This is a genomic window from Subtercola boreus, from assembly GCF_003399635.1.
GTDB classification, from domain to species: Bacteria; Actinomycetota; Actinomycetes; order Actinomycetales; family Microbacteriaceae; genus Subtercola; species Subtercola boreus_B.
In genome coordinates this window covers 171200-227190 of sequence record NZ_NBXB01000034.1, presented here as the reverse complement: position 1 = coordinate 227190, position 55991 = coordinate 171200, and the positions used below count along the sequence as shown (strand labels likewise).

The window sequence follows — 55991 nt, the reverse complement described above, 5'->3', positions numbered from 1 at the left end:
AGTCCAACCACCCCTCCGACAGAGCCCCGGTGCCCACCGCGATGCGGGTGTAGTCGCCGTCGACACCGTCGAACTTGCCGGCATCCGCCCGGTTCGTGAGAACGTGGTCGATCCGCCCGCGCGCGATCCGGTCGACGAGTTCGCTCGGGCCGAGCGCGGTCGCGCCGGGCACGATGACGGCCCCTAGCTTGCTGAGGGCGAGCACGCTCTCCCAGAGCTCGACCTGGTTTCCGAGCATCACCATCACCCGGTCGCCCTGCGCGACTCCCTGGGCGGCCAGCCAGGCGGCGACACGGTCGGAGCGTTCGGAGAGCTCGGCGAAACTGAAGATCGCCTCGGTGCCGTCCTCTTCGACGATCCAGAGGGCGGGCCGGTCGTTGCCCTGGGCGATGACGTCGAACCATTCGGTCGCCCAGTTGAAGGTGGGCCCGATCTCCGGCCAGCGGAACTCGGCGACAGCGCGGTCGTAGTCGTTCGCGAGTTCGATCAGCTGGTCTCGCGCGGTGCGGATGTTCCGCGTGTTCCGGGTCTCGCTCATGACGTCATCTCCTCAAAAGTACGAAGGCGTGGCGGTGCGGCGTTTCGTCTCTTCAACCGCGCCCGGCCAGCCTCAGTGTACGACTGCCGTGTGCCGAGCTCCGCCTGCAGAGGGATGCTCAGAGATCGCCTGCTTGCTAGCGTGGCGGCATGGCTGTACGCACCGTGAGTTCCGGCACCTGGGAGCGCCCCCGTCCGTCCGCGCAGGCGCTCCGGCGGGATGTGCTCGTGGCCGGCCTGCTCGTGCTGGCGACGGCGGCCAGTGCCTTCATCTACTCCTCCATCGTTCCGTCTCCGCCCGCGGCCTGGTGGGTCACGGTGCCGTGGGCGATCGTGATCGCCGGATCCCTGGCCGCACGTCGACGGTTCCCCGCTGTGGTCGCCGTCGTCGTGTCGGGCGCCTTCCTGGCCGGCCAGCTGATGGTCGTTCCCGAAGTGCTCTTCAGCAACATCTGCCTCTACCTCGCCATCTACTCTCTCGGCGCGTGGGGGGCGAACCGCAGAGTCGCGACCATTGTCCGCGTGGTGATCATCGTCGGCATGTTCCTCTGGTTGTTCTCCTTCCTGCTGCTGAATACGTCGACACCGTCGTACATCGACCAGGTGGGCGGCCACGGGATGCTGGATCCGTTCGTCGCCTTCGCCGCTTTCCAGGTAATGCAGAACCTGCTCTACTTCGCCGCGGCCTACTACTTCGGCAACGGCGCCTGGTCGTCGGCGCTGGCCCGGCACCAGCTCGAGACGCGCACACGCGAACTGCAGGCGGAGCGCGAGATCAGCCAGGCGCAGGCGCTCGTGCTCGAGCGGGTGCGTATCGCCCGGGAACTGCACGACGTCGTGGCGCACCACGTCTCGGTGATGGGGGTGCAGGCGGGTGCGGCCCGGCGTGTGCTCGCCACGGTGCGGGGCGACGGCTCCGCGGATCCGGCGCAGCTGGCCAAAGCTGTCGCGGCCGTTGCCGTCATCGAACAGAACGCGAGGCAGGCGGTGGATGACCTCCACCACCTGCTCGGGGCCCTCCGCCAGCCGGGCACAGGCGAGACCTCGGCTGCCGACGACGCCAGCACGCACGGAGTGGAGCAGCTCCCCGCGCTCATCGACTCGTCCCGCCGTGCCGGCCTCGCCGTGGACTTCTCCGTCGTGGGAACCCCCCGGCCCGTCTCGCCCGCCACCGGTCTCAATGTCTACCGTATCGCCCAGGAGGCTCTGACCAACTGCCGAAAGCACGCCGGAAGTGCAGTGCGGGTGGATGCGCGCCTCCGCTATCTGGATGACGCCATCGAGATCGAGGTGGGCGATGACGGTCATGGGTCGGTCAGGCCTGCTGCGTCGATCGGTGCCGAGCCTCGGGGTCTCGGGCTGGTCGGGATGCGCGAACGAGTGGATGCCGCTGGAGGCATACTCGAAACGGGTCCCAAAGCCCGCGGGGGATATGTCGTACGCGCGAGGCTGCCCCTGGCTCCGGCGGAGGTGCCGGCGTGACCGCCGATCCGATCCGCGTCCTCCTCGTCGACGACCAGGAGCTCGTGCGCGTCGGGCTCCGGATGATCCTCGAGACCGAGGAGGGCATCGAGGTTGTCGGCGAGGCCGCGGACGGCACCGGCGCAATCGCGCTCGCGCTCGAGCTGGCCCCGGATGTGATCTGCATGGACGTGCAGATGCCGGGCATGGACGGGCTCGAAGCGACCAGGCGGATCGTCGCGAGCGGGTCGGCCGCGGGCATCCTGGTGCTGACGACGTTCAACCGGGACGACTACCTGTTCGACGCCCTGAAGGCCGGCGCGAGCGGATTCGTGCTGAAGAATGCGACCCCGGAGAGCATGGTCGAGGCCGTGCAGGTGGTTGCGCGGGGGGAGGCGCTGCTGTCGCCCGATGTGACCCGCACCGTGATCGAGCACCTGGTCGGCGGTATCGCCGCCGCCCCGCGCGGCCCCGACCGTCGCCCCGCGCAGGCGCCCCAGCTCCACGACCTCACGGAGCGTGAACGCGAGGTGCTGGGGCTGCTCGCGGCCGGGCGGTCGAACGCCGAGATCGCGCGGGAACTCTACCTTGGCGAAGCGACGGTGAAGACGCACGTCTCGAAGATCCTCTCGAAGCTGGGCCTCCGGGACCGCATCCAGGCCGTCGTCTTCGGCTACGAGAACGGGATCGTCGTGCCCGGGGTTCCGCCTGCCGGGTGAGGCCAGCCCGTCTCGCGGCGGATGCGCTCGCGATGCGAGGTTCGTAGCGTGGAAGGACCACGAGAGATCGGAGACAGCATGCTCGAAGTCGCGAATGTGTCCAGGTCGTTCGGGGGCCGCCGCGCTCTCGATGATGTCAGCTTCACGGTCGGCGACGGCCGGATGACCGGGTTCGTCGGCGGCAACGGTGCCGGCAAGACGACCACCATGCGCATCATCCTCGGGGTGCTCTCGAGTGACGCCGGTTCGGTGTCGCTCGACGGCCGCACGCTCACCCCCGCCGACCGCGCGCTGTTCGGATACATGCCCGAGGAGCGGGGGCTCTATCCGAAGATGAAGGTCGCCGAGCAGATCGTCTACCTGGGCAGACTGCACGGGATGTCACGGGCGGCGGCCACGACGAACACCGAGCGCCTGCTCGACAGCCTCGAACTCGGAGAACGCGCCGGCGACACGGTCGAGAGCCTCTCACTCGGCAACCAGCAGCGCGCCCAGATCGCTGCGGCGCTCGTGCACGAACCGGAGGTGCTCGTGCTCGACGAACCGTTCTCGGGACTCGATCCGATCGCGGTCGAGACCGTGCAGGGTGTGCTCGCCGAGTCCGCCGCCCGCGGGGTTCCTGTGCTGTTCTCCTCCCACCAGCTCGACATCGTGGAACGGATCTGCGACGACCTCGTTGTGATCGCGGGAGGCTCTGTGCGGGCCAGTGGCTCGAAGGAGGAGCTGCAGTCCCGGCACGGCGGCTCACGCTACGAGATCGAGCTGTCGGTCGATGCCGGCTGGCTGCGCGACGTCGACGGGGTCACGGTCATCGACTTCGACGGCGGCTACGCGCTGTTCGAGGTGCAGGGTGCGGCGGAGGCCGGCATCGCCACCAACGATGCTGACGCCACCAGCGCCGGCGCCGCCACCAACGACGCTGCTGCGGATGGCGCCGCCCAGCGCGTTCTCGCCGAAGCCCTCCAGCGCGGCAGCGTGCGACGCTTCGCCCCCGAACACCTCTCCCTCACCCAGATCTTCAAGGAGGTCATCCGATGACTGCCACCCGCTCGACCGGTACCCGCTCGACCGTCCCACGCCTGGCCGCGCCGCGCTTCCCCACCCCGCGGTTCTCGCAGAGCGTCTGGCTCGTCGCCCAGCGCGAGATGTCCATGAAGCTCCGCAGCAAGGCGTTCCTGATCTCGACGGGCATCCTGATGCTGGCCGTGCTCGCATCTGTCGTCATCGGCGGCCTCGTCGGAGGCATGAGTTCGGCGCCGAAGGTGAGTGTCGTCGAGGGGTCGAGCGTTGCGACCACCGTGCAGGCCATGGAGGGTCTCGACGTGCGGGTCGCGCCGTCGACGGATGCCGCGGAAGCGCTCGTCCGCGACGGCACCGTCGACGCGGCAGTGCTCGGCGCCGACGCGGGAGCCGGAGCATCCGGAGCCTCGCCGTTCACGGTCGTGGCACTGGATTCCGCGCCATCGGCAGTCGTGCAGGCACTGAGCGTCGCGCCCACGGTGCAACTGCTCGAGCCGAGCGACCAGAACCCGCTGATCGTCTACTTCGTGGCGCTGGCGTTCGGGCTCGTCTTCTTCATGTCGGCGATCACCTTCGGAACCACCATCGCGCAGAGCGTGGTGGAGGAGAAGCAGACCCGCGTCGTCGAGATCCTGCTGTCGACCATCTCCGCGCGGGCGCTCCTCGCCGGCAAGGTGCTGGGCAACAGCCTGCTCGCCTTCGGGCAGATCGCTGCGATCGCGATCCTGGCCGGCACAGGGCTGCTCGTCTCCGGCCAGACCGCGCTGCTCGGGAGCCTCGGGCCGTCCATCATCTGGTTCGTGGTGTTCTTCGTCTTCGGGTTCGTGCTGCTCGCGTCGCTCTTCGCGGCGACCGCTGCTCTCGTCTCCCGGCAGGAGGACATCGGATCGGTGACCTCGCCGGTGATGATGCTCGTGATGATCCCATATTTCCTGGTGATCTTCTTCAACGACAACGCGCTGGTGCTCGGCATCATGTCGTACGTACCGTTTTCGGCGCCGGTCGGGATGCCCATGCGGCTGTTCCTCGGCACGGCTGAGTGGTGGGAGCCGCTCATCTCCCTCGTGGTGCTGGTGGTCATGACGGCCGGGGTCATCGTGCTCGGTTCCCGCATCTACGCCAACTCGCTGCTGCGCACGGGCGCCCGCGTGAAACTCTCGGACGCGCTCCGCGGCTGACACCCCCGCCCTCCGTTCTGCGTCCCGCTCCGCCCCCTCCGTCCCTCTGCTCTCGCCCTCGCGGCTGAGTCGTCCGCCCCCCCCCCGCCCTGCCTGCGCACGAAGGGACCCAAATCGCGTCAAGCGTCGCGCGTTGGAGCGATTTGGGGCCCTTCGCTGGGTGCGCGAGCGCGCGGTGTGGGGTGCGGGGGCAGGAGTGCGGCTACGCGGCCGGGGCCTGGGCGGGGCGCTACGCGGCGGGGGCGGTGATGCGCAGCATCACGCGGGGCTTCTGGCGGCGGGCGACGATGCGCTCGACGAGCATGAAGACACGGTACTCGAAGCCGTACTTCGCCCGGAACGCGGCCGCCAGGCGCTCCACCTCCGCAGGGTCGGCGACGATCTCGGTCTCGCCGGCGACGGCCTCCGCGCCGTCAGCAACCCGCCCGCGGCGGTCGCAGGGCCGGAGCTCCACGCGAGGGTTGTTGCGGAGGCGCTTCACTTTTCCGCTTTCCGACGGCGTCACGACCAGGAGCGCGTCGCCGTCGCGGGCGACCCAGACCGGCGTCGACACCGGCACCCCGGTCTTCCGGAACGTGGTCAGCGACACGAACGACTCGCCCGCCAGCGCGAGTGGGGTGCCGGGCGCGGGGAAGGGCGTGGCAGCGGGCGCACCGGAGGGGGTCACGACCCTGAGCTTACGGTCCACCGGTGCGGTCACACCGCTCAGTATGCTGCCGGCGTGACTGAGTGCGCGCCGGGCTTCCGGGGTCCACGGCGCCCCCACGAAGACGTGGAATGCCCCGCTGTACAGCCTCAGCTCGATCCTGCCTCCCGCCGCGGCGACCCTCCCGGCCAGCACCTTCGCATCCGGCGCAAGCAGATCGCGGGCACCCTGGTAGACGTAGACCGGCGGCAGGCCGCCGAGGTCGGCGAAGAGCGGGCTGAGAAGCGGGGATCGGGGGTCTGTGTCATCCGCCCACCACTGGCCGGCGGCCACCAGTCCGTCGCGGGCGAGCATCGGGTCGAGCTTCGCCGCTGCGGGGATGTCGGGGTTCGAGAGCGTGATGTCGAGCCAGGGTGAGAACAGGATGACGGCCGCGGGAGGGGTGAGCCCGGCATCCCGGTACCGGATCGCCTGCCCGAGTGCCAGCGCACCGCCGGCCGAGTCGCCGGCGAGGAACACCCGGTCGCCGTGGGTTTCGACGGCCGCGGCGTAGACGGCGTCGAGCAGGGTGTAGGCCTCGTCAACGTGATGATCCGGTGCGAGACCATAGAACGGCACCGTGACGACCGCTCCGCTCGAGGCGATGAGCGCGGCGATGATCGGCCAGTGCGGGGCGACCAGTGGGTAGACGTAGGCTCCGCCGTGCGTGTAGACGAGGTGCGCGCCGTTTGCGCCGGATCGGGGTGTGAGCTGCACGACACGCCGACCTTCGACGCTCAGCTCCCGAACGGTGGCGACGCGGTGGATGGCCCGCGGGATCGGGGCGGCGGGCTTCCGGTCGGCGAGCCGGTCGAGCACGGTGGCGGCATCCTTCGTGCCGACCGGTCTCGTGCGGAGCAGCATCCGGGTCACGGCCATCGAGATCGACATCTGCACTCCTCCTGCTGGTGTCTTCCCGATGATACGGGGCACCGCGGGAATCGGATGCCGCCATCCGGAGCAGTATTGTTGGACTCGGTCCATTAAAGCTATACTCGCTCCATGGTGGACATTCGGGAACTGGGCGTCGGGCACGAACTGGTGCCGTACACGAAGGCGCTGGCGCTGCAGCGCAGCACGCACGCGGGCGTCGTGGCGGGTGAGGCGGGCGGCACGGTGCTGCTGCTCGAGCATCCGTCGGTCTACACGGCCGGCAGGCGCACCGACCCGTCGGAGCGGCCCGACGACGGCACCCCGGTGATCGACGTCGACCGGGGCGGCAAGATCACCTGGCACGGCCCCGGCCAGCTCGTCGGCTATCCGATCGTCAGGTTGCCGGAGCCGATCGACGTCGTACAGTACGTGCGAGACCTCGAATCCGTTCTGATCGCGGTGCTCGCCGACCTCGGTGTCGACGCGCGGCGGGTCGCTGGCCGATCCGGTGCCTGGGTGGGAGAACCCGGAGCCGAGGACAAGATCGCGGCCATCGGCATCCGCGTCGCCGACGGCGTTGCGATGCACGGCTTCGCGCTCAACTGCAGCAACAGCCTCGACGCCTACGCCCGCATCGTGGCGTGCGGCATCCGCGACGCGGGCGTGACCACGATCTCCCGGGTCGTGGGGCGGGAGGTGACGCCGGCCGAGGCGCTGCCGTTCGTGGAGGAGCGGCTCGCCCAGCTCTTCGAGCGGTGGGTGGATGACCGGGCCGCCGCCGAGCGTCTCGTGAGCGATCGCGCCGCGGCCGACCGCCGGGTGAATGACCGGGTCGCCGCCCGCGCCACCACGGCCGGTGCGGCCGTCGCCACCGCGCCCGTCGCCACCGCGGGCGTCGCCGCGTGAGTGCCGAGGTGCCCGCGGGCCGGAAGCTCCTGCGCCTCGAGGTGCGGAACGCGACCACCCCCATCGAGAAGAAGCCCGACTGGATCAAGACGAAGGCCAGGTTCGGCCCCGAATACCGGCAGCTGCAGGAGCTCGTGAAGAGCGAAGACCTGCACACCGTCTGCCAGGAGGCCGGCTGCCCCAACATCTTCGAATGCTGGGAAGACCGGGAGGCGACCTTCCTCATCGGCGGGTCGCAGTGCACGCGCCGGTGCGACTTCTGCCAGATCGACACCGGCAAGCCCGCGGACTACGACACCGACGAGCCGCGCCGGGTCGCGGCATCCGTCTCCGCCATGAAGCTCCGGTACGCGACGGTCACGGGTGTGGCGCGCGACGACCTGCCCGACGAGGGGGCGTGGCTGCACGCCGAAACGGTGCGGCAGATCCACGAGGCGAACCCGGGGACCGGGGTCGAGATCCTCGCCACTGACTTCTCGGGCAATCCCTCGTTGCTCGCCGAGGTGTTCTCGTCGCGGCCCGAGGTGTTCGCGCACAATGTGGAGACGGTGCCGCGGATCTTCAAGCGCATCCGCCCGGCGTTCCGCTACGAGCGGTCGCTCGACGTGCTGACTCAGGCGCGCGCGGCGTCGCTCATCACGAAGTCGAACCTGATCCTCGGGATGGGAGAGGAGCGCGCGGAGATCAGCCAGGCGCTGCACGACCTCCACGACGCGGGAACCGACATCATCACGCTGACGCAGTACCTTCGACCTTCGCCCCGGCACCTGCCGGTCGCGCGCTGGGTGCACCCGTCGGAGTTCGTCGAGCTGAAGCAGGAGGCCGAGGAGATCGGGTTCCTCGGGGTGCTGGCCGGCCCGCTGGTGCGCTCGTCGTACCGGGCGGGCCGTCTCTGGGCGCAGTCGATGCGTGCGAAGGGATGGGCGATGCCGCCCGCGCTCGCGCACTTCGCCGAGGAGCCGGCCTCGTTCCTGCAGGCCGTCTGACCGCCTCCTGCTGTCCCGCTTATTTACACTAAGGTCGTTTAGTGTAAGTAAGGAGCAGATTATTCACCCCTACGACGTGCCGGGCGACTCGTGGCCGCGGGTCCAGACGGAGGCCGTGCCGTGGAGGGGTTCCGTCGCGGCCGACCATGTGACGCGGCGCGTCTGGGAGGAGATGCAGCAGCCCTACGAAGCGGCCGTGGTCCCGGCGATTGCCGCCGCCCGAGCCCCGCTGTCGTCGGCTCTGCTGGCAGAGGTCGACGACGCGACAGCGGAACTCGCGCGATTCGACGCAGAGATCGCTCAGCTCACCGCGCCGTACGCGTTCATTCTGCTCCGCAGCGAATCCGCCTCGAGCTCGCAGATCGAGAACCTCACCAGCGGTGCCCGCGCGATCTCCGAAGTCGACCTCGGCGAGCGTGACCAGGGGAACGCAGCTCTGATCGTCAGTAACGTGCGGGCCATGAAGGCGGCCATCGATCTCGCCGACGATCTGTCGGATGAGACGATCATCTCGATGCAGCGACTGCTTCTCGAGACGTCCGAACCGGAGCTGACCGGGCGATACCGCGAGCAGCAGGTGTGGATCGGCGGATCGAACTTCAGCCCGCACCGGGCCGCTTTTGTGCCGCCGGTTCCCGAGCGTGTGCCGGCTGCTATGGCAGACCTGTTGACTTTCGCCCGCCGCACCGATCTTCCGTCGCTCGTCGGAGTGGCTCTCGTGCATGCACAGTTCGAGACGATCCATCCTTTTCCCGATGGCAACGGCAGAACGGGCCGGGCGCTTGCGCAGTCGATGCTTCGCAGATCGGGGGTCACGCGCCACGTCACGGTGCCGATCTCGTCAGGGCTGCTCGCCCAGCGGGACGCCTACTTCGCGGCGCTCACCACCTACCGGCAGGGTGACCTCGCCTCCATCGTCGGGGTGTTCACCGACGCCGTCTTCCTCGCGGTGGCGAACGGCCGTCGTCTCGCGCATACCATCGCAGATCTGCAGGCCGCCTGGGGTGAGCGGCTTGCCGACACAAAATCGACCTCGTCGGCGCATCGTCTCGCCGTGCTCGCCATCCAGCATCCGGTGCTGAATTCGTCGTTCGTCGAAAAGGCGCTGGGGGTGCCCCCGAAGACCGCCCTGGCGGCTCTCGCGCGCCTGGAGGCTGTCGGCATCCTGCGGCCGGCCAGCGCCGCCTCGCGCAATCGGGTGTGGTTGGCGTTCGAGGTCATCGCGGCGCTCGACGCGTTCGCCGACCGCAGCACCCGGCGATTCTGAGGGGTCGGGGAGAGTCACCGCGCTCAGGGTCGACCGGCGCTGCGTCAGGCCAGCGGCAGGTAGGGGTACTCGGGCGAGCGGCCCTGGAACTCGAGGATCGCCTCGTTCCGGATGCGCCCCTCGTCGATCTCGATGGCCCGGGTGATCGTATCCGACTCCGCCCAGGCCGCCCGCCCCGACATCACGGGCCGGAGGAACGGCATCAGGGCCTCGCTGATCTCCCAGGTGGTCGAGTTCCAGAGGAACGACGGGCTGTGATCGACCGCGTAGTAGTTCGTGGCTCGCCCCACCGTGAACATCGGCTCGGCGAACGTCGTCGGGCGCGCCCAACTGAAACCCATGCCCTCGTCGACCGAGACATCCACGATCAGACTGCCGGGCCGGAACGCATCGAGGTCTTCGAGACGCAGGTAGGTGAGCGGCGCGTTCGGGTCCTGCAGGGTGCAGTTCACGACGATGTCGCGCTCGGCGAGGAAGGGTGCGAGCAGCACGGGGCCATCCGCCGAGTTCACGATGCTCTCGTAGGGTGCTTCGGCATTGTGCTCGAACTGGATGATGTCGACCGACGGTATCGGTGAGCCGACGGCCGCGATGCTGCGGTTGGTCAGCACCTGCACGTCGTGGATGCCGAGGGCGTTCAGCGCCGTCACCGCACCCCGGGCGGTCGCGCCGAAACCGATCACGATGGCGGTCAGCCGGCGACCATAGTCGCCGGTCGATCCACAGAGCTGCAGGGAGTGCAGCACCGAGCAGTACCCGGCGAGCTCGTTGTTCTTGTGGAACACGTGCAACCCGTAGCTGCCGTCGCTGTTCCAGTGGTTCATGGCCTCCCACGCGATCAGGGTGAGGTTCTTGTCGATCGCGAGCTGGGTGATCCCTCTGTCCTGCACGCAGTGCGGCCAGCCCCAGAGCGTCTGCCCGTCTCGCAGGTCTTCGAGGTCGCTGACCTGGGGTTTCGGCAGCAGCAGAACATCGGCCTGCGCGATGATCTCTTCGCGCGTGCCCAGTGCTCCGACAAGTGGCGAGAGTTCGTCATCCGAAATTCCGAAGCGTTCTCCGTAGCCGTACTCCAGCACGATGTTCGCGCGCACGTCTTCGTCGATGCGCTCGAGGTGCTCGGGATGAAGCGGTAGCCGCTTCTCGTCCACTTTCCGTGAGGTGTGCAGAACTCCTAGCCGGAGGAGGGGCTGTGAGGGAGAAGTGGAGCCTGTGGACGAGAGGTCAGAAGCTGTCGGGGCCATGGGCTGAGGCTACGCCACGCAGCTCATTGCCGGGTTTTCGTGCGTAGGCTTGGAGCCATGACGACCGCGTACCCCACCCCGCTCACCCCGGCCCTCGAAACCCTGCTCGCTTCTGTGGAGGAGGCAGGGGCCGTCGAGACCACCGCCGTCACCTTCGGGGAGTTCGGCGGGTTCCTGGCCAAGCCTGCGGCAGTGGATGCCCGCCCGGCGGTCCTCATCATCAGCGACTGGTCCGGGCTTAACAACCACGCCCGGGTGCGCGCGGAGATGCTCGCGCGGCTCGGCTACATCGCCCTCGCAGGCGACGTCTATGGCGACGGCCGCGAAGTCGGGCAGGATGAGGCGCCCGCGCTGGCGGGAAAGTTGTACGCCGACACTGACCTGTTCCGGGCGCATCTCGCAGCGAACCTCGAGCGGCTGCGCACGGAGCCCGGTGTCGACCCCGAGCGCATCGCGGTGATGGGCTACTGCTTCGGCGGATCGGGCGCGCTCGAACTCGCCCGTTCCGGGGCGGACATCGCTGGGGCTGTTTCGTTCCACGGCCGGCTCGCAACAGAGACCCCGGCCGAGAATGGAGCGATCACCGCACCCCTCCTGGTATTGACCGGTGCGGCAGACCCCGTGGTTCCCGACGACCAGGTCGTCGACTTCGAGAACGAGCTCCGCGCCGCCGACGCCCCCGACTGGCAGGTCGTCAGCTACAGCGGAGCGATGCACGCGTTCACGATGCCCGACACGAACGCCCCCGACTACGGTGCAATGTTCGATGCCACGGCCAACGCGCGGTCCTGGGTGGCCATGCGGGCCTTCTTCGACGAGATCTTTGCGTGACAAGGATCGGGATCATCGTTTGAACAGGGACACCAGCGGCCGGCCGTTCAGCAGCCAGCCTTTCGGCGGCGCGAGCCTGGAGGTGCTGCGGGCCGAGGCGCGTGAGGAGCTCGACACCGTGGTGCACGAACGGTTGCTGGGCGGCGAGGATCCGTGGCAGTTCATGGAGGAGCTTCCGACGGTGGATGAGCTTGTCGTGTACCTGCTTCGCGCAGAGGCCATCGAGGCGAATGGGGGCCAACGAGCATCCGGAGCCCGAGAGTACCGGGTGCTCCGTCAGATCGCGATGCAGCACCCCGACCTCACGAAGACGGTCTGGCGGATGCTCGGGGAGCACGGTTGGCAGCCGGAGAGGGCCCAGAACCACTGATGTGGCCGGCGGCGTGAGCGGGGGCTGCGGTCGGGTAGAATAGCACTCTGTGCTCACTGTGCCATGCTTTTTTTGCTGGCAGTCACCGGGATTCTCGTCGAGGGGGTCTGCTGGGTGGGCCGAGACGATTTGAACAGAGGCAGTCGTAATTGAAGATTGAAGTCGGCGAGACACTCGTCTACCCCCACCACGGCGCGGTCACCATCACGGCCATCGAATCACGCGACGTCAAAGGCGAGCAGAAGCGGTTCATCACGCTGAATGTGCACACCAGTGAGCTCACCATCAAGATCCCGGTCGACAACATCGACCTGGTCGGCGTGCGGGACGTCATCGACGACGCCGGTGTGCAGGCCGTCTACGACGTGCTGCAGAACCCGTTCGTCGAGGAGCCGGGCAACTGGTCGCGCCGGTACAAGGCCAATCAGGAGAAGATGGCCTCCGGTGACGTGAACCGCGTCGGCGAGGTGGTGCGCGACCTCTGGCGCCGGAACGAAGACAAGGGCGTGTCGGCCGGAGAGAAGCGCATGCTCGAGAAGGCGCGGCAGATCCTGGTCTCCGAGCTGGCCCTCGCGCAGTCGCTCAGCGATGAGAAGGCGTCGCTGCTGCTCGACGACGTGCTGGCCGCCGTCAAGTAGCCCCCTTGCCCCGCTGCGCGTAACGTCGAGTCGCCGCCCAGCGGCAGGCTGGCCGGATCGAAGGGACCCATATCGTGCATCACCCCGCGGGGTGGCGCGAGATGGGTCCCTTCGTCTTTGCTGCGAGCAGCCGAGATTCAGCTTGTGCACATTCGTGGGGCTGGACAGTCGATTCTGCTCGAAAGGTGGCCGAATAGCGCGTCAGTGTGTACATTCGGAGGAAGAGATCGACGGATGGCAAGGGAGGCGACGGTGGCATCACGCGCGAGCGACCGGGCCTACGAGCTGCTCCGCGACGAGATCCTCGAGTGGCAGCTGCAACCCGGCACCACCCTCGGCGAGGTCGAGACGGCCGCCCGCCTCGGCATCTCCCGCACTCCGCTCCGTGAGGCGCTCGGCCGGCTGCAGGCCGACGGTCTGCTCGCCGAGTCCGGCCGGGGGCTGGTCGTCACCGCCGTCTCGACCGACAACGTGGCAGAGCTGTTCGAACTGCGCCAGGCGCTCGAGCAGCAGGCGGCGCGTCTCGCCGCCGCCCGCCGCGATGAGAGGGTCTTCGCCGAATTGCTGGCGCGATTCCGCACGGCGCCGGCACTGCTCGCCGCCGACGATCCCGGACGCCACGACTACTTCGAGCTCGTGCGCGAGTTCGACCGCGCCGTGGACGGGGCCGTGCGGAGCTCCTACCTGGTCTCGGCCCTCGCGAATCTGCGCATCCACCTCGCCCGGGTGCGCCGCCTCTCGCAGGACAACCCCGATCGACTCCTCGAAGCAGCAGGCGAGCACCGGATGATCGTCGAGGCCATCCTCGGCGGCGACGCCGACCTGGCGGCTCACGCCACCCATGTGCACCTGCACAAGTCCCTGCAGGCGATCCTCTCCACCGCAGCCCACCCTCGCGCAACATCCTGATCGAAAGGACCCATCCGTGGTCGAACACCTGAACGTGCGCACCTACAAGAGCGACGAAGACCTGCCCCGCGAGAACCAGCTCGCCCACCGCATCGCACGGGTCGCAGCCGACCCCGTCGAGGTCACCCCTGAGGTGATCGACATGGTGATCAACCGCATCATCGACAACGCCAGCGTCGCAGCCGCCTCCCTCACCCGGAAACCCGTCGTCTCCGCCCGGTCGCAGGCCGAGGCCCATCCCTACACTCCCGGTTCGACCGTCTTCGGCCTGCCTGCCGGCGAGACGAAGAGCCCCGAGTGGGCCGCCTGGGCGAACGGAGTTGCGGTTCGCGAGCTCGACTTCCACGACACGTTCCTCGCCGCCGAGTACTCGCATCCGGGCGACAACATCCCGCCGATCCTCGCCGTGGCGCAGCACGCGGGCAAGACCGGTGCCGACCTCGTTCGCGGCATCGCGACCGGCTACGAGATCCAGATCGACCTCGTGAAGGCGATCAGCCTGCACGAGTTCAAGATCGACCACGTGGCCCATCTCGGACCGAGTGCCGCCGCCGGCATCGGCACGCTGCTGGGCCTCGACGTGGAGACCATCTTCCAGGCCGTCGGCCAGGCCCTCCATGTGACCACCGCCACCCGCCAGTCCCGGAAGGGCGAGATCTCCAGCTGGAAGGCGCACGCCCCCGCGTTCGCCGGCAAGATGGCGGTCGAGGCCGTGGACCGAGCGATGCGCGGCGAGACCAGCCCGACCCCCATCTACGAAGGCGAGGACGGCGTGATCGCCTGGCTGCTCGGCGGCCCCGACCGCGTCTACGACGTCGCCCTCCCCGCCCCGGGCGAGGCCAAGCGCGCCATCCTCGACAGCTACACGAAGGAGCACTCGGCCGAGTACCAGGCGCAGGCGTGGATCGACCTGGCCCGAAAGCTCCACTCCGAGCATCCGGAGCTCGTCGACCCGGCGAACGTCACGCAGATCGTGCTGCACACCTCGCACCACACGCACTACGTGATCGGATCGGGTGCGGGCGACCCGCAGAAGTACGACCCCACCGCGTCGCGCGAGACGCTCGACCACTCGATTCCGTACATCTTCACGGTCGCGCTGCAGGACGGCACGTGGAACCACGAGGCGTCGTACCTCCCGTCGCGTGCGGCCCGGGCCGACACGGTCGAGCTCTGGAACACGGTCACCACGGTCGAGGATGCCGAGTGGACCCGCCGCTACCACTCGAACGATGTCGCTGAGAAGGCGTTCGGCGGCCGCGTCGAGATCGAGCTCGCGAACGGCGAACGCATCGTCGACGAGATCGCCGTAGCGGATGCCCACCCGCTCGGTGCCCGGCCGTTCCAGCGTGCCGACTACATCCACAAGTTCCGCACGCTCGCTGCGGGCGTTCTGGAAGAGACCGAGATCGAGCGCTTCCTCGCGCTCGCCGAGCGCACCTACGAGCTGACCGCCGACGAAGTGCGCCAGCTCACCATCGTCGCGAAGCCCGGCCTCCTGGCCTCCGTCGAAACCCCGAAGGGACTGTTCTGATGCTGTACGCCACTAAGACCCCGGCCGCCAAGCGCGCCGACTTTCGCGCATCGCTCGCGACCGGGAAGCTCCACCGCCTGCCCGGCGCCTTCAACCCGCTCTCCGCCAAGATGATCCAGGCCAAGGGCTTCGAGGGTGTCTACGTCTCGGGCGCCGTGCTCAGCGCCGACCTCGGGCTCCCCGACATCGGCCTCACCACGCTCACCGAGGTCGCCGGCCGCACCCAGCAGATCGCGCGGATGACCGACCTGCCCGTTCTGGTCGACGCCGACACCGGCTTCGGCGAACCCATGAACGTGGCCCGCAGCATCCAGACCCTCGAAGACGCGGGTGTGGCAGGCCTGCACATCGAGGACCAGGTCAACCCGAAGCGGTGCGGTCACCTCGACGGCAAGGCCGTGGTGGAGCTGGATGTCGCGCTGAAGCGCATCCGCGCCGCAGCCGACGCCCGCCGCGACCCGAACCTGCTCATCATGGCGCGCACCGATGTGCGGGCGGTCGAAGGCCTCGCCGCCGCGCAGGATCGAGCCCGTGCGCTCGTGGACGCCGGAGCCGACGCCATCTTCCCCGAGGCTATGGCCGACCTGACCGAGTTCGAGGCGATCCGCGCGGTCGTCGACGTTCCGGTGCTGGCGAACATGACCGAATTCGGTAAGAGTGAGTTGTTCACGACCACGCAGCTCGAGAGTGTGGGCATCAACATCGTCATCTACCCGGTGTCGCTGCTGCGGCTCGCGATGGGCGCGGCCGACCGGGCGCTCGACGCGCTGAACGCCGAGGGCTCGCTGAACAGCGTGGTCGGTGAGATGCAGCACCGCGCCGACCTCTACGAACTGCTCGACTACGAATCGTACAATTCGTTCGACTCGTCGGTCTTCAACTTCCAGATCCAGCGCTGACCCGCGCACCACACACCGAAGGAGCTGTCATGGGCGACACCACCAACGCACCATCCACCACCGCCGCTGAGCCGGAGATCCGCAAGGGCCTCGCCGGCGTCTACGCCGACCACACCGCCGTCTCGAAGGTCAACGCCGAGACGAACTCGCTGCTGTATCGCGGCTATCCGGTGCAGGAGCTCGCGGCGAACTGCTCGTTCGAGCAGGTCACCTACCTGCTCTGGCACGGTGAACTGCCGACGGCGGCGGAGCTCGAGGAGCTGCAGCACGTCGAGCGGTCGTTCCGCTCGCTCGATCCCGAGATCAAGCAGGTCATCGACATCCTGCCGACCAGCGCCCACCCGATGGACGTGCTCCGCACCGCGGTGAGCGCCATCGGCGCGCTCGATCCGCATGCCGACGATGCGAGTGTCGAGTCGAACCTCGCGAAGTCGGTGCAGCTGTTCGCGCAGATCCCGGCCGTGGTCGCCTACGACCAGCGTCGCCGCCACGGCCTCGACATCATCGAGCCGAACGACGAGCTGAGCTATGCCGAGAACTTCCTCTACATCACGTTCGGCGAGGTGCCCGACAAGGTCGTGGTCGACGCGTTCAACGTGTCGCTCATCCTTTATGCCGAGCACTCCTTCAACGCGTCGACGTTCACGGCGCGGGTCATCACGTCGACCCTCTCCGACCTGTATTCGGCCGTCGTCGGCGGCATCGGCGCGCTGAAGGGACCTCTGCACGGCGGCGCGAACGAGGCGGTCATGCACATCTTCGACGAGATCGGCACGGCCGACAAGGCAGCTGACTGGCTCGCGGATGCCCTGGCCCAGAAGCGCAAGATCATGGGCTTCGGCCACCGGGTCTACAAGAACGGCGACTCGCGGGTGCCCACCATGAAGGCGTCGCTCGACACCCTGGTGGACTACTACGAGCGCCCCGACCTCTCGGAACTCTACGACACCCTCGAACAGGCAATGACCGGCGGCAAGAACATCAAGCCGAACCTCGACTACCCCTCGGGCCCGGCCTACCACCTGATGGGATTCGACACCCCGACGTTCACCCCGCTGTTCGTCGCGGCGCGCATCACCGGCTGGACCGCCCACATCGCCGAGCAGCTCGCCGCCAACTCCCTGATCCGCCCCCTCAGCGCCTACAACGGCGTCGACGAGCGTCACCTCGAGGTGTAGCCCCCCGCCGCCGCGCTCTGCCCTTCTGCCTGCGAATCACCGTCCATCCACCGAAATCTGTCGCTCTGCGACGCTCTGACCGACAGATTCCGGTGGATCGATTGAGTTGAGGGTGGGGGTGGGGAGGAAGGTGACGGGGTGGGGAGGGTGGCGACATCCGGATCGCTCACGCCAGGTAGCGCTCCCAGTCACCGTTCCGCACGCGCCCCGAGTGCATCTCGGTCTGGGCGAGGGCGGAACGGCGGTACGCGCCCTGCAGTCCGTCCCAGCCGGCCGTCCAGTGCAACTGTTCCGCGACCTGCCACACGCTGGCTTCCGGATGCCCAGCCAGCACGGCCGCGGTCTCCCGCGTGCGGCGGTCGTGGTGTTCGGCCGACTCACGGCGGCGCTCGCCGAGCCCGCTGAACCGGTACCCGTGGCCCGGCAGCACCTCCCAGTCGTCGAACGGCGCGAGGCTGCCAAGCGAGTCGATGTAGGTCGAGACCGGATTGCCGGTCATCCGGCCCCCGAGCCCGATGCCGGGGAAGATCATCGGCAGCAGGTGGTCGCCTGTGAACAGCATTCGGTCATCCGCGTCGACGAAGCAGACGCTGCCGGCCGTGTGGCCCGGGGTGGCGAGCACGCGGATGCTGCGGCCGGGGATGTCGAGAGTGTCGCCGGGCTCCAGCAGCAGGTCGGCGCGGGTGTCGACCACGGCGGCATCGGAGAGGGACGTCTCGCGGAGCATCGCGCGCTCGACGTCAGGGACTCCCCAGCGGGCGAAGTCCTCGTCGCCGTACGTGACCGCCGGCACCTGCAGCTGCTGCTCGATGGCCTCCTGGTCGATGCGGCTGAGGCCGATCCGCGCCTCGAAGGCCTCTTGGAGACGCCCGGCAATGCCGATGTGGTCGATGTGCATGTGCGTCATGGTCGCGCTCGCGATGTGTCTCACCGAGCTGCTGATCTCGATGAGGGCCCGCCTGAGCGTCTCGAAGTTCGCATCGGAGTTCCAGGCCGGGTCGATGATGTGCACCCGGTCCTCCGCGTCGACGATCAGGTAGCTCAGCGTGTACGGCAGCTGCGGGTTCGGCTTGGCCTGTGGCAGGGCCCAGATCCCGTCGCGGATCTGCTCGAGCGGCGGCACGGCGCCGCTCTCGGACGCGGCGTACTGGATCGGGCTCGTGGGCTGCATGCCCTTCACGCTATCGCGCCCCTCCTCGCCTGCCTGGTCTCCCGTAGAGCATTTCGTTCATGATCGCCGGGTCCAGCGGAGGATTGAGGGATCCCAGACGCCGTGTTCGACGGTGCCACTCAGGATGGGGTCGAGGAGCGACTTTGCCAGCGAAAGTGCATCCTCGACAGTTCGATAATTCATGAGAAACATGATCTGCCTGGCGAGACGAGCGTAGGCAGGTCCCCAGCTTGCAGGAATCCGGAATTCGACGGGTGGATCAAGCCGGCGCAGAATCATTTCGGTTGCCAGCGCTTGATGGAGTGCATGAGCGTCGATCTGTTCGTGAAGCGCGATTGTGACCAGGTCGACGAGATCCTTCTCCCGCGAGGGCGCTTTGCCAGCGACGCCATAGGAGGTGAGAGTGGCGCAGGCCTTGTCGGCGATCTGGTCGGCGATGGGGTAGAGCAGGTAGTCATGCGATCTGAGGCGGGGCAACGGCAATCGGTTCGCCGGGGCGCGTCTTTCGACTCTGCCGGTCGGAGTGTGCCCGGCGGCTAGATCGATCGACAGGTTTCCGTGCTTGGTGACTCCGATGTAGACGTCGAAGGTGAGATTGGTGCCCGCGGTGTAGGGCTGGTTCTCTCCGCCGATCTGGGTGCGGCGACCTGCGAACGCGAATCTGAAGTGGTCGCCCAGATCGATTCTCGAAAGGGTGATCAGATCCGCGACGGCGGCCTCGGTTTCGGTGTCAATGCTGGCGAGATCGACGTCTCGCGTGCTTCGGGCATGGGCGACTCGCGCGAGCATCCCTGTGCCGCCTTTGAGGAGGAACGTGCTGTTCGGGTCCGAGAACACCCTGCACAGGAAGCGGTCGTACGTTGCCTGCTGAACGAGGGTGCCGACGCTCGGGTTCAGATCTTGAGCCGCCATCCGGGCCGCCGACTTGATGGCGGACCGGACAGCGTTGCCGTCGGAGTACCCGGGAAGCACCTGGATCATCGTCGCTCGGTCCTTTCGTCGGTGCGATCGCCACTCAGCGGATCTGACGTGTGCTCAGCCCCATCGCCCGGCGTTCGCGACCGAAGTACGTCATCCATGCCGCCTCTTTCGAGCAGGTCTTCGAGCAAGCCGCGTCCATCGCCTGTGCGGTGACCGTTACGGGCGGAAAGCGGATCCAGCAGTTCGACGAGGTGGCCGAGGCGGACGGGGGCACGGCGAACGGCGTCCCCGAGAACGTCAACGACCAGACTGAGGTCCTCGCGATCCATTACCAGGTCTGCGATGGTGCGTTCTGTTGTGCTGACGGGAAGTCCCTGGACGATTGTGATGTCGTCGGCGGCCAGCGTGCGTCGGCGGTGCCGTATCTCCGGTCGCTGTGATTGGTGCCGGGTCTCACTTAAGAAGGTGAAAGGCTCTGGCTGCAGATTCCCGATCTGATGGAGGAACGCCGCAGTGGCACCACCCACCACAACGCCGCCCGGGCCATCGTTCGCCCGGTCCTCGGCGGTTCTGGATGGATCGGTGCTCAGCCAAGCCGCTCGGAGGTCGTCGTATTCGGTCGGGGGGCTCCCTGCGTCCCGGTAGACACCATGGCTCAGGCGCTCCAGGCCGCCTGCGGCGGCGAATCTCCCGAGCTGCAGTCGGTCGACGCCTTGACGAACAGCTTGAGCGGTTGTCAGCATGCCCCATTGCGCAGACGAGAGGTGTGCCAGAGCTTGGCGAGCTTCTCCCTGTTTCATGCTTTGAATGTATCACTTGGAGATACATTCAAAGCATTCCGCCAATCTGGCGAGGGGTGCTTCGCGACGGTCAGGCGCCGAGCGCCATGCGGAGGCCGAGCGCCAGCATCACCACGGCGATGAGGGCGTCGAGCACGCGCCAGGCACCGGGGCGGGCGAAGACAGGGCGGAGGAGGCGCGCACCGAAACCGAGGCCGAAGAACCAGAGGAAGCTGGCGAGGATCGCCCCGCCCACCCACCACCAGCGCTCGGACGTGCCCTGCTGGTTCGCCACGGAGCCGAGGAAGATCACGGTGTCGAGGTAGACGTGCGGGTTCAGCCAGGTGAGGGCGAGGGCGGTAAGGGCGGCGGTGGAGAGGCGTGTCGCAGGCCGGCTGTCGGTGGAGGCCGAAGGGTCGAGCGCTTTCGGACGGAAGGCACGGTAGGCCGCGAAGAGCCCGTAGACGATCAGGAACCCCGATCCGACGATCCGGATGATCACCAGAACGGCGGGAGCAGCCGAGATCAGCGCTCCGATGCCGAGGGTTCCGGCGACGATGAGGACGGCGTCGGAGAGGGCGCAGATCGAGACGACGACGGCGATCATCCGGCCCTGCCCCTCGATGCCGAGCCGCAGCACGAAGGCGTTCTGGGCACCGATGGCGATGATCAGTGAGAGGCCGGTGAGGAGGCCGAGCAGCGCGGGCAGGAGAGTCTCCGAAGCGGGCACGGTCTGACAGTAGAGGCCCGTGCGGAATGAATCCAGCTAAAGATTTTCAGCAAGCCTAAGCTCAGCTTATGGACGGATTCGCGCGGGAGCAGTTGGAGACCCTCATCGTGCTGGTCGACGAGGGGACGTTCGAGTCTGCCGCAACCCGCCTGCACATCACCGCATCGGCGGTCTCGCAGCGGGTGAAGGCGATGGAGCAGCGGGCGGGCCAGATCCTCCTCGAGCGCAGCAATCCGGTGAGGCCGACATCGGCGGGGGATGTGGTGCTGAGGCTCGCCCGCCAGGTGCAGCTGGTCGAGGCGGAGGCGCTCGCCGATCTCGGCCAGGCGGGAGCGGGCCCGGGCGCGAAGTGGCCGGCGATCCCGGTCGCGGTGAACGCCGACAGTCTCGCGACGTGGTTCCTGCCGGCGCTGGCCGACGCGGCCGGGCGCCTCGATGTCGTCTTCGATGTGCGGCGCGACGACCAGGGGTACACGACGGCCATGCTGCGCTCCGGTTCGGTGATGGCGGCGGTCACGTCGAACCCCGAGCCGGTGCAGGGATGCTCGGTGACGGCGCTCGGCGTGATGCGCTACCGGGCGGTGGCGAGCCCGTCGTACACCGGGCGGTGGCGGGGCGCTTCCGGTGACCTTGCTTCGTGGCTGTCGACCGCGCCGCACATCGATTTCGACCGGCGGGACGAGCTGCAGAGCGGGTTCCTCCGCCAGCTGGTTCCGGATGCCCGGGCCGCTGCTGCTCCCCGGCACTTCGTGCCGACCTCGGCCGACTTCGCACGTTCGATCGTGGCCGGGCTCGGCTGGGGGATGCTGCCCGAGCAGCAGTGCGCGGCCGAACTCGCCCGTGGCGACCTCGTCGAGCTGGCTCCGAGCCAGCCCACCGACGTGCCACTGTTCTGGCAGCGCTGGAACCTGGCGTCGACGCTGCTCGATGCGCTGACCGTCGCTGTGCGGAAGGCGGCGGCCTCGAGCCTTCGCGCCGTGTGACGAGGACGCTGCGGCACGACGAGGCTTCGTGACGAAGCGACGGCACGGTGAGGGTGCGGCACGGTGGGGCTGCGCCGCGGCGGGGGCTGGTGCCTAGGCTCATGGTGTGCCTAGGCTGAGGGAGGGCATCCGGAACGGGCGGTGAGGGTTTGAAGCGCAGCAGGAACGAACTCATGACGCTGGAGGAGGCGACCCGCATCGAGGCGCAGGTCGCGAGCGGCTCGCTCGATCTCAGCCTGCCGGGCACCCAGCAGCTCGTCGATGAGGCGCATCGGGTGCACGTCAGCGCATACATGTGGGGGACGACCCGCGGTGAGTCGGGGCGGAAGCGGCTGCACACCGGCATCGCCGTCGGAATCGGGATGGTCGTGGTGACGGTCGGTGGGTTCTGCGTGCCGTTCCTCGAGGCGCGCTGACGGGGCGACGGTTCGGGGGCCGGATGGCCTGCCATCCATAGCCGAAGCCGAAGCCATAACCGAAGCCGCGTCAGCCGAGATCGACCCGGACCAGCGCCCGGTCCGCCCCCACCTTTATGGTGTACCGGCCGAGCCGGTCGAACAGCGGCCACACCGCCGGATCGATTCCCCGTCGCCGCGTGTCGGTGAGTGCGAACACCACGGTCAGGGGAGCGACGCCGGCCCCGGCTGATCCGGCGAAGGCCAGTTCGAGCACGGGCGCGGTCGCGGTGGCTGCGCAGAGCCAGGTCAGGGCGAGCAGGTTCCGGCGACGGCCGGGTTCGAGTGTCGCCGCGAGCAATCCGGGGTCGTCGATCGTGACCGATCGACTGAGTCGTTCCGATTCCGTCACCGCGATCTGGAGCCAGGTCTGTTCGTGGTCGGAGAGCAGTGCGAGCCGGAGGTCGTCGCCGAGGAGCTCAGCCTTCGCGGCCGTGTCGGCATCGATGGGGTGGTCGGCCGGCAACCGCGACACAGAGGCCAGAAGCGTCTCCGCTGCGCTGTCGAGCCGCCGCAGTTCCGAGACCGAACCCATTCCGTGGCCCACGGCGGATGCGGTGACGAGGCTCTCCGTGACGGCGCGGTCGATCTTCCGCCCGAGATACCGATCCGAGGCACCGATCATCGAGATTCCCGCCACGACGGGTGTGAGTCCGAGGAGGAGGCCGGTGACCCCGGCGGAGAGACTGGACGGGTTGAACAGGTAGCCGACCACCAGTGCTCCGCCTCCGCCGACGGCCAGGCAGACCGCGCCGACGACACTGCGCCGGAGCGGTTGCAGGGGGAGGCAGGCGAGCAGGCAAGCCCCGAAGCCGATCATCGTCGTGGGGTAGAGGGCTGTTCTGCCGCCGTCGATCGTGAAGGCCGCGAGGTCGACAGCGATGCACAGCACTCCAGTGCCGGTGAGGAGCCGCGAGAGGCGACCGGGGATGATTCCCCCGTTCCGCTTCGCCGCCAGCACTGCCCCGATGAACAGCACGATGAGCAGCCCCCAGGCGAGGAGCGTCAGCCAGCGGAACGGTCCGCCCGACCAGGACCACCCCAGAGAGACGAGTCCGCGAACCATCAGCAGCCCACCGAGAACCACGAAACCAAGGCCAAGGTAGCCGGCGCTCACATTCCTGTCCTGGCGGATTCGGGCGCGCAGCCGGCTGATCGCCGCCGGCCCACCGCTGGTCGCCGCGATGAGCTGCGACAGAGTGCTGGTCGCGTCGGGCGCGGGGGATGTGGACGGCTCAGACTTAGCGGAGGCAGCGCGGTCGAACCGCGTACTCATCGCGGAACCTCCAGGAGCACCGTGGTGCCGCGGCCGGGGGAGGAGAACACCCGCGCGACTCCGCCGACGGCGGCGATCCTGGCCTCGACCGATTCGGCCAGCCCGAGGCGACCCGCGGGAACGAGGGCCCGCTCGAAGCCCGTGCCGGTGTCTGTCACGACCACACGCACGAGCGCCTCATCCTCGCTGACGGTGATCTCGGCGACGGTCTCGCCCGAGTGCCGGCGCACGTTCTCGAGGCACTGGATGACGGCCCGGGTGAGAGCGTCGAGCTGGGCGGATGTCGCAGCCAACCGGGCCGGGCCGTACCAGGTCACGCTGAAGTCGCGGGCGGCGCACCACGTCTCGACCTCTGCGTGGAGCTCGCTCGGTGGATGCTCCGCCAGCGACTCCGGGGAGTCCAGCGACTCCGGCAGCTCCGCCGACTCCGCCCTCACCGGCAGGGGAGCAGCGAGAGTGCCCGCCGTGCGGAGCTGCGCGAGCAGAGCGCTGTCGGCGGCAGCCTGTTCGCGAAGCGCGCCCGGACGCACCCCGACGCCGGAATGGGCGATGACCGTGAGCGTTGCGAGCACTGTGTCGTGCAGCATCCGTGCGCCGTAGCGGAGTTCCGCTTCCGTCTCGGTGGACCGGCGCTCGGCTGCGTACCCCTCCCTCAGCCGTTCGACTCCTGTGTCGGCACGCCGGACGCTCCGTGCCAGCCACAGCCCGGCGAAGGTCATCGCGATCCAGCCGCCCACCACCGCCACCGCGACGAAGGGCGCACGACCGGAGGGGGCGGTCACGACGACGGCGAGAACGAGCATGGGCACGAAAGAGGTGAGCGCGACGACCGGCAGTGACCGACGATCGGCGACGGCCACGAGCAACGACGGAACGGCCATCGACGAGAGGGCGGTCACCGTGGCGAGTGTCGCCGAGGAGTCGACGCCCACACCAGGGAGGAGGAAGGCGGTCATTGTGGCCAGGCCGGCACCGTAGACCAGTACCGCACGCACGGCGGTCTGGCGGCTGCCGAGAACCACGAAGCCCGCGATCATGAGGGCGATCCCGAACAGGGCGGGGGCAAACGATCCCGCCCTGTCCAGCTGCGGCACCACCAGGTTGAGCATCGCGGAGAGACAGAAGACCACGCCGAATCCCCGCGCACAGACAGCGCCGAGCCGAAATCCCGCAGGAGGGGCCTCTTCGGGGGAACCAGGGCGACGGCTGGCCCCAGAACGTGTCGTCACCTCTGAAATCTACCCCGGGGGACCCCGAAGTGCACCGTGGCTGGTGTCGCTCGCCTGCGCCCCCCTTCCGGGTGTCGTTCCGGCAGGATGGCTCCCTCCGATCTGGCAGGATGCCTGTATGGCACCAACGGGAATCCGACTCGCGATCGTCGATGACCATCGGATGCTCCTGACCGCCCTCGGCGAGTGGATCAGGGCCGCGACCACCGACATCGAGCTCGTCGCCGCGGTGAGCAGCTGGCCGGACCTGCTGGCGCATCCGCAGTTCCCGGTGGATGTCGTGCTGCTCGACCTCGACCTGCGCGACAACCTGCCGATCTCGGTCAAACTCCGGGCCCTCGGAACCGTCGGCGTCAGGACGGTGGTGATGAGCACGTACTCCGAACCGGCCGTCGTGCGTGAAGCGCTCGCCGCCGGCGCCCTCGGCTACCTCGTGAAGAGCGAGCAGGCCGAGAACATCGTGCTGGCCGTACACGCGGCCCACTCCGGCGAGACCTTCGTGTCTGCCCGGTTGATCCCGCAGCTCGAGGCAGGCGACGACGCGTCGCGGCTGTCGGCGCAGGAACGGCGGGTGATGGCCCTCTACAGTTCGGGAGACTCGGCGAAACGGATCGCGACGCTGCTGCACATCAGCGAGGAGACCGCGAAGTCGCACCTCAAGCGGATCCGCCGGAAGTACCGGCTGGCGGGAATCGACGTCGGCACGAAAGTGGCGCTTCGCGAGGAGGCGATCCGCAGTGGGCTGATCGGGCCGGATGACCGGCAGCGGCTCGAACGCTACGAATCCTGACCTCTCGGCGGGCGTCGACCGGCCGCGCTGCTCACGGTGACGGTCCCGGCCTCTCTCCGCGCTAGCGTTGCAGTGCGAGCGCAAAACCGTTGCGCCGCCGTTCGGTGGTCGCACATCGCGAACCCCCGCGCCGTTCGACCTGCTGGGAGGCAGAAACATGGTCAGTTCCGTTGCGGCAACCGAGAGCTACGAGAACCTCGCCGTTCTGATGCGCGATGAGGAGGGGGTGGCCGTGACCGGCGACGGTCTGACGGTGCACGGCACGGTCTTCGCGTTCCTCGACGGCGACGACCTCGTGGTCGAACTGCCCGCCGCGCGTGGCGCCGACCTGCAGGAGCGCGGCATCGCCCGGGCGCACGCCGCCGAGGGCAGCCCGGCCCGCGACTGGGTGCGTGTCGACGACCAGCAGCTCTGGCCGGAGCTCGCCGGCGAGGCGCACACATTCGTGGGAGAGCCGGCTGTGGGCGGAGACTCGTAGCGCACTCCACAAGGGGCTTGCCTGTGGCGGGTCCGACGGCGAGGGTGTGAGTCAGAACCCCGACGCTGGAGGATCCGGATGCACGACAACCCTGAGAACGATGGCCCCGATTCCGCTCACCTGCGACCGGAGGGCGTCGACGACAAGACCGTCGAGGCACTCGGCAAGCTCAGCGAGGCGCTCGAGGTGGTGGAGAACGCCCGCGGGCTGCTCTACGGGTTCCACCGGATGACCGGCCAGGCCGATCTCGCCCTGGGGGAGGCCGTGGCGCTGCTGCGTGAGAGCGGGCATCCGGAGCTCGCCGACCGGATCGACGACGAGCTCGTCGGGCGCAACGTGATCGACGGGCGGTGGACGTTCCAGATCGTCGAAGACTACGACGCGAACTACTGGTCGGCGTTCCGCGAGCTCGAGCAGGCGGCCCGCGACGCCCTCGTGGATGGCCGGCGGCACCTGTTCGAGGCCGAGATGAAAGAGGGTCGGCGCACCCACGGACGCCCGCACCACGAGGCGCAACCCCCTGAGCGAAATCGTTCCGCGGGTTAGCGTTAGTGCGTGCCCGCAGACACCGAGAACCCGACAGACGCTGAGAACCCGACAGACGCTGAGAACCCGACAGCCGCTGAGAACACTGTCGACGCCGACGGCGGTTTCACCGCAGAGCGACGCGAACAACTCCTGACCGCGCCGAAGGCCGACGAGCTCGACGCGGCACCCCGCATCGCGGTCACCGAGGTCGCGCCGCACACGAAGCGCATCGACGTGCGTGACGACGCACCCTACCGCCCGGGCGGCTGACCTGTGATCGCAGCGGGCCGTGTGCTCACCGTCGGTGGGCTGCAGTTCCGGGTGGTGCAGAGCAGCCTCGAGGGGCGGATGAGCCGGCCGGTGTTCGTCATCGTGCACGGTATCGGGTCCTCGCACCGGTACGGCACGCGGCTGCAGAACGAACTCGCGCTGGCGGGGGAGTCGCTCTCGCTCGACCTGCCCGGCTTCGGCGGGATGCGGACCCCCGGGCATCCGCTCAGCATCGAGGCCTACGCGAGCATGATCGGCCGAGTGTTCGACGCGCTGCACCTGCCGAATGCCGTGCTGATCGGGCACTCCATGGGGGCCCAGATCGTGACCGAGCTGGCGCTGCAGCGACCGGAGCTCGTCTCCCACCTGGTGCTCATCGGCCCCGTCGTCGACCCGTCGCGGGACACCCTGCTGCGACAGACCGCCGCCCTGGCGCGCGACAGCCTCGGCGAGCCGCTGTTCGTCAAACGCACTGCCCTTGCCGACACGGCGCGGGCGGGCCTCCGGTGGTTCCTGCGGGAGACGTCGCCGATGCTCGCCTACCCGCTGCGGGAGCGCCTCTCGGGGGTGCGGGTTCCGGTGCTGGTGGTGCGCGGAACGGATGATCCCATCGCCCGGCACGAGTGGTGCGCCGCCGTGGCAGGGTCGGTTCCGGGTACCCGCCTGGTTGAGGTGTGCGGGCAGCGCCACGTCGTGCATCTCACGGCGCCACGGCGTGTGGCGGCGCACATCCTGGGCCTGGTGCGGCCGATTGCGGCCGGGCCGGGGGCGTCGCGGGGAGGGGTGGGCGCGCCGGCTGCAGAGTGCGTGGAGGGTGCGGAGACTCCGGAGGGCATTGAGGCTGCGGAGGGGGAACGCCGATGATCGGCGGCACCTGGGCCTCGCGGGGCGCGCGGGTGCTTGCTGAGGCGCGTTGGTGGGCGCTCGACTACCTCTACGCTCTGACGTGGCAGGCGCGGGCCGCGGTCTCGCGGGCCGACCCGCGCCAGTACCTCAGCGGTAGCGCGCGCCCCGTGCTCGTGATCCCGGGCATCTTCGAGACCTGGCAGTTCCTGCGGCCGACGATCGAGGCGCTGCACTCGGCCGGGCATCCGGTGCACGTGGTGACAGCGCTGCAGAACAACCGGGTGCCGCTCGATGCGGCCGCGCGGATCGCCGCCGACTACCTTCTCGCGCGCGACCTCCGCGGCGTGGTGATCGTGGCGCACAGTAAGGGCGGGTTGGTCGGCAAGCGCCTCATGTTGCTGCCGTCGACCGCCGCGCGCATCGACGGGATGGTCGCCGTCGCGGCGCCGTTCGGGGGGTCCCGCTACGCACGGTTCCTGCCATTGCGGTCGCTCCGAGCGTTCCGGGCGACGGATGCCGGACTCTCCGCCCTCGGCCGGGACCTCAGTGCGAACGCGCGGATCGTCTCCGTGTTCGGCGTCTTCGACCCGCACATCCCCGAGGGCAGCGCACTCGCCGGGGCCGAGAATGTGCGGCTGGACACGGGCGGCCACTTCCGCGTGCTGGCCGACCCGCGCACCGTCGCGGCGGTGCTCGCCCGCGCCGCCGCCCCCGCCGCGCGCTGACGCCCCGCCCGCCGCCGACCGCGCTCTGACGCCCCCCGCCGCGGCAGTCCGGAGAACGGACACGTTTTCGGCAATCGTCCGCAGCATGTGGCGAGGATCGCCAGAACCGTGTCCGTTCCGAGCGCCGGACGTGGCGCCCGGGGGACCGCGGGCGCGGGAGCGGCGCGGAGCGTGGCCGTTTTCGCCAGAACGGGAGGAGATACGCGGCTGTACCGCTCTATTCGCCCCACCTTGGCCCAGCTCCTCCCGAAGTGCCGAGAGGCGGCGGCGGGGCGCGGGCGGCGGCGGGGCGCGGGCGGCGCGGGCACGCTACGCGCGGGCGGCGGGCAGCTTCAGCAGGGCATCCTCGAGGGCGACCCAGGCGAGCATCGCGCACTTCACGCGGGCGATGTACCGCGACGTGCCGCCGAGCACGACGGCATCGCCGAGCAGGTCCTCGTCGGGCTCGAGCTGGCCTTTCGAACGCATCGCAGTGCGGAAGGAATCGATCCGCTCGCGCATCCCCGGCACATCGATGCCGGGCGCGAGGTCGGAGAGCAGCGAGGCCGAGGCCTGCGAGATCGAACAGCCCTGCCCTTCCCAGGCCAGCCGCGAGACGGAGCCGTCATCACCCAGATGCACCTGCAGGGTGATCTCGTCGCCGCACGTCGGGTTGACCTGGTGCGACTCGGCGTTGTCGCCCGGCAGGAGCCCGAAGCCGTGCTTCTCACGAGCATGATCGAGGATGACCTGCTGGTAGAGGCCCTGCAGTTCGCCCGAGCTCATGCGCGAGCATCCTGAGCGGCCGCGCCCAGAACCGCCGTCGCGGACGCCGCCTGCGCAGCGGGCGGCGCGAAGAACATGATGGCGTCGGCGACACCGGCGAGGAACTCGTCCACCTCGGCCTGGGTGTTGTACAGGTACGCGCTGGCGCGAGTCGACGCCGTCACGCCGAAGCGTCGGTGCAACGGCTGCGCGCAGTGGTGGCCGACGCGCACGGCGATGCCCCGGTCATCCAGGAACTGGCCGACGTCGTGCGAGTGGATGCCCGCAACCTCGAAACTCGCCAGCCCCACCCGTTCGCGGCCGGCCGCCGGGCCCAGCACGGTGACGCCGTCGATGGCGCTGAGACCTGTGACAAGCCGCTGGCCGAGGAACGCCTCGTGCGCCTCGATGCGGTCGAGGCCCACCGCCTCGAGGTAACCGACCGCCGCGCCGAGCGCGATGGCCTGCGAGACGCGCTGGGTTCCGGCCTCGAAACGTTGCGGGGCGGGCAGGTATTCTGCGCCATCCATCGTGACCGTCGTGATCATCGACCCGCCGGTCAGGAACGGAGGGAGCGCGTTCAAGAGCTCACGGCGACCGTAGAGCACGCCGATTCCGGTGGGAGCGAGCATCTTGTGGCCCGAGAATGCGGCGAAGTCGACATCCAGCGCGTGGAGGTCGAGGGCCAGGTGCGGGGCGGACTGGCAGGCATCCAGCAGCACGAGTGCACCGACGTTGTGGGCGAGGGCCACCAGTTCGGCAACAGGATTGATGGTTCCGAGCACGTTCGACACGTGGGTGAAGGCGACGACCTTCGTGCGTTCGCCGATGATCCCGGGCGCGAGGTCGAGGCGGAGCGTGCCGTCGTCGGCGAGCGGGATGAACCTCAGTGTCGCTCCCGTTCTGGCCGCGAGTTCCTGCCAGGGAAGGAGATTCGCGTGGTGCTCCATCTCGGTCACGACGATCTCGTCGCCCGGCCGCAAGGCGAACCGCTCGGCTGCGCGCCCGCCGCGGCTGACGCTGGCGTTCGACATCGCGTAGGCGACGAGGTTGACCGCCTCGGTGGCGTTCGACGTCCAGACGATCTCGTCGTCGTCGGCTCCGACGAACCGCGCGACGGCATGCCGAGCATCCTCGAACAGCTCCGTGGCCCCGGCCGCGAGCGTGTGCGCCCCGCGGTGCACGGCGGAATTGCGGCGGAGGTAGTAGTCGCGCTCGGCATCGAGCACGGCGAGCGGTTTCTGCGAGGTCGCGCCCGAGTCGAGGTAGACGAGTGGATGCCCGTTCACGTGTTCGCCGAGGATCGGGAAGTCGGCGCGCAGTGCCTCGAGCTCGGCGGCGGTGAAGGGTGCGGCGGCTGTGGCGGGTTCGGCGGGGGCTGCGGCTGTGCCGGCTCGTGGTGCGACGTCTGTTGCGGGCGTGGTGGTCATCGACCGGACCTCTGCTTTCTGATGCCCTTCCAGTCTAGACAGCGCCTCGGGCCCGGGGCCCTTCGTGATGCGGCGGGCCGGGCTGCCCTGCAGCACGTTCAGGCGGAACGGCCGCGTGCCGTCGCCGTGCGACAGGACCTGCGCCAGCACGTCGCCTCCGAGGCCGCGGCCCTGGTGCGCCGGTGCGAGGTAGAAGTGCTTGATCCACAGGGCGTCCGGCTCGGGTCTCACGGCCACGAGCCCGATCTCGCGCCCTCCGCTCAGGATGACGCGCGTGTGCTCGGGCACGAACGCGTCGAGGAACCGCTGCCGCACGCGGTGCGGCGGTGCGTCGCCGGCGGGGCTCAGCCCCAGCCGCCGAAGTACGCCGCGAGACCGGGCTCGTCGGCGAGGGGGAGGGCTGAGCACGTGGCGGAGAGGTGCGGGAACAGATCGCCACGCCCCCACCGCGCCTCTCGCGCACGGGCCCGCTGGGAGGCGAGCAGGGCGATCCGCCTGCCGTTGGTGAGTTCGAGCGAGCCGAGCTGCTCCACAGCCATGCGTTCGACGGCGGCACGAAGCTCGGGCACGTCGAAACGCACGGAGACGGGCACCTCGATGGTGATCCGCGACGACACTGCTCGTTCGAGAGGCCCGATGCGATCATCCGACGCCAGAGCGGCTGTGAAGACCGCCGGAACCCGCACGATTGCACCGGGGATCGCCTGCAACACCGTGTCGACGCAGATCACGAGCGCCGCAAGGGATGGAGCAGAATGGACGCTCACCAGCACATCGGTCGTGGGCACGCCGGCGTGCGTGCCCAGCATCACGACGCCACCTGGCCGAATCGCCAGCGGCCGCGAACCGGCGACGGGAATCCGCGCAGCGAGCGCCAGCGTCTCGGCGTTCTTCTGCGCCAGACCCGCGGTGTCACCCTCGCGGCCCGCCCATTCCGGCCCGTCGTGCCACGCCACGGCGCCGGGAACGTGCGCGAAAACCGCGCCGGCGGTCCAGGCGCGGTGGGCCCACTCCCAGTCCTCGCCGCCGTACTCGGTGAAGGTCTCGTCGAAACCGCCGACCTGATCGAACAACACGCGGCCGCACGCGATGACTGCGCCGATGATGAAACGGTAGGAACGGTCATCCGACACCAGCAGGTTCTGCGAGTCGGCGTAGGCGCGCTGCAACCACTCGGGGGAGGGCAGCTCGCGGAGCGGCGCCTCGACCTCGACCGGTGCGTCGACAGGCAGGCCCGTGAAGTCGCTGTGCCGCCTCATACCGACCGTCACCACGTCGGGGGAGAGCGCGGGCAGGCGCGTGAGAGCTTCGAGGTAGCCGGGTTCCGGCGCTGTGTCGGCGTCGAGGAAGCAGAGGATGTCGCCATCGGCCGACCCCGCTCCGAGGTTGCGTGCGGCGGCCAAGCGGAAGCCCCGGTCGTCTTGGCGCAGGACCCGCACCCCGGGCGGCACCCGTGGAGGCTCGATGGAGCCGTCATCCACCACGATCACCTCGGTGCGGTCGGCGGGATGGGTCTGGCGGCCGAGGGCGGCGAGCGTGCGATCGAGCTCCGCCTGCTGGTTGTAGTGGGCGACGATGACCGAGACCGACGGCGGTTCGGCCGGGGTGAGTCCGTCGAGCGGGCTCCAGTCGTTGCCGCGGAGGGGGATGCCGCGGGGGGCGGTGCCACGGAGTGCGGGGCCGTGGCGCGATACCTCGGGCCGGCCGTTCGGCGCTACCCCGCTCATCCGAGGCCCTCCCACCAGGCGAGGTACCGCTCGGCGGTGTCCGCCAGGTGTGGGCGGATGCTCGTTCCGGGCGCCAGCCACGTCGACGCCGGCTCGGCGGCCGCCACGGCGAGAGCCAGATGGAGCAGGTCGGGGTCGTACAGCGTCACCGTGCCGGGGCGGAGCTCAGCCAGCTCGCGGGTGTAGCGGCCAGTCGGAACAAGCGGACGCCGGCCCGCTGCGATCCACGTGTTGATCGAGGCGGAGGCTGAGAGGTGCTGGTGGGCCGCAACCGGCACGGCGACGCGTTGGCAGCGTTCGAGCAGTTCGGCGTCGGCGAGGTACCCGGTGGACTCGAAGCGCACACCGACCTCGCTCGCCGACACAGAGACGGCGGCGAGCTCGGCCTCGTGCCCGGGCGCGGCGGTGCCGAGGGCCGTGACGGTGACATCGAGCCCGCTCCGGGCGACGGCGTCGATGAGTTCGGCGTGCCCTTTACCCGGGTAGAAGTACCCCAGGATCGCGGCCTCGTCGCGCGTCGGCGCCGGCATCGACAGTGATGCCGCCGCAGCCGCCCTGCCGGGGTCGGTGGCTGGTGTGCCGATGGTGGCCGCGGCGCTTCCTGCGGCGCTGCCAGCAGCGTTGCCCGCGGCGCTGCCTCCATCCCCGACGGGCAGCGGTATCACGGCGACTTCGCGCGTCAGCCGCGGCGCGGAGTACTCGGCGAGCAGCAGGGCCTCGTGCCGGCTGTTGCACACCACACCCGCTGCCGCCTCGGCCACGCGGGCATACGCGGCAGCTCGCCGGGGAAGGTTCTTCGCCCCATCCGAGGGCTGCGGCAGGTCGTGCAGCGTGACCGTGACCCGCGCCCTCCGGGCGAGCTCCTCCACGAGGTCGGCGGCGAGTTCGGGCGCCTGGCCGAAGAGCCGGTCGGTGAACTGCAGGTGCAGGTTCTGGATGCCCGCCACCGCCCCGATCGCCTCGCTGGCCGTCTCGGCCCTCACCGCGCTGCCCGCCGAGTCCACCGCCACTGCCATCGGGGAACCGGCGACACCCACGAGCGCATCGATCGCTTCGGCCAGGTCGGACGCGTACCTCGTCACGGCGTGCCTCAGTGATCCGAGCACGAGGTGCCGCGGGAGGGTTGCGCCGCCGCCGCCGCCGCGGCCCGCCCTCACGCGGCCGCCCCCGCAGCCAGCAGCCCCAGCGTCTCGAGCGTGCCCCGATGGCGCGCGATCGCGGCGTCGATGATCGCCGGGTACTCCGCGTACCAGTCGAGGTGCGCCTCCACGACGTCGGAGGTCGCGACCGTGCGGCCGTCGACGATCCAGTCCGGCTGCGGGTCGGTCTCGAGCCCGAATGCCTCGATCACGACGGCCTCCCGCGGCGCGTGCACCGCATTCAGGAGCGGCCGGCCCGGGTCGACGACATGCTCGGCGAGCGAGAGCCGCGATCGCACCCGGCTGGCCGCGGCCGACCAGATCGCGTTGCCCGGGTGGTTGATGGTGCGCATGAGACCGAAGTCCGGTGCGGCGAACAGGTCGGACAACACGACCGTGTCGTGGAACACCTCCCGCTTCGACAGCTCCGCGATCGACTGCCGTGCGACGGCCCGGACCTGCTCGACGGTCGCGGCTGCGACAGCCGAGGCGGCACCTGCTGCACCCGCGCTGCGCCCCGCGCCCGCGCCGAGCCTCGCCCCAGGTGCTGCGCCAGCGCCCGCGCCAGACACCGCGCTCGCACCCGCACCCCGCTCCTCCCGCATCCGCCACGCCCGCATCACCGTGCGGAGGTCGTGGTACTCCACCACCGGCGGCACAAGCGAGAGGTCGAACGGCGGCCGGACGATCGCGTGGAAGGGATACAGCCCCGCAAACCGCACCACGGGCATCCGCACCACGCGTGCGCCCGATGGGAGCAGCGCGGCGAGCTGGGCTGTGCCGAGCGGGAGGTCGTGGTAGTCGTCGTGCACCGGCTGGGAGACGAAGAAACGGGTTCGGGCGAGCAGCCGGGCGAGGTGCGGCAGGTCCGAGGCGACCAGTTCGAACACGGGCGGAATGCGCACCGTGCGGAGGTCGGGCCCGTCGAGCATGATCCGCAGTGATTCGGCCTGGCAGTTGCCAGAAACCACGGTGAGGGGAGCGTCATCTGGCAGGGGAACGAGCCCGTAGAACTCGCCATAGTGCGCCTGACGCGCCGTCGACCCCTGCTGTACACCCCGGTGTGGTTCGCTCGCACTCATAGTCACCTTCCGGTTTGCGCGGATCTGCCTCTCGTCAACCCCCCATCTGCCTTTCGGGGGAACAGGATCCACGTCATACATTGGAGAAAGCTGGGCCTCACTCACCGCCCGATGCACCGCATTCGCACGCCTCGGCTCCACTTCCGCTAAGGAACCCTACCGCCATGTCACTCCACGATTCAGAAGCAGGGAACCCCTTGCGCATCGCGGCCGTACCCGCCGGTCATCCGTACGCCCAGCACCTGCTCGACCCCGCAGCAGGGCCCGGCGACGGCATCGTTCTGCTGCCCGATCCCACTCCGACGGGAGCCGCAGACGGTCAGTGGTGGCCGCCAGTGATGCTCGAGGCGGAATGGATCCGCGCGAACGCGCACACCTTCGATCTGCTGCACCTCCATTTCGGTATCGAATCGTTCACCCTCCCGCAGCTGCAGGCGGGTCTGGATGCCCTCCACACCGCCGGCCGACCGCTGGTGTTCACCGTGCACGACCTCACGAACCCGCAGCTCGTCGACCAGGCGCCGCACCTCGCGCAGCTCGACCTGCTGGTGCCGGCGGCCGACGAGATCATCACGCTGACAGCGGGCGCGGCGGCCCTGGTCGGCGGGCGGTGGGGGCGCGAGGCGGTCGTGATCGAGCATCCGATGCTCGCCGCGCACGCGACCACCCCGAGCGCTCCGGGCGCGGCTGCGAAGGCTCCCCGTACGTCCCTGATCACCATCGGCGTGCATCTCCGCGACCTCCGCCCCAACATCGACGCGCTCGGCACGGTCGAGACGCTTCTGGATGCCGTGGGAGTGCTCCGCGAGAGCGGGCTCGACCTCGCGGTGATCGTCGACCTGAACGAGCGGGTGCGGGACGAAGACGCACGGCGGGCGCTCCGCCGGCGAACAGCAGACGAGCCGGGAGTGGAGCTCCGCGAGCATCCGCGACTCAGCGACAGCGAACTGGCCGAGGCACTCTCGCAGGTCGACGTCGAGGTGCTGCCCTACCGGCACGGAACACACTCCGGCTGGCTCGAACTCTGCTGGGACCTCGGCGTGGCCGTCGCGGCACCCGCCGTCGGCTTCTTCGGCGAGCAGCATGGGGGTCAGGACGAGGTCGCGGTCTTCCAGCCGGGTTCCGTCCCATCGATGGTGCAGGCACTGCTGCAACTGATCACGCCCATCGAGGCGGCGGGCGCCGAGCGCCGTGCAACCCTGGTGCGCGAGCGGTCGGCGTGGCGTGCCGAGCAGCAGCGCGACATCCACCGGGCGCACCTTGCCGTGTACCGCCGGGCGCTCGCGGCGGTCGCCGTATGAGGCCCACCGCGCATCCCCTCCGCATCGCGGTCATCGCACCGCTCCGCTACCCGATCCGTGAGCCGCACGCCGGCGGGCTGGAGTCGTCGATCTGGCACCAGGTCGACAGCCTTCGCCGACGGGGCCACCGGATCACTCTCGCAGCGGTCGAAGGGTCGGACTTCCTCCACGACGGCCCGCCCGAATTCGTGCTGCCGCCGGTGGTCTGGGGTTCCGATGAGCAGCCCAACGACGTCGACTATCCGGCTGGCTACGAGGCGCACGCTCTCCCGGCGCTGGAGCGCGCCCTGGCCCACATCGCCCGGCACTCAGACGAATTCGATGTGGTGCACAACCACAGCCTGCACGGCACTCCGCTCGCCTGGGCCGGGCGGTTGGGCGTGCCGATGGTGTCGACGCTGCACACTCCGGTGCTCGTCGACCTCGTGCAGGCGCACGCCCGTTCCGCAGCGCCGACGAGCCAGTTCACCGCTGTGAGCACGCACACTGCAGACGAGTGGATGCCCGCCGGCATCTCGTCCACCGTGGTGCCCAACGCGGTCGACGCCGAAAGGTGGCCGCTCGGCCCCGGCGGCCCGGATCTCGTCTGGTTCGGGCGCATCGTCGAGGAGAAGGGGGCGCACCTGGCGATCCGGGCGGCGCGCCTGCTCGGTCGGCGCATCGTACTGGCCGGGCGGATCGGCGAGCCCGACTACTTCGAGAACGACGTGCAGCCCCTGCTCGGGCCCGACGCGGAATACGTGGGCGAACTCCGACCCGACGAGCTCGCACGCCTCGTGGGCCAGAGCAGCTGCGCCCTGGTGACGCCGGTGTGGCAGGAGCCGTTCGGCCTCATCATCGCCGAGACCATGATGACCGGAACCCCGGTCGCGTGCTTCGAGACCGGTGGCGTCGCGGAGGTCGTCGGAGCGGTCGGAGCCGGCTCGTCGTCTGCGCGGCTGGTGCCGATGGGGGATGTCGCGGGCCTGGCCGTCGCGGCCGCAGAACTGATCGCCCGGGGCGAGGCGGATGCGGGCATCCGGCTCCGTACCAGGGCGGGAGCGGTCGCGCGGTTCTCGCTCGACGCCCGGGTGCTCGAACTCGAGACGATGTACCGGCAGCTCGCGCTGGATGGGACGCTCGGGGTGGTCGGGGTGGCGGCGGCTGCTCCGGTGCCTCCCGGCCGCGACGCACCGGCGGGGACCCTCTCGTGACCGCGCGCCGCCCGCTCGTCGGCTGGTACCTGCACCACCAGGGCGCCGGGCACCGCACCCGCTTCGAGTCGGTGCGGCGTGAACTGGACGCCGACGTCGTCGTGTTCTCGACCCTTCCGCCGCCGACGGTCGTGCCCGAGCACACGCTCTGGGTGATGCTCGACAGAGACGACGAGGCCGAGCGCCTGGCGGGCGGGGACCGGCTCGATCCGGTCGATGCCGATCCGACCGCGGGCGGAGCGCTGCACTGGGCGCCCGTCGGCCACAGCGGGCACGCCTCGCGGCTCGGTGCGATCGCGGCCAGCCTCACGTCGCAGCGCTTCGACTGCTTCGTCGTGGATGTCTCGGTCGAAGTCACCCTCCTGGTTCGCCTGTTCGGGGTGCCGGTCGTCACCGTGGCGCAGCCCGGGGAACGACAGGATGCCCCGCACCAGCTGGCCTACTCCCTGGCCGAACGGATCATCGCACCGTGGCCGAAGACGTTGTACGCCCCCCGCTCGCTCGAGCCCTTTGCCGACGCGGTGCGTCATGTCGGCGGCATCAGCCGGTTCGACGGGCGGGCACGGCCGACGGCCCCGTCGTCGGCTGGCACCGTTCTGCTGCTCGTCGGGGCCGGGGGAGCGTCTGTCGGCCCCGACGATGTCGAGGCGGCCGCCGTGGCGACGATCGGCGCTTCGTCGGGCACCGTCCGGAGCTCGTGGATGGCGCTCGGCATGCCCGCCACAGAGCACGTCTCGTCGGCGGGCTGGCAGGCCGATCCGTTCGAGCTGTTGCACTCCGCGGATGTCGTGGTCTCGTTCGCCGGACAGAATGCCATCGCCGACCTCGCTGCCGTCGGTGCTCGCGCCATTGTGATCGGCCAGCCCCGCGCCTTCGGCGAACAGGAGGCGACGGCAGACGCGCTCGCGGCCGCCGGACTCGCGATCGTCGCCCCGTCGTGGCCGGAGGCCTCGGAGTGGCCCGAGCTCCTCGCCCGGGCCCGCGCCTCGACGCCGGACTGGTCGGCCTGGGAGGTCGCGGGTGCCGCGGGCCGCGCCGCCGCGGTGATCGCCGAGGTCGCCGCGCTCCGCGCCCCGGCGCCTGGCGCACCGACGCTCCGCGCCGCCGCGCTCGTCGACGACGCGGTGGCCGCTTCCGCCGCGCGGGTCGACGCGTCGCCGGCCTCCACCCGGATCGCGGTCGTCACCCTCTTCTCGGCGGCCCGGCTCGAGCACGCGCGCAACCAGTTCGCGTGGCTCGCTGGCGCCGCGGCATCCGAACGACCAGACCGGGTCATCGGCGTCTGGCTCGATGAGGAACCCCCGCCTGCGATCGACGGGGTCACGGTCATCCACCAGCCGCCCGGTGCCGACGGACTCAGGCTGGCCCGGGGCCGGAATGCAGGTGCGGCCTCGGCGATCGAGGGTGGTGCCGAGATTCTGGTCTTCCTCGACGCTGACTGCCTGCCCGGCCCGGATCTGCTCGGCCTCTACGGTGAAGCTGCTGTCGGGCATCCGGAGTCGGTGCTCTGCGGGCCGGTGACCTACCTGCCCGAGGGAACCCAGCCGCTCACACCGGATCAGCTGCGTGCGGCGACTGCTCCTCATGGGGCGCGGCCGAACCTGCCGACCGGCGAGACCAAGGCGGGGACCGATGGAGAGTACGACCTGTTCTGGTCGCTCTCCTTCGCATGCATGTCTCGCCTGTGGCTCCGGACGGGCGGTTTCGACGAAGCCTACGAGGGGTACGGTGCCGAGGACACGGATTTCGCCGCACGGCTGCGCTCGTCGGCCATCGAGCTGCGGTGGGTGGGCGGAGCGCACGCGTACCACCAGTACCACCCGACGTCGTCGCCTCCGTGGCAGCATCTCGACGACATCCTGCGGAATGCAGCGCTCTACCGCGAACGGTGGGGGTCGTGGCCGATGGAGGGGTGGCTGGCGGCGTTCGCCGAGGCCGGGGCGATCATGCTGGTGAACGGGACGTGGCGGAGAACGGCGGTTCGCGACATCGAGTCCACCGGGGTTGACAATGCGGGACTACTTTTGCGAGAGTAGTCACATGTCCTCCATTCGTCTCTACATTCTCGGTTCGCTCGCGCAGCGCGGCGAGATGCACGGCCACCAGCTGAGGCTCCTGGCCGAGGAGGAGCATGTGCACCTCTGGACGGACATCAGCGTCGGCGCCCTCTACGGTGCGATCAAGCGGCTGGCCGCAGAGGGTCTGATCGACGTCGTGCGTGTCGAGCGGGAGGGCAACTTCCCCGAACGCCAGATCTACGAGATCAGCGACGGGGGGCGGGAGGCGCTGGCCGGCCTCCGGCTCGAGCAGTTGAGCACGTTGACGTTCCGGTCGGATCCGTTCGACCTGGCTCTCACCCGTCTCGATGGCGACCGGCTCGACGATGTTCCGCACATCGTCGAGGGTCGGATCCGTGCGCTCGAAGTGCTGCTCGAAGAGACGGAGGAGGCGAATTTCCGCGCCCTGCCGTACCTCACCATCAGCGAGACGTTCGCCATGGAGCATCGCGAGCACCGCATCCGGTCCGAACTCGACTGGTTGCGCGGGCTCCTGGCCCGCGTGCCTGACATCGTCGCCGACGAGCAGAGACGGAACGCCTGGGGGCGTCCGCCGCTGCCGACGAAATCTCACTCGCACCACACGGTGCATGCCGTTCCGGCGTCAGATCAGCCCATAGACCCGAACCACCACACCGTCACCCCGCCCGGAAAGGCCTCCACTCATGTCTGAAACCACCGCGAGGGCCCCGCAGGCCGCGCCCGCCATCCCCAAACACGCCTGGCAGGCGCTCGTCGTCCTGCTGCTCGGTATGTGCATCGCCCTGCTCGACACCACCATCGTGAACGTCGCACTGCCCACCATCCGGCAGACCCTCGGTGCCAGCGAGTCGACTCTGTCGTGGATCATCTCGGGCTACGCCCTCGCCTTCGGCCTCGCCCTCATCCCGGCTGGCCGACTCGGCGACCGGATCGGCCACAAGTGGGTGTTCTTTACAGGTATCGCCCTCTTCACTGCGGCGAGCTTCGCCTGTGGTTTCGCGGCTAACGACACGCAGCTCGTCATCGCCCGTGTTGTGCAGGGCCTCGCCGGAGGTATCTTCGTTCCGGCCGTCACCGCGTTCATCCAACTGCTCTTCCCAGCGCAGGCGCGCGGCAAGGCGTTCGCCATCATGGGCGCCGTCATCGGAGTTTCGTCGGCACTCGGCCCGATCATCGGCGGCCTGATTATCCAGGCTTTCGGGGAGGAGAACGGCTGGCGGGGAGTGTTCTTCGTGAACCTGCCGATCGGTGTGGTCACGCTGGTCGCCGCGGTGTTCCTGCTGCCGGCACGCCGCGAGCTCGCAGCCGGTGCTCCGGATGCCCAGCCGCGCGGCGGCATCGACTGGATCGGTCTCGTGCTGGTCTCCGGCGCGTTCGTGGCGCTGCTGGTGCCCCTGATCCAGGGCCAGGACGAGGGCTGGCCCCTCTGGACCTACCTCACCATCGCCGGCGGTGTCGTTCTGCTCGCCCTCTTCGGGCTGTGGGAGGTCTCGTACACCCGGCGTGGCAAGTCCCCGCTGGTTCCGCCCACGCTGTTCAAGCACCCCGCCTTCACCGGCGGAGTGATCCTCGCCCTCGTCTACTTCGCTGCGTTCACCAGCATCTTCTTCACGATCTCGCTGCTCTGGCAGTCGGGGCTCGGGCACACGGCGCTCGAGTCGGGTGCGGTCTCGATCCCCTTTGCGATCGGCAGCATCCTCGGCTCGTCGCAGAGCAACCGGCTCTCGCAGAAACTCGGACGCACCGTGCTCACCATCGGTACCGCCCTCGTCTCGATCGGGCTCATCTGGCTCTGGCTCGTGCTGGTGCTCATTCCGGCCTCCGACCTCACGAATTGGGAGCTCATCGCACCTCTGTTCATCGCGGGCGTCGGCAACGGGTTCTTCATCGCCCCGAACGCCCAGTTCATCGTCGCCACGGTCGACAAGCGCGACGCCGGGGCGGCCAGCGGTGTCATCTCGGCGGTACAGCGAATCGGCAGCGCTGTCGGCATCGCGATCATCGGCAGCGTGCTGTTCGGTTCGCTCGTCATCTCCGGTCCTTCGCAGGATGCCGTGGCCACCGGGTTCACGCACGCCGCCGGCTCGGCGATGATGGTCAGCGCGATCTTCGCCGTCGCCGCGTTCCTGCTCGTGTTCGCCCTGCCGAAGCGCGTCGCCACCTGGGGCGGTGGCGCCCCCGCTGCCGCCGGCAGGCCTCCCGCTCCCGCCGCCGGCAAGCCCGGCGCCCCCGCACCCGCCCCCGCCGCCGGCCCTCCAGCGAGGTCTGGCGCCCCCGCCGCTGGCAGGCCTGGCGCCCCCGCCGCTGGCGTTCCCGTGCACGCGCCGTCGGAGAACCCCACCGGACGCGAGTAACGCCACCGGGCGCGAACGCGCCGAGCGTCAGCGCTGGCCTCCGGCCCGCCCGGGGCCCCGGCCCTCCCTGGCCCCGTGTCGGGCTGGCCCCGTGTCGGGCGCGCCCCGTGTCGGGCGCGCCACGGGTCGGGCTCGCCCCGACCATCCGGACCCGTGCTCTGCAACCGTCCGCGCCCCGCCCGCCTCGCCCCACCGTCCGCGCCCCGCCCGCCTGGCCCCGCCAGCGTCCCCGCCGCGGCGCGGGATCGAGGGGGCAGTTCCGTCCCCGAGCTCGGAGTTTCGGGGCCCGAACTGCCCACTCGGTGGGGGATTAGGGTTGGGGGCATGACGAGGAGCACGACGGGCGCGCAGGGAGCGGCGGGTGAGCAGGGAGCGGCGGGTGAGCAGGGAGCGGCGGGCGCGAAGGGCGTGCCGGCCGAGCGCGAGATCGTGTACTGCGCGAGCGCCGAAGACTGGCACGTGTGGCTTCGGCAGAACGCGGGGTCGAGTGACGGCATCCGGCTCGCCATCGCGAAGAAGGGCGGCGCCCACGACGGCGTGAGCTATGCCGAAGCCCTCGACGAGGCCCTCTGTGTGGGCTGGATCGATGGTCAGAAGAACCGCCTCGACGAGCACCACTTTCTGCAGAACTTCGGCCCCCGCCGCGCGCGCAGCATCTGGTCGCAGATCAACCGCGACAAGGCGCTGGCCTTCATCGAATCCGGACGCATGCAGCCCGCGGGCCTCGCCGAGGTCGAACGCGCGAAGGCCGACGGTCGATGGGAGCGAGCGTACGCCGGTTCGAAGACGATCGAGGTTCCGGATGACCTGGCCTCCGCCCTTCTTCAGAACCCCGATGCCGCCGCCTTCTTCGAGACGCTCTCGAGCGTGAACCGCTACGCGATCCTCTTCCGCATCGGTTCGGTGAAGCGGGCGGAGACCCGGGCGCGGAAGATCACGCAGTACGTGCAGATGTTGGAGCGCGGCGAGACCCTCCACCCCTGACCGCCTCACCCCCTGCCGTTCCCCCGCCCGCCCTCTCGCGCCGCGCCCCGGCGCCCCGACTTTCCCCCGTCCCCCCGTCCGCCCCTCTCCCGCCCCCCGCTCCGGCGGGTTGCGCTGTCGTTTGTCGCTTCCGCGCCACGGCGCGCAGGCGCGGAAGCGACAAAGTGGCGCGGCAGCCGCTGGCGACTGTGGGAGGCGGCTGCGAGGGAGTCGCGAGCGGGGCGAGCGGCGAGGGCGGCGCGGGAGCGCCGCGGATGACGGGGGAGGAGAATGGCGGGATGGGAACCTTCACGCTCGGTGCGCTCCAATCCGTTCCGGTCAGCACGCGACCCGACCTCGTCTCGCCCGGTGTCGGCGCCGCGATCGAAGCGCTCGGGATCGGCGACCGGGTCGGCGTCGTCGAGATCGATCCGGAGCTCTCCGACACCGCCGCGACCCAGGCCGCCTACGATCTCCCGTCCGATGCCCTTGCGAATTGCGTCATCGTCGCCGGCCGGAGGGAGGGCGAGCAACGCATCGCCGCGTGCCTGGTGCTCGCGACCACCCGCGACGACATCAATACCGTGGTCAAACGCCGGCTCGACGTGCGGAAGGCCTCGTTCCTGCCCCGCGATGACGCCGTCTCGCTCACCGGCATGGAGTTCGGCGCCATCACCTCCATCGGACGTCCCGAGGGATGGCCGGTTCTCGTCGACGGTCTCGGCCAGCCGCTCGCCCCCTGACTCGCCCTGCAGATCCCCACCCGGACGAGCCTCGGCCGGCACGCGGCCGTCTGCGGCGGTGTGCCGCCCGAGGTTCGTCCGTTCGTACCGGCCGGCGTCAGCCGAGCGGCAGCTCGAAGCAGAGCGAGTTCGGGATGGCCTCGATGTACGGCTCGTACGTCGGGATCGGCGTGTAACCGAGCCGGGTGTACAGCGCGACCGCCTCGGGCTGCCGGTCACCGGTCTGCAGGATCAGGCGCCGGGCATCCGGATCCGTTTCGCGCACGACACGTTCCAGTTCGTTCATCAGGGCACGGCCGACCCCGCGCCCGCGCTGGTCGCCGTCGACGATCACCCGCTTAACCTCCCAGTCTCCGCGGAGGAGCCGGAGCGCCGCGTGCCCGATCGGCGTACCGCCCGCACCCCGGTCGCTGCCGTCACCACCGCTGCTGTCGCCGCCCTCGCCCCCGTCTTCGCCCCCGCCACCGCCCCCGTCGACCACCAGAACGGTCGCCCGCACCGTGCCCGGGTCGACCGTGAGGGCGGCCACAACGGCGGCATCCATGGGCACGCCGGAGTCGTACCGCTCGCCCATCTCGACATCCATGCGCGCGCGAAGCGCAACCGCGCGCGGGTCGTCCCACGCGACGTGCTCGAAGCGGAAGGGACGGGGCGTGGGAAGTTCTGTGGTCACCGTTTCAGCGTAAGCCCGCGGCGAGCCGGGTGAAGTCCGCGACCTCCGGCCGTGGCGCTCCCTCGCCGGCCCAGACCAGCGCGCTGGTGCGCTCACCCAGCCCGTCGACGGGTACGAGCACAACGTCGCTCCGCTGCTCGGCTTCGGCGACCGGTCGAGGGAGGATCACGATCCCGTTTCCGGCGGCGACGTGGTCGAGTTGCAGCCCGACGGTGGCCAGCGACCCGAGTTCGAGGCTCTTCCGCTTACCGATCGTGCGCCCGCGGAGCTCACGGGCGATCTCTCGCCATTCGGGCACCGTGTCGGGGTTCTGAAGCAGGTGGTGCTCGCCGAGTGCGGAAAGATCGACACGGTGGAGAGTGGCCAAGGGGTCGTCCGGTGCCAGCGCCACAACCGGGTGCGCCGCGCCGAACGGAGTAGATCCGAGCCCGCGGAGGTGCTGAGGCAACCACACGGCGCTGAGGTCGGCTCGGCCCCCACGGAGGGCGCGCACGCCCGCGCGCGAGACGGTGAACTCCACCTCGACCAGGGGGTTGAGAGCCTTGAACCGGGTGACGAGGACGTCGAGGGGGATGCCGGGAGCCGCGGTGATGCGCAACACCGGGCTCCGGGCATCCGGAACCGAGGCGCGGAGCGCCCGCGCGGCAGCGACCAGGGCGTCGCCTTCTGGAGTGCCCGCGTGACGCGCGGCGGCGGAGACGAACTGGTCGAGTTCGGAGAGGGGGTTGTTCGTTGTCATACGGTCTCCTTCGACGTCGACTCCGACAGCGTACGCCTGCCAGCCGTGAGTGCGCCACGTGCCGGCGGACGCGCGACAGGGCGCCTCGCCCCCCGCCTGAGAACTAGCGCTGCACCCACGCGTCGTAGAGCGTCGGCGTCGACACCGTCGGCATCGCACGCACACCCTTCACCGCCGAGCGCAGCAGATAGTGGTTCTGCTGATCGTAGAGCGGCAGGATGTAGAACCCCTCGAGCACGATCTTCTGCACTTGGGTGTAGAGCGTGGCGGCCTCTGCCCCATCGGTCGTCTCGGAGGCGCGGGTCAGCAGGGCATCCAGAGCAGGATCCTTCACCTGCGCGTGGTTGGCGAAGTACCCGCTCGGCGCCGGCACCGTGCCCGAGCTGTCGAACAGGATGCGCAGCACGTCGGGCCCGACCTTCGTGTAGGGCGCGCTCACGAGGTCGTACGAGTTCGAGCCGAGCGCGGCGTACCAGCTGGACAGATCGAGCGGCGCGAGGTCGACCTTGAAGCCGGCCTGCTTCGCGGTGGCCTGCAGCTGTTCGAAGAGGGACTGCTCGGCGGGGATCGACTGGTTCGTCGACACCGGGAACGCCAGCTCGAGCGTCTTGCCGTCTTTCGTTCGGTAACCGTCAGCGTCGCGGCCCGTCCAGCCCGCAGCATCCAGAAGCGAACCGGCTGCCGACTGGTCGTAGGTGAAGAGGTCGGGCTCCGAGATGCCGTCCTTCTCCACGCTCGACAGGGCCGAGTACGAGCGGGTGGCGGTTCCGAAGAAGAGGCTCTTCACGGCACTGTCGACGTCGGCCGACCGGATGAACGCCTCCCGCACCTTCGCATCGTCGAACGGTGCCTTGCTGGAGTTCAGTTCGAGGCGATTGGATGCGCCGGGCCGGGGAGCGTCTATCGCCACCACCGACGAGTTCGAGGCCGCCTGCGAGAGGATGTCGGGCTGCACATTGTCGATCATGTCGACGGTCGAGGTCTGCAGGGCCGCATAGCGCGACGTCGAGTCGGGCAGGAACGTCCAGTCGATCTCGTCGAGGTACGCGGGGCCGGTGTGGCCGGCGTCGGCGGGCGGCGAGGTGTAGCTGTCGTTCCGGGTCAGGATGATCGACTGCTGCCGGTTCCACTGCTTCACCATGAACGGGCCGGTGCCGACGGGCGAGACGCAGTTGTCGGCCTGGGGGCGGGCGATCGCGGTGGGCGACTCCATCGCGAGCCAGGGCTGCGAGAGCGAGTCGAGCAGGGCGCTGTCGGGCTCCGACAGGTCGAAACGGGCGGTCTGGGCATCCAGAGCCTCGACTTTCGCGACCTTCGCCAGCGCGAGATAGCCGGTCGACGAGCCGGTCGCCGGGTTCTGGATGTGCGCCACATTCGCGGCGACAGCGGCAGCGTCGAAGGGAGTTCCGTCGGTGAAGGTCACCCCGGGCTTGAGGGTGAACGTCCAGCTGAGGGCGTCGTCGGAGACCTTCCAGTCGGTAGCGAGCCACGGGATGACCGTGCCGTCTGTGTCTTTCGAGACGAGGGATTCGAGGTACTGCGTCGCGACGAGCGCCTGCGGGTAGTTGCCGCCGACGTGCGGGTCGAGGCAGGTCGGCTCGGCGTCGCCGCTCGCGTAGACCAGTTTTCCGCCGGCGACGGGCGTGGAACTCGTGGCGGCCGGGGTCGACGTGCACCCGGCGAGCAGGGTGGCGACGGCGAGGCCGGCGAGGAGGGGCAGGGCGAAACGGCGCACGGGGATGACTCTCTGACTGGCTGAAGGGGATTGCTGGACTCAGTCCACAATCCTACGCGCCCCGAACACTCCCTTTACCTGGTGGCTTCTGAAGACGCGAGCCTACGCTGCCCCTGGTGCAGTCCCGCGAACACGGGCGACGAATTCCCGCACGCGGCCCGGGTCCGGGTAGTCGAGGCCGGTGAGCCGGCGAAATCCGGTGAGGATGGTGGTCGCCGAGATCCCGTAGGTCGCCTGACCCACTGCATCCCGCGCACCCAGAATCGCCTGGGGTCCTCGCACCACAGATTCTCCTCGGTGAACGCGAGCCCGGCTGCTCCGGAGAGTTCGATATGCACACGTGTGCTCGCCGTCATGCTGACCCCATTCGACGACCGGGTCTGGGGTCGTCGTGCACAGAGGTTCAACATCGTTCGTGAGCGCTGCCACTCGGCGAATCGGGCGCCTATCTGCCGGTGGTTCCCAGATGTGGAGATCTGAGGTATGTTCTGTTGGCCTCAGATCACCTCGTCGGAGAGCGTGCTGGGTGCGCCGAACCGGTGCCGGGTGATACTCACGGCCTGCTCGTGAAGGAACGGCAGCAGTTCGAGCCGGCCGACGGATGTCACGGGGTTGTCGTAGATCGCAAGGTCGGGGCGCCCGCCCGTGGCCGCTGCAAGGGCGCTCCTGCTGCCCCCGATCAGCCGCACGCGCTGAGCGCGGAGATCGGATGCCCCGGCCAGCCATTCCGCGTCGGTCTCGACGCGCACGCGCACGGCACCGGCCTTCGCCGATCCGATCGCCCCGGCGAGCGTCACCGCCCGCACCTCGACGGCACTCGACACGTCGACGGGTGCGCCCGCTGTCGCTGCGGCAGAGAGCACGCGCAGCAGCAGTTCGACGGGCTGGCCCTCACTCAGTCGCACGGTGACCGGAAGCACCCGGTAGCGGAACACGTTGCGCTCGGCGGTCAGCGCCGAGACGTCGTGGTCGATGCCGAACTCGGTGGCCCATGCCACCCGGTCGCTCGCCTGGGAGCGCGCGAGGAAGTCGGCGGCGGGCGTTGCGGCGGCGTGCGCCCCTTCGGAGGGTGTTGCGGCCGCCGCCCCGGCGGCGGCGTGCGCCCCGGGGGCGGGCGCGGCATCCATCGCTTCGTCAGTGGGCAGCCATGACCCCAGCCCGATCAGGTAGTTCGGGCCGCCGGCCTTGGTTCCCGCGCCCACGGCCGACTTCTTCCAGCCGCCGAACGGCTGCCGGCGCACGATAGCACCGGTGGTGCCGCGGTTCACGTACAGGTTGCCGGCCTCGACCGTGTCGAGCCAGAGTCGGAGCTCCTCGGGGTCGAGCGAGTGCAGCCCTGCGGTCAGCCCGTAGTCGACCTCGTTCTGGATGGCGATGGCCTCCTCGACCGTTGCGGCGGTCATGATGCCGAGCACCGGCCCGAAGTACTCGGTCAGGTGGAACTGCGAGCCGCGTGCGACGCCCGTGCGGAGGCCGGCGCTCCAGAGCCTGCCGGTCTCGTCGAGCTTCTTCGGCTGCACTGCCCACCGCTCGCCGGGCTGTAGGGTGGTGAGGGCATCCAGCAGCTTGCCGCTCGCCGGTTCGATGATCGGGCCCATCTGGGTGGTCGGGTCGGCCGGGTAGCCCACCTTGAGGGCGCGCACCGCATCCACGAGCTGGTTGTTGAAGCGCGCGGAGGTGGCGGCGGACCCGACGAGGATGACGAGTGAGGTGGCCGAGCACTTCTGGCCCGCGTGGCCGAACGCCGAGGAGACCACATCCTTCACGGCGAGGTCGAAGTCCGCGCTCGGGGTGACGATGATCGCGTTCTTGCCGCTTGTCTCGGCGAGCAGGGGCAGGTCGGGTCGGAACGAGCGGAACAACTCGGCCGTCTCGAACGCGCCGGTGAGAATGACGCGGTCGACGCGCGGGTCGGCGATCAGCTGGCGGCCGAGCTGCTGCTCGTCGACGTTCACGAGCTTCAGCACCTCGCGCGGCACCCCGGCCTGCCAGAGCGCTTCGACGAGAACGGCGCCGCAGCGTGCGGCCTGGGGGGCGGGCTTGATGACGACAGACGACCCGGCAGCCAGCGCGGCGAGAGTCGACCCGGCGGGAATAGCCACGGGGAAGTTCCACGGCGGCGAGACGACCGTCAGCGCGGCGGGAACGAACCGTGCCCCCTCGACCTGCTCGAGTTCGAGCGCCAGTTCGGCGTAGAACCGGGCGAAGTCGATGGCCTCGCTGACCTCGGGGTCGGCCTGGTCGAGTGTCTTGCCGGTCTCGCTGGCCATCACCTCGAGCAGGTCTGCCCGTCGCTCGGCCAACCGGTCGGCGGCACGATTCAGGATGACCGCCCGTGCGGCCCCGCCGCGAGCGGCCCAGGCGGTGGCGTGCTTCTCGGCATCCGACAGCACGGCGTCAAGCTCGGCCTCGGTGGTGAGCGTGGTCTCGGCGACACCCGCGCTGCCCAGGGTCGACACTTCGACGCGGGACAGGATGTCGCGGCCCCAGGCTCGGTTCGCAGGCAGCGCGGGGTCGGTGTCGGGGGTGTTCTCGAACGGGGGAAGGGTGGTGGAGTCATCCGGTGCCGTGTTCGACGGCGTTGCGGCACCGTTGTGCTCGGTCGCGCGGTTCTGGCTTCGCCGCGGTGCAGGGATGCTCGAATCGAGCCGTTCGAGGGAGCTGACGAAACGCTGGCGCTCCCGATCGAACAGTACTTCGTTCTCGGTCAGCTCGAAGACGGCCGACATGAAGTTGTCCTGGCTGGCGCCCTCCTCGAGGCGGCGGATCAGGTACGCGATCGCCACGTCGAACTCCTTCGGGTGCACCACCGGCGTGTAGAGCAGCAGCCCGCCCACGTCACGTTTCACGGCTTCGGCCTGGCCCTGCGCCATGCCGAGCAGCATCTCGAATTCGATGCCCGCCTCGACGCCACGCTGCTTCGCGAGAAGCCAGGCGAACGCGAGGTCGAACAGGTTGTGACCGGCGACGCCGATGCGCACGTTGCCGATGTGCTCGGGGCGGAGTGCATACCCGATCAGGCGCTTGTAGTTCGTGTCGGAGTCGCGCTTCGTGCTCCAGGTGGCGACGGGCCAGTCGTGCAGCGACGCTTCGACGAGTTCCATCGACAGGTTCGCACCCTTCACGATGCGCACCTTGATGGCCGCTCCGCCCGCGGCGCGCCTCGTCGCCGCCCACTCCTGCAGTCGCACCATTGCGGCGACCGCGTCGGGCAGGTAGGCCTGCAGCACGATGCCCGCTTCGAGGTTCTTCAGGTGCGGCAGGTCCAGAATGCGCGTGAAGACCGCGATCGTCAGGTCGAGGTCTTTGTACTCCTCCATGTCGAGGTTGATGAACTTGGGGGTGGGGAAGGATGCCGCCTTCTCGAACAGCGGGGTGAGGCTGGCGACGACGTGGTCGACCGCCTCGTCGAAGGCCCAGACGGAGTGCGGGGCGACCGTTGAGGAGACCTTGATCGAGACGTAATCCACATCGGGCCTGTCGAGCAGGCGGTGGGTGCCCTGCAGGCGGCGCTCCGCCTCGTGCTGGCCCAGCACGGCCTCGCCGAGCAGGTTGACGTTGAGGCGCACGCCGGGGGTTCTGATCTTCGCGATGGCGGCGCCCAGCTTCTGGTCGGTCGCATCGACGATGAGGTGCCCGACCATCCGGCGCAGCACCGTGCGGCTCGCCGGAACGATGACTCCGGGGAGCGCGGGGGCCATCACGCCGCCGGCGCGCACGGCGGCCTTGAGGTACCAGGGCAGAAACGCCGGCACCTTCGGGGCGAGCTCGGCCAGATTGCGGGCCGCGACACGCAGGTCTTCGGGTCGCACGACGCCGTCGACGAAGCCGACTGTGAAGGCGAGCCCGTTCGGGTCCTTCAGTACGCCCGCGAGCTGGGTTGCCGAGGAATCGACCGGTACGGCCTGCGACTCGGTCAGCCAGCGCCGCACCAGCGCGACCATGTCGGGCACGAGGGCGATGGCCTCCTCGCGCAGGGTGTCGGGCTGCGAGGGCTGGGCGGCATCGGTTGCGGGTGTGGCGAGGTCGGTCATCGGGTGCTCCTGCAGTCAGAGGTGCGTGCGTTTCGTCCAGTCTCCGGCTGTGGTCTCGTCAGGTAAAGCGATGTTTTCTTATTGGTAGTGATAAGTTCTGCTTACCGGATTTGTCCACAGCTCCCATGATCTCTTGACAGTTCGGATTCCCCGCCCTTCGACCATCGGATGATCGTGCTCGACGTTCGCCGCCTCCGGCTCCTTCGTGAACTGAAGCTCCGCGGAACGCTCGCGGGCGTCGCGCTCGCGCTCAACCAGAGCCCCTCCTCCGTGTCGCAGCAACTCGCGCAGCTCGAGGCCGAAGTGGGCGTGGAGCTGCTCCGTAAGAGCGGGCGGCGGGTGCAGCTCACCGCGCAGGCCGAGATCCTCGTGGAGCACACGGCGGCGGTGCTCGAACGGCTCGAACTCGCCGAGGCCGATCTCGATGCGTCACTCCACCAGGCCACCGGTGTGGTTCGCATTGCGGTCTTCCAGTCTGCGGCGCTCGCGCTGATGCCCGCAGCGCTCAGCCTGCTGGCATCCGAACATCCGCGGCTCCGTGTCGAGATGACACAGCGCGAACCCGAGACCGCCCTCTACGAGACGTGGGCGCGCGACTTCGACCTCGTGATCGCGGAACAGTACCCCGGCCACGCGGCCCCGCACCACCCGGAGCTCGACCGGCTGAACCTGACGACGGATGCTCTGCGGCTGGCGGTGCCCGGCGCGCCTGCGGTGGCTGCGGCGGCCACCTTCGCCGAGCCGGCCCCCTTCGCCGACCCGGCCGCTTTCGCCGACCCGGCCACCTTCGCCGAGCCGGCCACTCCGGGCGGCCACGACTTCTGGCGCATCACCTCGCTGGAGGAGGCCACGGGTGCGGCCTGGGTGATGGAGCCGCGCGGTGCGGCATCCAGACACTGGGCCGAACAGGCCTGCCGCCAGGCCGGCTTCGAGCCCGACGTGCGCTTCGAGACCGCCGACCTGCAGGCCCAGATGCGCCTCGTCGAATCGGGCAACGCCATCGCGCTGATGCCGGACCTCGTCTGGACCGACCGCGGCACGACGGCCCGCCTCATCGACCTCCCCTCCGCCCCGCGCCGAAGCGTTTTCACCTCAGTGCGGCGCGCCAGCGCGGCCCGCCCCGGCATCCTCGCGTGCCGTGAGGTGCTGGCGCGTGTGGCCGCCGCCCCTTCGACCGGCCCGCCCCTGCCGTAGCCCGTCCGGTCTGGCGTCGGGGCCCTCCGTCACCGGAACGGATACGATTCCGGCGAACCTCCGCACTTTCTGTCGAGGATTGCCGAAACCGTGTCCGTTCTCGCGGCGCGCTGGATCAGGGGCGCTCGCGGATGCTCGTGACGATGTCCACAAGCGTCGGGGCGGCGGGCGCCGAACCGAACCCGAACGTGACGGGCGGCTCCAGCCGCTGCATCCCGCCCAACGCGGAACCCTCCCACGCAGCATCCACCGCCGTGATCGCGCGGGCCTGCGTGACCCCGTAGAACTCACGCCGACTGCCGCCCGCGGAGCCGCTCGTACGAGCGCCGGGCACGAGCATCCCGGCCAGCGGATCGATCGCCTGCAGCCAGACCGGACGCAGGGCGAGCGCCCGCGGAACGCTTCGAAGCAGCCTCCCGATCGCCGTCGGCCCGCCGATCTGCAGCGTCGCGTCGAGTGGCCCTGCACTTACTCGAATGCGCCGGGCGGGATCGCTGCCAGCGCTCGCTCCCGCGCCGCCCGCATCGGCCGAGCCGCCCGTGCCTGCGCTGTCACCCGTCCCGCTGCCGTCGCCAGCCGCGCCGCCCGCGCCGCCACCGCCGCCCGCGCCGCCACCGCCTGCGTCATCCGATCGCGCGCCACCCACCCCTGCCGTGTGGTCCCGCACCCGCCCGAACCGCACCTCGACCACCCGCACCTCGTCGAACGTGTAGGTGCTCGACACGTACTCGGCCACTGCCTCACTCGGCGCCAGCAGCAGGCGGTGCCCGCCATCCGACTCCACCATCACGTCGGCGAACCGCCCGAACGGCGACCGCTCCCACATGCCGACCACGATACGCGGCCCCGCCCCGGTGCCGAACCCGGCGATGCGCCCCTCGAATCGTGTCAACCGCCCTGCTCGAATCGAATTCACAATTCCAGCCTACCCAGACATATTTGATGAATACTCAAGTACGATGGGGTGCATGCCGAAGCAACTCCCGCGACACTCTACCATTCGGGTTATACCGAGTTATACTTCCAACATGAAGACAGCCATCTCGGTGCCAGACCCTCTGTTCCGGCAAGTTGAAGCACGCACAGCTCAACTGAAGATAAGCCGGTCTGAGTTCTATTCGACTGCAGCTACTCACTACCTTCGTGAGCTGGAACGTACCTCGATCACGGAAGCCATCAACGACGCACTGAGGCGCTCACACGACGCAGGCCGCGAAGAGTCCAACGAATTGACGGCATACAACAGGCGAAAGATGGCGGAACGGCTGGCAGACGACGAATGGTGATGTCGCGCGGTGTGATCGGATGGGCCGACCTCGGCCCCGTGACAGGAAGCGCTCCAGCGAAACGTAGACCCGTGGTCGTCGTGCAGTCGAACTCCTTCAACCGGAGTTCTGTCGGAACCGTCATCGCCTTGTCACTGACCTCGAATACCTCCCTCGCCGATGTTCCGGGGAATGTCTTCGTCCCCTCCGCAGCATCCGGACTGGCGAAAGACTCGGTAGTGGTCGTCACCCGATGCTCCACAGTGGATCGGTCAGACGTCACACTGAACGGTTCACTGATGCCCGCCTACCTCATGTCGGAGATCGATGCCGGACTGAGGCTTGTGCTCGACCTCTGATCACGGGAGCGCGGCCGGCCTGCGACGACGACAACCGTTCTACGACAGCACATCCTTCGAGGCGAAACGGCCGTAGGCGAGAGTGCCGAATACGGCCAGATAGGCGAGTTGCAGCAGTGTGTTCGTGCCGAACGACGACCACTCGATGGGCTGGCGCAGCAGATCGGCGAAGTCGAGCCAGTAGTGGCTGAAGAGCCACGGGTGCAGGGCGCTCAGCTGCGGCAGCGAGTCGAGCACCTGCGACACGATCGAGATGACGACGGTCGCAGCCATTGCCCCCACAGGAATGTCGGTGAGCGTCGAGATGAACAGGCCGATCGCGGTCAGCCCGAGCAGGGAGACCGTGACATATCCGGCGATGAGCAGCGCACGGAGGGCCGCCTCACCGGATCCGATGGTGTCGCCGGAGAGCAGCGTCACCGGCCCGACCGGGAAGAGAGCCGCCCCGATGAGCACACCCGCCAGCACGATGACGACCGTGGCTGCCAGGCAGAACGCCATCGCAGCCACGAACTTCACGAGCAGCAGTCGAGCCCGGCCGACGGGGGAGACCAGCAGGTAGCGGAGGGTACCGAGGTTGGCCTCGCCCGAGATGGTGTCGCCCGCCACGACGCCCACGGTCAGCGGCAGGAAGAGCGGGATGCAGATCGTCAGCGCCACCAGCGCGACGAACAGCCCGTTCTGGCTGATCTGCTCGATGAACGCTGGGCCTCGCCCCGAGGAGCCGGCCGACGAGATTCGCACGGCGACCGCGACGAGCACCGGGATGAGCGCCAGCGCAAGCAGCATGACCCAAGTGCGCCGCCGCCGGAACAGCACCGCGAGTTCCGAGCCCATCAGGGCCCAGCCGGCTGTGGGCCGACGGGTGAGCGGCCGAGTGGCTGGCGCTCCGGATGCTGCGGGGGAACCCGCCTCGTCACTGGGCAACGTCGAACCCCTCCCCGGTGAGCGCGACGAAGAGATCCTCGAGGCTGGCGCGCTCGACGGCGAAGCCGCGCACGCGCACGCCCGCCGCGACCAGCGCCGCGACGATGCGCTCAGGATCGAGCGGCCGGTCGGTCCGCGTTCCGGCATCGATCGGCCCGTCAACCCAATTCCCGGCGTCGAGCGGTGCCGTCACGGACTCGCCGTCGAGAGGGTGTGTTTCACGGCCATCCGCATCAACCTCCACCGCCAGCCCGAGTTCAGCGAGCACGCGCCTCGCCGGGCCGGGATCGGGCGTCAGTACCCGCACGCGCGACTGGCCGGCCTGCCGCAGTTCGTCGAGGCTGCCCTGGGCGACGAGGTTTCCGGCCCGCATCACCGCGGCGTGGGTGCACATCTGCTCGATCTCGGCGAGCAGATGGCTCGAGACGAAGACCGTCGTGCCCTCGGCAGTCAGCGAGCGGACGAGGTTCCGCACCTCGCGGGTGCCCTGGGGGTCGAGTCCGTTCGTCGGCTCGTCGAGCACGATCAGATCGCGCGGGGTGAGCAGGGCATTCGCGATGCCGAGCCGCTGCTTCATGCCGAGCGAATAGGCCCGCACCTTCTTGCCTGCGGCATGCGTCAGCCCGACCCGTTCGAGAGCCTCGCCGACCCGGGCCGTGCGGGTCGAGGTGCGGGCGAACCGATCGGCACTGTCGAGTCGGCGCAGGTTGGCCGTACCCGAGAGGAACGGGTAGAACCCCGGCCCTTCGATGAGCGCCCCCACCCGGGGGAGCACGGTTCCGGCGCGTTTCGGCATCTGCTGGCCGAGCACAGTGATCTCACCGCTCGTCGCGGAGGCGAGGCCGAGCAGCATCCGGATGCTCGTGGTTTTGCCCGATCCGTTGGGGCCGAGGAAGCCGAACACCGAGCCGCGCGGCACCGAGAGATCGATCCCGTTCACGACCGTCTGGCGCCCGAACACCTTCGTCAGGCCCCGGGTCTGGATGGCGAGCCCACCCTCAGGCATGACACCGCTCACTGGGCGGCGGCGGCCTCGAGGGCTTCCGCCGAAACGGATCCGGCGAACATTCGACCGTCGTCGGCCACGAAGACGTTCAGCAGGGTGGTCGAGAGCAGGTGACCGCCGCTGACCGGCGTGGTCAGCTGCGCGAGCAGCGGAGAGGAGGTGAGGGCTGACGATTCGGAGCCGGCGGGCAGCTCGACGATCGAGCTCCAGCCCGATCCGGTCATGACAGGCTTCGGGGCATCTGACTCTGAGTGCGAGGGTTCAGTGGCACCGCCGCTGGCCGCAGACGGCTTCTCCACAGCCTTCTCGGTCACGGTCGTGCCGGCCGGGGGTGTGAACGAGAAGAGGTCTGCCGACGGGGTCGACAGGTCGAGCGAGGTGAACGAGCTCGAGAAGGCGGGATTGCTCGCCCCTGCGGCGGTGACCTCGACGCGGAGGGGGAGCCCGGTCTCGGAGTCCACGGCGATCGACACGGCACCGATGAGCGTGCTGCCGGACTGCGGGGTCAGCACCAGGTCGTAGGCCGAGCGGCCTGCCACGGTGACATCGCCGCCGACCGAGACGTCGGTCGTCGATCCGGCCGCCTCGAGGAACTTCTCCGCCAGCTGCTGGGGAGTCGCGGTCTGCTCGGGACCGGTGGGAACGGCATCCGGAGTCGCCGTCGGGGTCGCGTGCACCGCCGTCTGCTTGCCGGAGTCGTAAAGCCAGAGCGTGTCGCCCTGCTTGATGACGTCACGTTCGGCAAGCCGGTCGAGAACCTGCACGCGGAGGTTGCCCGAGCCGGTCGTGCCGTCGACGTACACGCGCGCCGTGTGGGTGCCCGTGAGGAGGTCGAGGGCCGAGGATGCCGCGGCGGCGGTGCCGGCGCTGCCATCGGAGCCGGACGCGTCGCTCGTGGACGCCGCGCCAGAAGTGGATGCTGAGCCAGAAC

Annotated in this window: 55 protein-coding genes and 1 pseudogene (2 of these 56 running past the window's edge); 33 read left to right on the top strand and 23 right to left on the bottom strand. The window is 69.5% G+C overall.

What is annotated here, in order from left to right:
- Window positions 1–538, bottom strand: the 5' end (the start) of a protein-coding gene (locus B7R22_RS13200; protein ID WP_116412154.1) for an AMP-binding protein. The gene continues 1238 nt to the left of window position 1, outside the view; 538 of the gene's 1776 nt are visible here — the first part of the coding sequence; the start codon lies at window positions 536–538; the stop codon falls past the left edge of the window.
- A 149-nt stretch (window positions 539–687) separates the two neighbouring features.
- Between B7R22_RS13200 and B7R22_RS13195 the strand changes: the two genes are divergently transcribed.
- The 4 genes from B7R22_RS13195 (at window position 688) to B7R22_RS13180 (ending at window position 4915) form a co-directional block, all read left to right on the top strand.
- Entirely contained in the window at window positions 688–2019 is a 1332-nt protein-coding gene (locus tag B7R22_RS13195) for a sensor histidine kinase (RefSeq protein WP_116412153.1), read from the top strand.
- A 62-nt stretch (window positions 2020–2081) separates the two neighbouring features.
- Window positions 2082–2717, top strand: a complete 636-nt coding sequence (locus B7R22_RS13190; protein WP_116412256.1) for a response regulator — start codon at window positions 2082–2084, stop codon at window positions 2715–2717.
- Window positions 2718–2795: 78 nt separating this feature from the next.
- On the top strand, window positions 2796–3755 hold the full coding sequence (locus B7R22_RS13185; protein ID WP_116412152.1) for an ABC transporter ATP-binding protein: 960 nt from the start codon (window positions 2796–2798) through the stop codon (window positions 3753–3755).
- Entirely contained in the window at window positions 3752–4915 is a 1164-nt protein-coding gene (locus B7R22_RS13180; protein ID WP_116412151.1) for an ABC transporter permease, read from the top strand. The genes B7R22_RS13185 and B7R22_RS13180 overlap by 4 nt, the downstream gene beginning before the upstream one ends.
- Before the next feature lie 229 nt (window positions 4916–5144).
- On the opposite strand, the gene B7R22_RS13175 is transcribed toward B7R22_RS13180, so the two are convergent.
- Window positions 5145–6491 carry a PPOX class F420-dependent oxidoreductase gene (locus B7R22_RS13175; protein ID WP_172582373.1) on the bottom strand — a complete coding sequence of 449 codons (1347 nt, stop codon included), beginning with the start codon at window positions 6489–6491 and terminating at the stop codon, window positions 5145–5147.
- Window positions 6492–6602: 111 nt separating this feature from the next.
- Between B7R22_RS13175 and lipB the strand changes: the two genes are divergently transcribed.
- The 3 genes from lipB (at window position 6603) to B7R22_RS13160 (ending at window position 9632) form a co-directional block, all read left to right on the top strand.
- Window positions 6603–7379, top strand: a complete 777-nt coding sequence (gene lipB / locus B7R22_RS13170) for a lipoyl(octanoyl) transferase LipB (protein ID WP_116412149.1) — start codon at window positions 6603–6605, stop codon at window positions 7377–7379.
- Window positions 7376–8365, top strand: a complete 990-nt coding sequence (gene lipA, locus B7R22_RS13165; protein WP_116412148.1) for a lipoyl synthase — start codon at window positions 7376–7378, stop codon at window positions 8363–8365. Before lipB ends, lipA begins: the two co-directional genes overlap by 4 nt.
- Window positions 8366–8441: 76 nt before the next feature.
- Window positions 8442–9632 carry a Fic family protein gene (locus tag B7R22_RS13160; RefSeq protein WP_253259070.1) on the top strand — a complete coding sequence of 397 codons (1191 nt, stop codon included), beginning with the start codon at window positions 8442–8444 and terminating at the stop codon, window positions 9630–9632.
- 44 nt (window positions 9633–9676) lie between these two features.
- On the opposite strand, the gene B7R22_RS13155 is transcribed toward B7R22_RS13160, so the two are convergent.
- Window positions 9677–10873, bottom strand: a complete 1197-nt coding sequence (locus tag B7R22_RS13155; protein ID WP_116412147.1) for a N(5)-(carboxyethyl)ornithine synthase — start codon at window positions 10871–10873, stop codon at window positions 9677–9679.
- 57 nt (window positions 10874–10930) lie between these two features.
- On the opposite strand from B7R22_RS13155, the gene B7R22_RS13150 reads away from it, so the two are divergent.
- From B7R22_RS13150 to B7R22_RS13120, 7 genes are all read left to right on the top strand, one after another.
- Window positions 10931–11704 (top strand): dienelactone hydrolase family protein, encoded by a 774-nt coding sequence (locus tag B7R22_RS13150; protein ID WP_116412146.1) that lies wholly within the window; start codon window positions 10931–10933, stop codon window positions 11702–11704.
- Window positions 11705–11723: 19 nt separating this feature from the next.
- Window positions 11724–12074, top strand: coding sequence for a tryptophan synthase subunit alpha (locus B7R22_RS13145; protein WP_116412145.1), 351 nt, complete (start codon window positions 11724–11726; stop codon window positions 12072–12074).
- 149 nt (window positions 12075–12223) lie between these two features.
- Complete coding sequence (locus B7R22_RS13140; protein ID WP_116283994.1) at window positions 12224–12712, top strand: CarD family transcriptional regulator; 489 nt, start codon at window positions 12224–12226, stop codon at window positions 12710–12712.
- Window positions 12713–12964: 252 nt separating this feature from the next.
- Window positions 12965–13621 carry a GntR family transcriptional regulator gene (locus tag B7R22_RS13135; protein WP_253259069.1) on the top strand — a complete coding sequence of 219 codons (657 nt, stop codon included), beginning with the start codon at window positions 12965–12967 and terminating at the stop codon, window positions 13619–13621.
- Between the two features lie 16 nt (window positions 13622–13637).
- The gene (locus B7R22_RS13130) at window positions 13638–15155 is read left to right on the top strand and encodes an MmgE/PrpD family protein (RefSeq protein ID WP_253259068.1); all 1518 of its coding nucleotides are present in this window, start codon (window positions 13638–13640) and stop codon (window positions 15153–15155) included.
- Window positions 15155–16054 carry a methylisocitrate lyase gene (gene prpB / locus B7R22_RS13125; protein ID WP_116412142.1) on the top strand — a complete coding sequence of 300 codons (900 nt, stop codon included), beginning with the start codon at window positions 15155–15157 and terminating at the stop codon, window positions 16052–16054. Before B7R22_RS13130 ends, prpB begins: the two co-directional genes overlap by 1 nt.
- Window positions 16055–16083: 29 nt before the next feature.
- Window positions 16084–17232 carry a bifunctional 2-methylcitrate synthase/citrate synthase gene (locus B7R22_RS13120; RefSeq protein WP_116412141.1) on the top strand — a complete coding sequence of 383 codons (1149 nt, stop codon included), beginning with the start codon at window positions 16084–16086 and terminating at the stop codon, window positions 17230–17232.
- Between the two features lie 166 nt (window positions 17233–17398).
- Here the strand turns inward: B7R22_RS13120 and B7R22_RS13115 are convergent, their stop codons facing one another.
- Entirely contained in the window at window positions 17399–18403 is a 1005-nt protein-coding gene (locus B7R22_RS13115; protein ID WP_116412140.1) for an MBL fold metallo-hydrolase, read from the bottom strand.
- A gap of 57 nt (window positions 18404–18460) precedes the next feature.
- The gene (locus tag B7R22_RS13110) at window positions 18461–19384 is read right to left on the bottom strand and encodes a nucleotidyl transferase AbiEii/AbiGii toxin family protein (protein ID WP_116412139.1); all 924 of its coding nucleotides are present in this window, start codon (window positions 19382–19384) and stop codon (window positions 18461–18463) included.
- A gap of 50 nt (window positions 19385–19434) precedes the next feature.
- On the opposite strand from B7R22_RS13110, the gene B7R22_RS19870 reads away from it, so the two are divergent.
- Window positions 19435–19764, top strand: coding sequence for a hypothetical protein (locus tag B7R22_RS19870; protein WP_253259067.1), 330 nt, complete (start codon window positions 19435–19437; stop codon window positions 19762–19764).
- Window positions 19765–19974: 210 nt separating this feature from the next.
- Here the strand turns inward: B7R22_RS19870 and B7R22_RS20265 are convergent.
- Both B7R22_RS20265 and B7R22_RS13100 read right to left on the bottom strand, forming a co-directional pair.
- Window positions 19975–20124: pseudogene (locus B7R22_RS20265) on the bottom strand (type IV toxin-antitoxin system AbiEi family antitoxin domain-containing protein); the annotation flags it as partial.
- 70 nt (window positions 20125–20194) lie between these two features.
- Window positions 20195–20833, bottom strand: a complete 639-nt coding sequence (locus B7R22_RS13100) for a LysE/ArgO family amino acid transporter (protein WP_216363451.1) — start codon at window positions 20831–20833, stop codon at window positions 20195–20197.
- Between the two features lie 68 nt (window positions 20834–20901).
- On the opposite strand from B7R22_RS13100, the gene B7R22_RS13095 reads away from it, so the two are divergent.
- Window positions 20902–21816 (top strand): LysR family transcriptional regulator ArgP, encoded by a 915-nt coding sequence (locus tag B7R22_RS13095; RefSeq protein WP_116412137.1) that lies wholly within the window; start codon window positions 20902–20904, stop codon window positions 21814–21816.
- 173 nt (window positions 21817–21989) lie between these two features.
- On the top strand, window positions 21990–22232 hold the full coding sequence (locus B7R22_RS13090; RefSeq protein WP_116412136.1) for a hypothetical protein: 243 nt from the start codon (window positions 21990–21992) through the stop codon (window positions 22230–22232).
- Between the two features lie 70 nt (window positions 22233–22302).
- Here the strand turns inward: B7R22_RS13090 and B7R22_RS13085 are convergent, their stop codons facing one another.
- Window positions 22303–23547 (bottom strand): hypothetical protein, encoded by a 1245-nt coding sequence (locus B7R22_RS13085; protein ID WP_116412135.1) that lies wholly within the window; start codon window positions 23545–23547, stop codon window positions 22303–22305.
- On the bottom strand, window positions 23544–24776 hold the full coding sequence (locus tag B7R22_RS13080; protein ID WP_147305382.1) for a sensor histidine kinase: 1233 nt from the start codon (window positions 24774–24776) through the stop codon (window positions 23544–23546). Before B7R22_RS13080 ends, B7R22_RS13085 begins: the two co-directional genes overlap by 4 nt.
- Window positions 24777–24894: 118 nt before the next feature.
- Between B7R22_RS13080 and B7R22_RS13075 the strand changes: the two genes are divergently transcribed.
- The 6 genes from B7R22_RS13075 (at window position 24895) to B7R22_RS13050 (ending at window position 28413) form a co-directional block, all read left to right on the top strand.
- On the top strand, window positions 24895–25566 hold the full coding sequence (locus B7R22_RS13075) for a response regulator (RefSeq protein ID WP_116412133.1): 672 nt from the start codon (window positions 24895–24897) through the stop codon (window positions 25564–25566).
- Between the two features lie 157 nt (window positions 25567–25723).
- Entirely contained in the window at window positions 25724–26044 is a 321-nt protein-coding gene (locus B7R22_RS13070; protein WP_116412132.1) for a hypothetical protein, read from the top strand.
- A gap of 78 nt (window positions 26045–26122) precedes the next feature.
- The gene (locus tag B7R22_RS13065; RefSeq protein ID WP_116412131.1) at window positions 26123–26590 is read left to right on the top strand and encodes a hypothetical protein; all 468 of its coding nucleotides are present in this window, start codon (window positions 26123–26125) and stop codon (window positions 26588–26590) included.
- A 9-nt stretch (window positions 26591–26599) separates the two neighbouring features.
- Window positions 26600–26842, top strand: a complete 243-nt coding sequence (locus B7R22_RS13060) for a hypothetical protein (RefSeq protein WP_116412130.1) — start codon at window positions 26600–26602, stop codon at window positions 26840–26842.
- A 3-nt stretch (window positions 26843–26845) separates the two neighbouring features.
- A complete protein-coding gene (locus B7R22_RS13055) occupies window positions 26846–27706 on the top strand; it encodes an alpha/beta fold hydrolase (protein ID WP_116412129.1) in 861 nt (286 codons plus the stop codon).
- Window positions 27703–28413, top strand: coding sequence for an esterase/lipase family protein (locus tag B7R22_RS13050; RefSeq protein ID WP_116412128.1), 711 nt, complete (start codon window positions 27703–27705; stop codon window positions 28411–28413). Before B7R22_RS13055 ends, B7R22_RS13050 begins: the two co-directional genes overlap by 4 nt.
- A gap of 309 nt (window positions 28414–28722) precedes the next feature.
- Here B7R22_RS13050 and sufU read toward each other — a convergent pair whose 3' ends face one another.
- From sufU to B7R22_RS18835, 5 genes are all read right to left on the bottom strand, one after another.
- Window positions 28723–29178, bottom strand: a complete 456-nt coding sequence (gene sufU / locus B7R22_RS13045) for a Fe-S cluster assembly sulfur transfer protein SufU (RefSeq protein WP_116412127.1) — start codon at window positions 29176–29178, stop codon at window positions 28723–28725.
- The gene (locus B7R22_RS13040; protein ID WP_116412253.1) at window positions 29175–30587 is read right to left on the bottom strand and encodes a cysteine desulfurase; all 1413 of its coding nucleotides are present in this window, start codon (window positions 30585–30587) and stop codon (window positions 29175–29177) included. Before B7R22_RS13040 ends, sufU begins: the two co-directional genes overlap by 4 nt.
- Window positions 30588–30931: 344 nt before the next feature.
- Entirely contained in the window at window positions 30932–32314 is a 1383-nt protein-coding gene (locus tag B7R22_RS13035) for a glycosyltransferase family 2 protein (RefSeq protein ID WP_116412126.1), read from the bottom strand.
- Complete coding sequence (locus B7R22_RS13030) at window positions 32311–33471, bottom strand: hypothetical protein (RefSeq protein WP_116412125.1); 1161 nt, start codon at window positions 33469–33471, stop codon at window positions 32311–32313. Before B7R22_RS13030 ends, B7R22_RS13035 begins: the two co-directional genes overlap by 4 nt.
- Entirely contained in the window at window positions 33468–34535 is a 1068-nt protein-coding gene (locus B7R22_RS18835) for a WcbI family polysaccharide biosynthesis putative acetyltransferase (RefSeq protein WP_147305381.1), read from the bottom strand. The genes B7R22_RS13030 and B7R22_RS18835 overlap by 4 nt, the downstream gene beginning before the upstream one ends.
- A gap of 164 nt (window positions 34536–34699) precedes the next feature.
- Between B7R22_RS18835 and B7R22_RS13015 the strand changes: the two genes are divergently transcribed.
- The 7 genes from B7R22_RS13015 to B7R22_RS12985 all read left to right on the top strand — a co-directional run bounded on the left by B7R22_RS13015 (window position 34700) and on the right by B7R22_RS12985 (window position 43128).
- Window positions 34700–35836 carry a glycosyltransferase family 4 protein gene (locus tag B7R22_RS13015; RefSeq protein WP_147305380.1) on the top strand — a complete coding sequence of 379 codons (1137 nt, stop codon included), beginning with the start codon at window positions 34700–34702 and terminating at the stop codon, window positions 35834–35836.
- On the top strand, window positions 35833–37029 hold the full coding sequence (locus tag B7R22_RS13010) for a glycosyltransferase (protein WP_116412121.1): 1197 nt from the start codon (window positions 35833–35835) through the stop codon (window positions 37027–37029). Before B7R22_RS13015 ends, B7R22_RS13010 begins: the two co-directional genes overlap by 4 nt.
- Window positions 37026–39065 (top strand): glycosyltransferase, encoded by a 2040-nt coding sequence (locus tag B7R22_RS19865; RefSeq protein WP_116412120.1) that lies wholly within the window; start codon window positions 37026–37028, stop codon window positions 39063–39065. The genes B7R22_RS13010 and B7R22_RS19865 overlap by 4 nt, the downstream gene beginning before the upstream one ends.
- Window positions 39066–39069: 4 nt before the next feature.
- Window positions 39070–39759: a PadR family transcriptional regulator gene (locus tag B7R22_RS13000; RefSeq protein ID WP_216363450.1), complete on the top strand. Its 690-nt coding sequence runs from the start codon at window positions 39070–39072 to the stop codon at window positions 39757–39759.
- Entirely contained in the window at window positions 39752–41422 is a 1671-nt protein-coding gene (locus B7R22_RS12995; protein ID WP_116412118.1) for an MFS transporter, read from the top strand. The genes B7R22_RS13000 and B7R22_RS12995 overlap by 8 nt, the downstream gene beginning before the upstream one ends.
- A gap of 324 nt (window positions 41423–41746) precedes the next feature.
- Window positions 41747–42406, top strand: a complete 660-nt coding sequence (locus tag B7R22_RS12990; RefSeq protein ID WP_116412117.1) for a YdeI/OmpD-associated family protein — start codon at window positions 41747–41749, stop codon at window positions 42404–42406.
- 278 nt (window positions 42407–42684) lie between these two features.
- Window positions 42685–43128, top strand: a complete 444-nt coding sequence (locus B7R22_RS12985) for a YbaK/EbsC family protein (protein WP_116412116.1) — start codon at window positions 42685–42687, stop codon at window positions 43126–43128.
- Between the two features lie 97 nt (window positions 43129–43225).
- Here B7R22_RS12985 and B7R22_RS12980 read toward each other — a convergent pair whose 3' ends face one another.
- From B7R22_RS12980 to B7R22_RS12960, 5 genes are all read right to left on the bottom strand, one after another.
- Window positions 43226–43801, bottom strand: coding sequence for a GNAT family N-acetyltransferase (locus tag B7R22_RS12980; protein WP_253259066.1), 576 nt, complete (start codon window positions 43799–43801; stop codon window positions 43226–43228).
- A gap of 4 nt (window positions 43802–43805) precedes the next feature.
- Window positions 43806–44540, bottom strand: coding sequence for a LysR family transcriptional regulator substrate-binding protein (locus tag B7R22_RS12975; protein ID WP_116412115.1), 735 nt, complete (start codon window positions 44538–44540; stop codon window positions 43806–43808).
- A gap of 103 nt (window positions 44541–44643) precedes the next feature.
- Window positions 44644–46281 carry an ABC transporter substrate-binding protein gene (locus B7R22_RS12970; protein ID WP_116412114.1) on the bottom strand — a complete coding sequence of 546 codons (1638 nt, stop codon included), beginning with the start codon at window positions 46279–46281 and terminating at the stop codon, window positions 44644–44646.
- Between the two features lie 96 nt (window positions 46282–46377).
- Complete coding sequence (locus B7R22_RS12965) at window positions 46378–46560, bottom strand: hypothetical protein (RefSeq protein WP_116412113.1); 183 nt, start codon at window positions 46558–46560, stop codon at window positions 46378–46380.
- Between the two features lie 212 nt (window positions 46561–46772).
- Window positions 46773–50309 (bottom strand): proline dehydrogenase family protein, encoded by a 3537-nt coding sequence (locus B7R22_RS12960; protein WP_116412112.1) that lies wholly within the window; start codon window positions 50307–50309, stop codon window positions 46773–46775.
- Between the two features lie 174 nt (window positions 50310–50483).
- On the opposite strand from B7R22_RS12960, the gene B7R22_RS12955 reads away from it, so the two are divergent.
- Window positions 50484–51503 carry a LysR family transcriptional regulator gene (locus B7R22_RS12955; RefSeq protein WP_116412251.1) on the top strand — a complete coding sequence of 340 codons (1020 nt, stop codon included), beginning with the start codon at window positions 50484–50486 and terminating at the stop codon, window positions 51501–51503.
- A 115-nt stretch (window positions 51504–51618) separates the two neighbouring features.
- Here B7R22_RS12955 and B7R22_RS20260 read toward each other — a convergent pair whose 3' ends face one another.
- Window positions 51619–52395, bottom strand: coding sequence for a hypothetical protein (locus B7R22_RS20260; RefSeq protein WP_172582371.1), 777 nt, complete (start codon window positions 52393–52395; stop codon window positions 51619–51621).
- Window positions 52396–52531: 136 nt separating this feature from the next.
- On the opposite strand from B7R22_RS20260, the gene B7R22_RS12940 reads away from it, so the two are divergent.
- Both B7R22_RS12940 and B7R22_RS12935 read left to right on the top strand, forming a co-directional pair.
- On the top strand, window positions 52532–52789 hold the full coding sequence (locus tag B7R22_RS12940) for a hypothetical protein (RefSeq protein ID WP_216363449.1): 258 nt from the start codon (window positions 52532–52534) through the stop codon (window positions 52787–52789).
- Window positions 52789–53127 (top strand): type II toxin-antitoxin system PemK/MazF family toxin, encoded by a 339-nt coding sequence (locus tag B7R22_RS12935; RefSeq protein ID WP_253259065.1) that lies wholly within the window; start codon window positions 52789–52791, stop codon window positions 53125–53127. The genes B7R22_RS12940 and B7R22_RS12935 overlap by 1 nt, the downstream gene beginning before the upstream one ends.
- A 39-nt stretch (window positions 53128–53166) precedes the next feature.
- On the opposite strand, the gene B7R22_RS12930 is transcribed toward B7R22_RS12935, so the two are convergent.
- The 3 genes from B7R22_RS12930 to B7R22_RS12920 form a co-directional block, all read right to left on the bottom strand.
- Window positions 53167–53964: an ABC transporter permease gene (locus B7R22_RS12930; RefSeq protein WP_116412108.1), complete on the bottom strand. Its 798-nt coding sequence runs from the start codon at window positions 53962–53964 to the stop codon at window positions 53167–53169.
- 79 nt (window positions 53965–54043) lie between these two features.
- Window positions 54044–55060 (bottom strand): ABC transporter ATP-binding protein, encoded by a 1017-nt coding sequence (locus B7R22_RS12925; RefSeq protein ID WP_116412249.1) that lies wholly within the window; start codon window positions 55058–55060, stop codon window positions 54044–54046.
- Between the two features lie 8 nt (window positions 55061–55068).
- Window positions 55069–55991: the 3' portion of a LolA family protein gene (locus tag B7R22_RS12920; RefSeq protein ID WP_116412107.1), read on the bottom strand. Its footprint extends 229 nt past the window's final position; only the last 923 of its 1152 coding nucleotides appear in the window; its start codon lies off the right edge, out of view — the gene reads right to left on this strand; the stop codon is at window positions 55069–55071.

What these genes read in the sequence shown, in the direction of transcription:
- B7R22_RS13195 (WP_116412153.1), top strand. Translation starts at nt 688, where the DNA reads ATGGCTGTACGCACCGTGAGTTCCGGCACCTGGGAGCGCCCCCGTCCG.
- B7R22_RS13190 (WP_116412256.1), top strand. Translation starts at nt 2,082, where the DNA reads ATGATCCTCGAGACCGAGGAGGGCATCGAGGTTGTCGGCGAGGCCGCG.
- B7R22_RS13185 (WP_116412152.1), top strand. Translation starts at nt 2,796, where the DNA reads ATGCTCGAAGTCGCGAATGTGTCCAGGTCGTTCGGGGGCCGCCGCGCT.
- B7R22_RS13180 (WP_116412151.1), top strand. Translation starts at nt 3,752, where the DNA reads ATGACTGCCACCCGCTCGACCGGTACCCGCTCGACCGTCCCACGCCTG.
- B7R22_RS13175 (WP_172582373.1), bottom strand. Translation starts at nt 6,491, where the DNA reads ATGTCGATCTCGATGGCCGTGACCCGGATGCTGCTCCGCACGAGACCG.
- lipB (WP_116412149.1), top strand. Translation starts at nt 6,603, where the DNA reads ATGGTGGACATTCGGGAACTGGGCGTCGGGCACGAACTGGTGCCGTAC.
- B7R22_RS13155 (WP_116412147.1), bottom strand. Translation starts at nt 10,873, where the DNA reads ATGGCCCCGACAGCTTCTGACCTCTCGTCCACAGGCTCCACTTCTCCC.
- B7R22_RS13150 (WP_116412146.1), top strand. Translation starts at nt 10,931, where the DNA reads ATGACGACCGCGTACCCCACCCCGCTCACCCCGGCCCTCGAAACCCTG.
- prpB (WP_116412142.1), top strand. Translation starts at nt 15,155, where the DNA reads ATGCTGTACGCCACTAAGACCCCGGCCGCCAAGCGCGCCGACTTTCGC.
- B7R22_RS13120 (WP_116412141.1), top strand. Translation starts at nt 16,084, where the DNA reads ATGGGCGACACCACCAACGCACCATCCACCACCGCCGCTGAGCCGGAG.
- B7R22_RS13115 (WP_116412140.1), bottom strand. Translation starts at nt 18,403, where the DNA reads ATGCAGCCCACGAGCCCGATCCAGTACGCCGCGTCCGAGAGCGGCGCC.
- B7R22_RS13110 (WP_116412139.1), bottom strand. Translation starts at nt 19,384, where the DNA reads ATGATCCAGGTGCTTCCCGGGTACTCCGACGGCAACGCTGTCCGGTCC.
- B7R22_RS13095 (WP_116412137.1), top strand. Translation starts at nt 20,902, where the DNA reads ATGGACGGATTCGCGCGGGAGCAGTTGGAGACCCTCATCGTGCTGGTC.
- B7R22_RS13090 (WP_116412136.1), top strand. Translation starts at nt 21,990, where the DNA reads ATGACGCTGGAGGAGGCGACCCGCATCGAGGCGCAGGTCGCGAGCGGC.
- B7R22_RS13085 (WP_116412135.1), bottom strand. Translation starts at nt 23,547, where the DNA reads ATGAGTACGCGGTTCGACCGCGCTGCCTCCGCTAAGTCTGAGCCGTCC.
- B7R22_RS13075 (WP_116412133.1), top strand. Translation starts at nt 24,895, where the DNA reads ATGGCACCAACGGGAATCCGACTCGCGATCGTCGATGACCATCGGATG.
- B7R22_RS13070 (WP_116412132.1), top strand. Translation starts at nt 25,724, where the DNA reads ATGGTCAGTTCCGTTGCGGCAACCGAGAGCTACGAGAACCTCGCCGTT.
- B7R22_RS13065 (WP_116412131.1), top strand. Translation starts at nt 26,123, where the DNA reads ATGCACGACAACCCTGAGAACGATGGCCCCGATTCCGCTCACCTGCGA.
- B7R22_RS13050 (WP_116412128.1), top strand. Translation starts at nt 27,703, where the DNA reads ATGATCGGCGGCACCTGGGCCTCGCGGGGCGCGCGGGTGCTTGCTGAG.
- sufU (WP_116412127.1), bottom strand. Translation starts at nt 29,178, where the DNA reads ATGAGCTCGGGCGAACTGCAGGGCCTCTACCAGCAGGTCATCCTCGAT.
- B7R22_RS13040 (WP_116412253.1), bottom strand. Translation starts at nt 30,587, where the DNA reads ATGACCACCACGCCCGCAACAGACGTCGCACCACGAGCCGGCACAGCC.
- B7R22_RS13035 (WP_116412126.1), bottom strand. Translation starts at nt 32,314, where the DNA reads ATGAGCGGGGTAGCGCCGAACGGCCGGCCCGAGGTATCGCGCCACGGC.
- B7R22_RS18835 (WP_147305381.1), bottom strand. Translation starts at nt 34,535, where the DNA reads ATGAGTGCGAGCGAACCACACCGGGGTGTACAGCAGGGGTCGACGGCG.
- B7R22_RS13015 (WP_147305380.1), top strand. Translation starts at nt 34,700, where the DNA reads ATGTCACTCCACGATTCAGAAGCAGGGAACCCCTTGCGCATCGCGGCC.
- B7R22_RS13010 (WP_116412121.1), top strand. Translation starts at nt 35,833, where the DNA reads ATGAGGCCCACCGCGCATCCCCTCCGCATCGCGGTCATCGCACCGCTC.
- B7R22_RS13000 (WP_216363450.1), top strand. Translation starts at nt 39,070, where the DNA reads ATGTCCTCCATTCGTCTCTACATTCTCGGTTCGCTCGCGCAGCGCGGC.
- B7R22_RS12995 (WP_116412118.1), top strand. Translation starts at nt 39,752, where the DNA reads ATGTCTGAAACCACCGCGAGGGCCCCGCAGGCCGCGCCCGCCATCCCC.
- B7R22_RS12990 (WP_116412117.1), top strand. Translation starts at nt 41,747, where the DNA reads ATGACGAGGAGCACGACGGGCGCGCAGGGAGCGGCGGGTGAGCAGGGA.
- B7R22_RS12985 (WP_116412116.1), top strand. Translation starts at nt 42,685, where the DNA reads ATGGGAACCTTCACGCTCGGTGCGCTCCAATCCGTTCCGGTCAGCACG.
- B7R22_RS12975 (WP_116412115.1), bottom strand. Translation starts at nt 44,540, where the DNA reads ATGACAACGAACAACCCCCTCTCCGAACTCGACCAGTTCGTCTCCGCC.
- B7R22_RS12960 (WP_116412112.1), bottom strand. Translation starts at nt 50,309, where the DNA reads ATGACCGACCTCGCCACACCCGCAACCGATGCCGCCCAGCCCTCGCAG.
- B7R22_RS12940 (WP_216363449.1), top strand. Translation starts at nt 52,532, where the DNA reads ATGAAGACAGCCATCTCGGTGCCAGACCCTCTGTTCCGGCAAGTTGAA.
- B7R22_RS12935 (WP_253259065.1), top strand. Translation starts at nt 52,789, where the DNA reads ATGTCGCGCGGTGTGATCGGATGGGCCGACCTCGGCCCCGTGACAGGA.
- B7R22_RS12930 (WP_116412108.1), bottom strand. Translation starts at nt 53,964, where the DNA reads ATGGGCTCGGAACTCGCGGTGCTGTTCCGGCGGCGGCGCACTTGGGTC.
- B7R22_RS12925 (WP_116412249.1), bottom strand. Translation starts at nt 55,060, where the DNA reads ATGCCTGAGGGTGGGCTCGCCATCCAGACCCGGGGCCTGACGAAGGTG.